The organism is Myceligenerans pegani, assembly GCF_014892515.1.
GTDB classification, from domain to species: Bacteria; Actinomycetota; Actinomycetes; order Actinomycetales; family Cellulomonadaceae; genus Myceligenerans; species Myceligenerans pegani.
In genome coordinates this window covers 1-57,671 of sequence record NZ_JADBGR010000089.1, presented here as the reverse complement: position 1 = coordinate 57,671, position 57,671 = coordinate 1, and the positions used below count along the sequence as shown (strand labels likewise).

At 73.0% G+C, this 57,671-nt stretch carries 40 protein-coding genes and 1 pseudogene (1 of these 41 running past the window's edge); 12 read left to right on the top strand and 29 right to left on the bottom strand.

The features are described from left to right. The 14 genes and pseudogenes from IIE03_RS14440 to IIE03_RS14375 all read right to left on the bottom strand — a co-directional run. Positions 1-59: the start of a hypothetical protein gene (locus IIE03_RS14440; RefSeq protein WP_192863457.1), read on the bottom strand. The gene continues 571 nt to the left of window position 1, outside the view; the window shows 59 of its 630 coding nt (coding positions 1-59); the start codon lies at positions 57-59; its stop codon lies off the left edge, out of view. A 124-nt stretch (positions 60-183) separates the two neighbouring features. After that, the gene (locus tag IIE03_RS14435) at positions 184-2,043 is read right to left on the bottom strand and encodes an ABC transporter ATP-binding protein (protein WP_192863456.1); all 1,860 of its coding nucleotides are present in this window, start codon (positions 2,041-2,043) and stop codon (positions 184-186) included. Beyond that, entirely contained in the window at positions 2,040-3,899 is a 1,860-nt protein-coding gene (locus tag IIE03_RS14430; RefSeq protein ID WP_225997774.1) for an ABC transporter ATP-binding protein, read from the bottom strand. The genes IIE03_RS14435 and IIE03_RS14430 overlap by 4 nt, the downstream gene beginning before the upstream one ends. 227 nt (positions 3,900-4,126) lie before the next feature. Then, positions 4,127-5,341, bottom strand: coding sequence for an MFS transporter (locus IIE03_RS14425; protein WP_192863455.1), 1,215 nt, complete (start codon positions 5,339-5,341; stop codon positions 4,127-4,129). Between the two features lie 91 nt (positions 5,342-5,432). Then, positions 5,433-6,203: an imidazole glycerol phosphate synthase subunit HisF gene (gene hisF, locus IIE03_RS14420; protein WP_192863454.1), complete on the bottom strand. Its 771-nt coding sequence runs from the start codon at positions 6,201-6,203 to the stop codon at positions 5,433-5,435. Between the two features lies 1 nt (position 6,204). Beyond that, the gene (locus IIE03_RS14415; protein ID WP_318842987.1) at positions 6,205-7,143 is read right to left on the bottom strand and encodes an FKBP-type peptidyl-prolyl cis-trans isomerase; all 939 of its coding nucleotides are present in this window, start codon (positions 7,141-7,143) and stop codon (positions 6,205-6,207) included. Positions 7,144-7,367: 224 nt separating this feature from the next. Continuing rightward, positions 7,368-8,729 (bottom strand): Pup--protein ligase, encoded by a 1,362-nt coding sequence (gene pafA / locus IIE03_RS14410; RefSeq protein WP_192863453.1) that lies wholly within the window; start codon positions 8,727-8,729, stop codon positions 7,368-7,370. A gap of 351 nt (positions 8,730-9,080) precedes the next feature. Then, positions 9,081-9,782 (bottom strand): annotated as a pseudogene (prcA, locus tag IIE03_RS14405) (proteasome subunit alpha); the annotation flags it as partial. After that, entirely contained in the window at positions 9,779-10,711 is a 933-nt protein-coding gene (gene prcB / locus IIE03_RS14400) for a proteasome subunit beta (protein WP_192863451.1), read from the bottom strand. The pseudogene prcA and the gene prcB, both read right to left, overlap by 4 nt. Further along, positions 10,712-10,909 (bottom strand): ubiquitin-like protein Pup, encoded by a 198-nt coding sequence (locus IIE03_RS14395; RefSeq protein WP_192863450.1) that lies wholly within the window; start codon positions 10,907-10,909, stop codon positions 10,712-10,714. Between the two features lie 71 nt (positions 10,910-10,980). Next, complete coding sequence (gene dop, locus IIE03_RS14390; RefSeq protein ID WP_192863474.1) at positions 10,981-12,657, bottom strand: depupylase/deamidase Dop; 1,677 nt, start codon at positions 12,655-12,657, stop codon at positions 10,981-10,983. A gap of 201 nt (positions 12,658-12,858) precedes the next feature. After that, a complete protein-coding gene (gene arc / locus IIE03_RS14385) occupies positions 12,859-14,475 on the bottom strand; it encodes a proteasome ATPase (RefSeq protein ID WP_192863473.1) in 1,617 nt (538 codons plus the stop codon). A gap of 319 nt (positions 14,476-14,794) precedes the next feature. Further along, complete coding sequence (locus tag IIE03_RS14380; RefSeq protein ID WP_192863449.1) at positions 14,795-15,841, bottom strand: tRNA (adenine-N1)-methyltransferase; 1,047 nt, start codon at positions 15,839-15,841, stop codon at positions 14,795-14,797. A gap of 70 nt (positions 15,842-15,911) precedes the next feature. Continuing rightward, positions 15,912-17,069 carry a site-2 protease family protein gene (locus IIE03_RS14375; protein WP_192863448.1) on the bottom strand — a complete coding sequence of 386 codons (1,158 nt, stop codon included), beginning with the start codon at positions 17,067-17,069 and terminating at the stop codon, positions 15,912-15,914. A 114-nt stretch (positions 17,070-17,183) separates the two neighbouring features. On the opposite strand from IIE03_RS14375, the gene IIE03_RS14370 reads away from it, so the two are divergent. Further along, positions 17,184-18,038 (top strand): RecB family exonuclease, encoded by an 855-nt coding sequence (locus tag IIE03_RS14370; protein WP_192863447.1) that lies wholly within the window; start codon positions 17,184-17,186, stop codon positions 18,036-18,038. Between the two features lie 12 nt (positions 18,039-18,050). Here IIE03_RS14370 and IIE03_RS14365 read toward each other — a convergent pair whose 3' ends face one another. Further along, on the bottom strand, positions 18,051-18,818 hold the full coding sequence (locus IIE03_RS14365) for an HAD family hydrolase (RefSeq protein ID WP_318842986.1): 768 nt from the start codon (positions 18,816-18,818) through the stop codon (positions 18,051-18,053). 217 nt (positions 18,819-19,035) lie between these two features. Here IIE03_RS14365 and IIE03_RS14360 point away from each other — a divergent pair, with 217 nt between their 5' ends. Next, entirely contained in the window at positions 19,036-21,411 is a 2,376-nt protein-coding gene (locus IIE03_RS14360; RefSeq protein ID WP_192863445.1) for a protein kinase domain-containing protein, read from the top strand. Beyond that, complete coding sequence (locus IIE03_RS14355; protein WP_192863444.1) at positions 21,408-22,064, top strand: metallophosphoesterase; 657 nt, start codon at positions 21,408-21,410, stop codon at positions 22,062-22,064. Before IIE03_RS14360 ends, IIE03_RS14355 begins: the two co-directional genes overlap by 4 nt. 31 nt (positions 22,065-22,095) lie before the next feature. On the opposite strand, the gene IIE03_RS14350 is transcribed toward IIE03_RS14355, so the two are convergent. After that, positions 22,096-23,115, bottom strand: a complete 1,020-nt coding sequence (locus IIE03_RS14350; protein ID WP_192863443.1) for an NAD-dependent epimerase/dehydratase family protein — start codon at positions 23,113-23,115, stop codon at positions 22,096-22,098. Positions 23,116-23,197: 82 nt separating this feature from the next. On the opposite strand from IIE03_RS14350, the gene IIE03_RS14345 reads away from it, so the two are divergent. Continuing rightward, positions 23,198-23,797, top strand: coding sequence for a TetR/AcrR family transcriptional regulator (locus tag IIE03_RS14345; RefSeq protein WP_192863442.1), 600 nt, complete (start codon positions 23,198-23,200; stop codon positions 23,795-23,797). A gap of 9 nt (positions 23,798-23,806) precedes the next feature. Here the strand turns inward: IIE03_RS14345 and IIE03_RS26760 are convergent, their stop codons facing one another. Beyond that, positions 23,807-26,203, bottom strand: a complete 2,397-nt coding sequence (locus IIE03_RS26760; RefSeq protein WP_192863441.1) for a tetratricopeptide repeat protein — start codon at positions 26,201-26,203, stop codon at positions 23,807-23,809. Between the two features lie 100 nt (positions 26,204-26,303). On the opposite strand from IIE03_RS26760, the gene IIE03_RS14335 reads away from it, so the two are divergent. After that, the gene (locus IIE03_RS14335) at positions 26,304-26,576 is read left to right on the top strand and encodes a hypothetical protein (RefSeq protein ID WP_192863440.1); all 273 of its coding nucleotides are present in this window, start codon (positions 26,304-26,306) and stop codon (positions 26,574-26,576) included. A gap of 22 nt (positions 26,577-26,598) precedes the next feature. On the opposite strand, the gene IIE03_RS14330 is transcribed toward IIE03_RS14335, so the two are convergent. Further along, the gene (locus IIE03_RS14330) at positions 26,599-27,102 is read right to left on the bottom strand and encodes a GntR family transcriptional regulator (protein WP_318842985.1); all 504 of its coding nucleotides are present in this window, start codon (positions 27,100-27,102) and stop codon (positions 26,599-26,601) included. Continuing rightward, positions 27,099-28,073, bottom strand: a complete 975-nt coding sequence (locus tag IIE03_RS14325) for a hypothetical protein (RefSeq protein ID WP_192863439.1) — start codon at positions 28,071-28,073, stop codon at positions 27,099-27,101. Before IIE03_RS14325 ends, IIE03_RS14330 begins: the two co-directional genes overlap by 4 nt. A 203-nt stretch (positions 28,074-28,276) precedes the next feature. Between IIE03_RS14325 and IIE03_RS14320 the strand changes: the two genes are divergently transcribed. After that, entirely contained in the window at positions 28,277-28,825 is a 549-nt protein-coding gene (locus IIE03_RS14320) for a GNAT family N-acetyltransferase (protein ID WP_225997773.1), read from the top strand. A 133-nt stretch (positions 28,826-28,958) separates the two neighbouring features. Here IIE03_RS14320 and IIE03_RS14315 read toward each other — a convergent pair whose 3' ends face one another. Next, positions 28,959-29,489, bottom strand: a complete 531-nt coding sequence (locus IIE03_RS14315) for a MarR family winged helix-turn-helix transcriptional regulator (protein ID WP_192863438.1) — start codon at positions 29,487-29,489, stop codon at positions 28,959-28,961. Positions 29,490-29,545: 56 nt separating this feature from the next. Between IIE03_RS14315 and IIE03_RS14310 the strand changes: the two genes are divergently transcribed. Beyond that, a complete protein-coding gene (locus IIE03_RS14310; RefSeq protein ID WP_192863437.1) occupies positions 29,546-30,313 on the top strand; it encodes an SDR family NAD(P)-dependent oxidoreductase in 768 nt (255 codons plus the stop codon). Between the two features lies 1 nt (position 30,314). Here IIE03_RS14310 and IIE03_RS14305 read toward each other — a convergent pair whose 3' ends face one another. Next, positions 30,315-31,352, bottom strand: coding sequence for a helix-turn-helix transcriptional regulator (locus IIE03_RS14305; protein ID WP_318842984.1), 1,038 nt, complete (start codon positions 31,350-31,352; stop codon positions 30,315-30,317). A gap of 61 nt (positions 31,353-31,413) precedes the next feature. Here IIE03_RS14305 and IIE03_RS14300 point away from each other — a divergent pair, with 61 nt between their 5' ends. From IIE03_RS14300 to IIE03_RS14290, 3 genes are all read left to right on the top strand, one after another. Beyond that, the gene (locus IIE03_RS14300) at positions 31,414-32,112 is read left to right on the top strand and encodes a DinB family protein (protein ID WP_192863435.1); all 699 of its coding nucleotides are present in this window, start codon (positions 31,414-31,416) and stop codon (positions 32,110-32,112) included. Beyond that, positions 32,109-32,570: a VOC family protein gene (locus IIE03_RS14295; protein WP_192863434.1), complete on the top strand. Its 462-nt coding sequence runs from the start codon at positions 32,109-32,111 to the stop codon at positions 32,568-32,570. The genes IIE03_RS14300 and IIE03_RS14295 overlap by 4 nt, the downstream gene beginning before the upstream one ends. A gap of 151 nt (positions 32,571-32,721) precedes the next feature. Further along, entirely contained in the window at positions 32,722-34,536 is a 1,815-nt protein-coding gene (locus IIE03_RS14290; RefSeq protein WP_192863433.1) for an AfsR/SARP family transcriptional regulator, read from the top strand. Here the strand turns inward: IIE03_RS14290 and IIE03_RS14285 are convergent. Beyond that, entirely contained in the window at positions 34,497-35,387 is an 891-nt protein-coding gene (locus IIE03_RS14285) for a helix-turn-helix domain-containing protein (protein ID WP_192863432.1), read from the bottom strand. The genes IIE03_RS14290 and IIE03_RS14285 overlap by 40 nt on opposite strands. A gap of 204 nt (positions 35,388-35,591) precedes the next feature. Between IIE03_RS14285 and IIE03_RS14280 the strand changes: the two genes are divergently transcribed. Then, positions 35,592-38,390 (top strand): AfsR/SARP family transcriptional regulator, encoded by a 2,799-nt coding sequence (locus IIE03_RS14280; protein ID WP_192863431.1) that lies wholly within the window; start codon positions 35,592-35,594, stop codon positions 38,388-38,390. Between the two features lie 119 nt (positions 38,391-38,509). Here IIE03_RS14280 and IIE03_RS14275 read toward each other — a convergent pair whose 3' ends face one another. Both IIE03_RS14275 and IIE03_RS14270 read right to left on the bottom strand, forming a co-directional pair. Further along, on the bottom strand, positions 38,510-44,203 hold the full coding sequence (locus IIE03_RS14275) for an RHS repeat domain-containing protein (RefSeq protein ID WP_192863430.1): 5,694 nt from the start codon (positions 44,201-44,203) through the stop codon (positions 38,510-38,512). Next, positions 44,200-50,487: a LamG domain-containing protein gene (locus tag IIE03_RS14270; RefSeq protein WP_192863429.1), complete on the bottom strand. Its 6,288-nt coding sequence runs from the start codon at positions 50,485-50,487 to the stop codon at positions 44,200-44,202. Before IIE03_RS14270 ends, IIE03_RS14275 begins: the two co-directional genes overlap by 4 nt. Positions 50,488-50,685: 198 nt before the next feature. Between IIE03_RS14270 and IIE03_RS14265 the strand changes: the two genes are divergently transcribed. After that, positions 50,686-52,944 carry a proprotein convertase P-domain-containing protein gene (locus tag IIE03_RS14265; protein ID WP_192863428.1) on the top strand — a complete coding sequence of 753 codons (2,259 nt, stop codon included), beginning with the start codon at positions 50,686-50,688 and terminating at the stop codon, positions 52,942-52,944. 188 nt (positions 52,945-53,132) lie between these two features. Here IIE03_RS14265 and IIE03_RS14255 read toward each other — a convergent pair whose 3' ends face one another. From IIE03_RS14255 to IIE03_RS14235, 5 genes are all read right to left on the bottom strand, one after another. Further along, positions 53,133-54,422, bottom strand: a complete 1,290-nt coding sequence (locus IIE03_RS14255; RefSeq protein ID WP_192863427.1) for a hypothetical protein — start codon at positions 54,420-54,422, stop codon at positions 53,133-53,135. A gap of 51 nt (positions 54,423-54,473) precedes the next feature. After that, positions 54,474-55,067, bottom strand: coding sequence for a TetR/AcrR family transcriptional regulator (locus IIE03_RS14250; RefSeq protein ID WP_192863426.1), 594 nt, complete (start codon positions 55,065-55,067; stop codon positions 54,474-54,476). Between the two features lie 236 nt (positions 55,068-55,303). Further along, complete coding sequence (gene trxA / locus IIE03_RS14245) at positions 55,304-55,660, bottom strand: thioredoxin (RefSeq protein WP_192863425.1); 357 nt, start codon at positions 55,658-55,660, stop codon at positions 55,304-55,306. A 64-nt stretch (positions 55,661-55,724) separates the two neighbouring features. Then, positions 55,725-56,681, bottom strand: coding sequence for a thioredoxin-disulfide reductase (gene trxB, locus IIE03_RS14240; RefSeq protein ID WP_192863424.1), 957 nt, complete (start codon positions 56,679-56,681; stop codon positions 55,725-55,727). A 44-nt stretch (positions 56,682-56,725) separates the two neighbouring features. Continuing rightward, on the bottom strand, positions 56,726-57,529 hold the full coding sequence (locus tag IIE03_RS14235) for a DUF1684 domain-containing protein (RefSeq protein ID WP_192863259.1): 804 nt from the start codon (positions 57,527-57,529) through the stop codon (positions 56,726-56,728). Positions 57,530-57,671 lie beyond the last annotated feature (142 nt).

Here is a 57,671-nt window from a genome sequence, read left to right as displayed (position 1 = left end):
TGGGGGCCGGCGGGAGGGACGGGTGGTACAGGGGTACGGGGGAAGTCGATGACGCTCACGCGGAGACGCTAGCTTGGCGTCCACCCGGCTGACCAGTGTGGACACCGAAAATCCGGGTGTCTCCCGGGGATCACCCGGACGCCGGCCGGGCAGCCTCGGGGGGGTGCGGCTCCCCGGGCCCGCCTACCGCGTCTGCGACACCCAGCTCGCGTGCATGCGGGAGTAGATCCCGCCGGCCGCCGCCAGCTCGGCGTGCGGGCCGGTCTCGACGATCTCGCCGGCGTCGACGACCACCACGAGGTCCGCCGCCTCCGCCGTCGAGAGCCGGTGGGCGATCGTGATCGTCGACCGGCCGGCCGTCAGGGAGTCGAGCGCGCGGGCGATCCGCACCTCGGCCGCCGGGTCCACCGCCGACGTCGCCTCGTCCAGGACGAGCAGGTCGGGCGCCGCGAGGTACGCGCGCGCGATCGCGACGAGCTGCCGCTCGCCCGCGCTCAGCGCCTCGCCCCGCTGGCCCACCTGGGTGTCGAGGCCGTCCGGGAGGGTCTCGACCCAGTCGCTCAGGCCCAGCTCCGCGAAGGCGTCCGAGACGGCCGCGCGCACCTCGCCCGCGTCGTCCGGCGTCGTCGGGCGTGTCCCGTTGCGCAGGCCGTAGGCCGCGTTCTCCAGCACGGTGCCGTCGAACAGGAAGCCCTCCTGCGGCACGAGGACGACCCGCTCGCGCAGCGACGCGAACGAGACCTTGCGCAGGTCCGTCCCGTCGAGCTCGACGGTGCCCTCCACCGGGTCCATGAGCCGCGTGACGAGCTTGGCGATCGTCGTCTTGCCGGAGCCGGTCTGCCCGACGACGGCGACCTTGGTGCGCGGCGGCAGGTCGAGCGACACGCCGTGCAGCACGTCGGGGCCGCCGGAGTACGCGAACCGCACGTCGCGCAGCGTCACGCGGGCCGGGCCGCGCGGCAGGTCGACGGCGTCGGGCGCCTCGGTGACCTCCACGGGCGTCTCCACGACCGCGATCACACGGCGCCAGCCCGCGACCGCGTTCTGCATCTCGTTGAGGATCTCCGTACCCATCTGCACCGGGCCGGTGAACAACTGCACGAGGAACAGGAACGCGACGATCTCACCCGCGCTCAGCGCGCCGCCGATGCCGAGCCACGCGCCCAGGACCACCACGACCGCCAGCACGAGGTTGGCGACGAACACACCCGACGAGAACACGATCGCGACGAGCTCCATGGAGCGCCGTTGCGCCCGCCGGGTCGCCTCGACGGCCTGCGAGATGCGCCGGCCGGTCCGCGCGGACACGCCGTAGGCGCGCACCGTCTCGGCCCCGACCACCGACTCGCTGATCGCGCCCAGCATCGCCCCCACCCGCTCACGCACCAGGGTGTAGGCGGCGTTCACCTTGCGCTGCCCCACGCGCATGAACAGGAACATCGGCACGAAGCACACCCACACCACGACCGTCAGCACCGGCGAGTACCAGGCCATCAGCGCCGTCGCGACAAGGATCTGCAGGACGCTGACCAGCAGCATGATCCCGCCCCACTGCACGAACAGCGAGATGGTGTCGACGTCGTTGGTGACCCGGGCCACGAGCGCGCCGCGCCGCTCCGTGTTCTGCGTGAGGGTCGACAGGTCGTGCACGTGCCGGAACGCCCGCGTGCGCAGCGTCGCCAGCCCTGCCTCGGTGGACCGGAAGAGCCGCACGTTGACCAGCGCGGCGCACACGCCGGCCAGCACGAGACCCACCGCGGCGAGCGCGGCGAGGGTCACGACGCGTCCGGCGTCGGGGCCACCCTCGGCGAGGATGCCGTCGTCGATGGTGCGCTGCACGGCCAGCGGCACGACCACCTTGCCGCCCGCCGCGAGCACCGCCAGGGCGAGGGTGATCCAGACGCCGTTCAGCATCTCCGGGGAGAGCTGGACGCCGCGGCGCAACGTGGCGAACACCCCGAGGCTGCTCACCGACTCGATGCGCGCGCCGTTGGCGTCGAGCTCGTCCTCGCTGATCCCCGGCTCGGCCGTCGTGGCACTCATCGGGCAACCTCCTGCAGTTCGTCGTCGCGGTCGGTCTCGTCCCCGGCCCGTTCCCGGCGTTCCGCCTCGGCCTGGTACGCCGTGGCGAGCTCGCGGTAGCCGGGGTCGCGGGCCATGAGCTCCTCGTGGGGACCGACGTCGACCACGCCCCCGTCGTCGAGATGCACCACCGTGTCGGCGAGGGCGACCGAACTCATCCGGTAGGCGACCATGATCACGGTGGTGGCCCCGCTCCCCTGCTCGGCGAGGCCGTGCAGGATCGCCTGCTCGACGCGCGGATCGACGGCGCTCGTGGCGTCGTCGAGCACGAGCAGGCGCGGGCGCCGCACCAGGGCCCGCGCGATGGCGAGGCGCTGCCGCTGGCCTCCTGAGAGGTTGGCGCCCCGCTCGCCGAGCGGCGCGTCGAGGCCGTCGGGGTATGCGCGGATCGTGTCGTCGAGCCGCGCGAGCCGCAGCGCCTCCCAGACCTCGTCGTCGGACGGCGAGCCGTCCTCCCCGCGGTCCGCGAGCGTGACGTTGGCCCGGACGGAGTCCTCGAACACGAACGTGCTCTGCGTGACGAGGGCGACGTGCGCGGGGATCTCGCCCGCGGCGAGCTCGCGGGCGTCGGTGCCGTCGAGCAGCACGCGGCCGCGGGTGGGGTCGGACAGCCGCGCGAGCAACGACACGAGGGTCGTCTTGCCCGCGCCCGTGGGGCCGACGACGGCGACCGTCGCGCCGGCCGGCACCTCCAGGTCCACACCCTCCAGAAGCGTGCGGGTGCCCCGCTCCAGGCCGGTGACCTCGACGTCGACCCCGACGCGCTCGAACCGCACGCCCAGGCCGCCGTCGGACGCGGGGAGCCGGCCCGTGCCGTAGGCCAGCTCGCCGTCCGCGTCCACGACCTCGGAGATGCGGTCGTAGCCCACGAGCGCGCGCGGCAGCTCGCCGAGCACCCAGCCGAACGCCATGAGCGGCACCGTCATCATCGTGAGCAGGTAGGCGGCGCTCACGACGTCGCCCGCCGCGACGTCGCCGGAGCCGGCCCGCCAGGTACCGACCGCGAGCACGACGAGCGTGCCGATCGCGGGCAGGTTCTGGATGACCGGGTCGAAGATCGCCCGCACCACGCCGACGCGCACGTTCGCGGCCCGCAGGTCGCCCGCCGTGGCGGCGAACCGAGCCTCCTCGCGACCCTCGGTGCCGAGGGCCTTGACCAGGAGCGCGGCCTCGAACGACTCGTGCGCCACGTCGGCCACGTCGCCGCGCAGCTGCTGCGCGCGGGTGACGGCCGGGGACATGTACCGCTGGTAGATCGTGTTGGCCACGACCGTGACCGGGAAGATCACGAGGGCCGCCAGGGCCAGCCACGGGTCGATCGAGAAGAGCATCACCACGGCGGTGACGATCATGACGACGACGCCGAGCGCGAACGGGAGCGGGTTGAACACGCCGTTCGCGGCCTCGGCGTCCGACGTCGTGTGGTTGAGGAGCTGCCCGGCCGGGTGCGCGCGGTGCCAGGAGACCGGCAGGCGCAGGTACTGGGTGGTCAGGGCGCTGCGGTGGTCGGCGATGTTGTCCGAGAACCCGTAACCCGCCCACATGCGCCGCCCGGCCACGGACAGCGCCAGGGTCAGGGCGACGGCGCCCAGCACGACACCCGCGAGCCAGATGCGGTCCCGCGCCGCCTCGTCCCCGGCGATCGCCGGGACGACGACGGCGTCGGTGGCCCAGCCCACGGCCCGGCTGACGCCCACGGTCATGGCGCCGAACAGCGCCGACGCGGTCACGGCCAGGACGTAGGTGCCGGGGTGCGCGCGCATCCCGCGCCACATCAGGACGAGCGACCGACGCGTGCGCGAGCCGGTCAGCATCATCGGGCGGGGATGGCGTCCGGGCCGGTGGATGCCGGGGGACGGATCGCTGGCGGCGTCCGAGGATGTGGCTCTGGGCGCGGCTGAGGGCACGGCGAGACCTCGCTTCGGTCGGGGATCTGTCGATCATCTCATGCCCCGGGAAACGATTCGATACCTTTTTCGCGGAGAGCGACATCGACGCGTCGCGGGGGATGTCGCCGACGCTAGGACCTGAACCGCGGTTGAGGTCAAGCCCGGTGCGCCACCCGCTGCCGCCCGAACGCCAGGATCATGCCGAGGCCCAGCACGGTGACCATCGCTCCGGCCCACGCCGGGGCCAGGTAGCCCCAGCCGGCGTCGATGACCAGCCCGCCGAGGAACGCCCCTGCGCCGTTGGCCACGTTGAGCCCTGCGTGGCAGAGCGCCGCGCCCAGCGACGGCGCGCCCGGCGACAGGTCCATGAGCCGGGTCTGGAACGCGATGGCGAGCACCTGGGAGGTGACGCCGAGCAGGAACAACGCGACGAGCGCCGGCACCGGCGCGGCACCGGTCAGCGCGAACAGGACCAGCGACGCCGTCGTCGCCACGAAGCCGGTCAGCACGGCCCGCAGCACGCCACGGTCCGCGAGCCGCCCGCCGATCTGGGTACCCACCGTCATGCCGAGGCCGAACAGGGCGAGCACCCAGGGCACGGCGCCGCCGGGCAGCCCGGTCACCCCGGTCACGGTCGGGGCGACGTACGTGTAGACGGCGAACATCCCGCCGAAGCCCACGGCGCCCGCCACGAACGCGACCCACAGCGGCGCGTTCCGCAGCGTCGCCAGCTCGGTCCGCACCGAGCTGCCCGCTCCGCCGGCACCGGCCGGGACGAGGCGCCAGAGCCCGAGCACCGTCATGAGCCCGAGCGCACCGACCAGCACGTAGGAGGTGCGCCAGCCGAACGCCTGCCCGATCCCGGTGGCCAGCGGGACGCCCACGATGTTCGCGATGGTCAGGCCGGTCATCATGGTCGCCACGGCCCGACCCCGGTGGGCCTGCCCGGCGACCGAGGCGCCCACCGCGGCGCCGACCCCGAAGAACGCGCCGTGCGGCAGTCCGGCCAGGAACCGGCCCAGCACGAGCCAGCCGATGTCGGGTGCCAGCGCGGACAGGACGTTCGCGAGCGTGTAGGCGCCCATCAGCACCAGCAGCAGCCGCTTGCGCGGCATCCGGGCCGCGGCGACGGTCAGCAGGGGCGCCCCGACGACGACGCCGAGGGCGTAGGCCGTGATGGTGTATCCCACCTGCGGGTCGGTCGCGCCGAGATCGGCGCCGATCTCGGGCAGCAGGCCCATCGCGGCGAACTCGGTCGTGCCGATGGTGAAGCCGCCTGCCGCCAGGGCGACGAGCGAGGGCGCCGCGTGCCGCAGCGAGCCGGTGCGCGCCGCCGTGTCGGGGGCGTTCCTGGGGTCGGTGGTCGTCATGGGAGGGCTCCAGACGGTCGAATCGATTCGGGGCGACCGTCGGCGACACCGGCGACGAGCGAGGGGATCGGGAGCAGACTACCCTCCGCGGCTAGCGGACCTCCAGGCCCGCCTCGCGCATCTCCTGCTTGACCTCCGGGATCGTGAGCGTGCCGAAGTGGAAGACGCTGGCCGCCAGCACCGCGTCCGCCCCCGAGTTCGCCGCGGCGACGAAGTCCGACGGCTTCCCGGCCCCGCCCGACGCGATCAGCGGCACGGTGACCCGGGCCCGCACGTCCGCGAGCATCTCCAGGTCGAAGCCTGCCGCCGTCCCGTCGGCGTCCATCGAGTTCAGCAGGATCTCCCCCGCGCCCAGGTCCGCCGCCCGGACGGCCCATTCGACGGCGTCGATCCCGGTGCCCTTCCGGCCGCCGTGGGTCGTGACCTCGTAGCCCGACGGCGTCGTCGTCTCCCCCGACATCCGCCGCGCGTCCACGCTCAGCACGAGCACCTGCGAGCCGAACCGCTCGGCGATCTCCGCGATCAGCTCCGGGCGGGCGATCGCCGCGGTGTTCACCCCGACCTTGTCCGCGCCGGCCCGCAGGAGGCGGTCGACGTCGTCGGCGGACCGGATGCCTCCGCCCACGGTGAGCGGCACGAACACCTGCTCCGCGGTGCGACGCACGACGTCCACGGTGGTGTCGCGGCCCGCCGAGGAGGCCGAGACGTCGAGGAACGTCAGCTCGTCCGCGCCCTCGGCGTCGTACCGGGCGGCGAGTTCCACCGGGTCGCCGGCGTCGCGCAGATTCTGGAAGTTGACCCCCTTGACGACGCGTCCGGCGTCGACGTCGAGGCACGGGATCACGCGGATCGCGACAGACATCTCAGTCCCTCTTCTTCTCGTTCTCGCTCATGGGCTTGTGCGCGTCCAGGATGTCGATCACGTACACCAGCGTCTCGCCGGCGAGCGGGCTCTTCGTGCCCGCGTACGCCATACCGGGCGGCGCCACCAGCATCACCTGGGAACCCACCGGCTGCTGCACCAGGCCGGTGTCCCAGCCCTCGATCAGCGCCCCGATCCCCACCTGCGCCGAACGCGGCGGGGAGTCCTTCGCCCAGGTGGTCTCCACGACCTCGCCGCTCCCCCACGCGACCGCGTGCACCTCGAAGGTGACGACCTGCCCCTGGGCCACCTGCGGTCCCCTGCCACGCACCAGCGGCACCACCTCGAGATCCCGGGGCGGCTCCGCGTCGCGCGGGATCCGCACCGTCGGCGCGCCCAGCTCGTCACGGGTCACCCGGGGCAGCCCTCCGGGCGGGCCGGGCAGCTCGGTACCGGACGCGCGCGTCGGCAGCACGTCGACCACGAGCACCACCGGCACCTCCGCGCCCTCGTCGGAGTCGCTCTCCAGGAGCATCACCCGGGCACCCGCCCGCTTGCCGCGGAGCGCCTCGAACAGGTGGTTGCCGAGCGAGCTCTCGGTCATCGTGTACGACGCGGGCGCGCTGCGGTACGTGTTCTGCAGCTCGCTCCCGTCGCGCCCGTCCTCGGCGTAGAGGTTGAGCAGCACCGAGCCGTCGCGCTCCAGCGGCTCGCCGGTGCCCGGCCACACCGTCCGCGATCCCGGCTCCAGCACGTCGAACGGCTTGGCGTACTTCAGCTCGGGCACCTGGCCCGGGCGGCCGTCGACGTCGATCGGCGCCTGCGACGCCGTCGCGGTCGGCGCCGGGCCGACCTCGATCGGGAGCGAGGCGGGGGCGCACGCACCGGCCGTCACCAGCAGCCCGGCGGAGACCAGGACGACGAGCGGACGGCGGAGCACCCGCAGATCGTACCCGGGCGAGCCCACCCCGGTCGGTCAGGTCCAGGACCGAGCCAACCGGTCCCCGGCCGCCGAAACCGGTGGCGAGCACGCGAGGGCACGAACTGCCGCCGCCGGAAACCGGTGGCGACGGCGGCCGACGCCGAGGAACGAGGCGGCGCGGCGACGGAGCCCGGCGGCGGCAATGCCCGGCGCCCGCAGCGTGCGAGCCCGGCGGCTCGGGATCACATGGACTCGATGAGGCGCTCCACCCGCTCGTCGACGTTCCGGAACGGGTCCTTGCACAGCACGGTGCGCTGCGCCTGGTCGTTGAGCTTCAGGTGCACCCAGTCGACGGTGTAGTCGCGCCGCGCGTCCTGCGCCGCCCGCACGAAGTCCCCGCGCAGCTTGGCGCGCGTGGTCTGCGGCGGGACCGCCGTCGACTCGAAGATCTCCAGGTCCGTCGCCACCCGCTCGACCATCCCGCGCGCGGCGAGCAGGTTGTACAGGCCCTCGGTCCGGGAGATGTCGTGGTAGGCCAGGTCGAGCCGCGCGATCCGCGGGTCGTCCAGCGCGAGCTGGTGCTTGGCCTGGTAGCGCTGGATGAGGCGGAGCTTGATCACCCAGTCCAGCTCGCGGTCCACCAGCGACAGGTCGCCGGTCTCCAGCGCCCGAAGGCCGCGTTCCCACAGGTCGAGCACCTGCTTCACCACCGGCGTCGGGTCCGCGTGACCTTCCACGAAGTCCCGCACCCGCTCGTAGTACTCGGTCTGGATCTCCACGGCGGTCATGGACCGGCCGTTGGCGAGCGTCACGGCGTGCTTGCCCGAACGGTCGTGGCTGATCTCCCGGATCGCGCGGATCGGGTTCTCCAGGCTGAGGTCGCGCATCGGCAGGCCCGCCTCGACGAGCCGCAGCACCAGGTCCGTGGCGCCGACCTTGAGCATCGTGGTGGGCTCGGCCATCGACGAGTCCCCGACGATGACGTGCAGGCGACGGTAGTGCTCCGCGTCGGCGTGCGGCTCGTCCCGGGTGTTGATGATGGGCCGCGACCGCGTGGTCGCGGACGAGACCGCCTCCCAGATGTGGTCCGCGCGCTGCGACAGGCAGTACACGGCACCGCGGGGCGTGGCGAGGACCTTCCCGGCGCCGACCAGAACCTGCCGGGTGATGAGGAAGGGCACCAGCACGTCGCTCAGCCGCGCGAAGTCCCCGCCGCGGCGCACCAGGTAGTTCTCGTGACAGCCGTAGGAGTTGCCCGCCGAGTCCGTGTTGTTCTTGAACAGGTGGATCCGGCCGGGCAGGTCCTCGTGCTCGAGCCGCTGCTGCGCATCCTCGACCAGGCCCTCCAGGATGCGCTCGCCGCCACGGTCGTAGGCCACCAGCTGCCGCACGTCGTCGCACTCGGCGGTCGCGTACTCGGGATGCGACCCCACGTCGAGGTACAGCCGTGAGCCGTTGCGCAGGAACACGTTGGAGCTGCGCCCCCACGCCACGACCTTGCGGAACAGATAACGGGCGACCTCGTCGGCCGAGAGCCCGCGCCCGTCCTCGGCGGCGCAGGTGACGCCGTACTCGGTCTCCAGTCCGAAGATCCTGCGATCCATGGCGGTCCCTCCCTCATCTGTGCGTACGGTGCGGTGCGTGCGACGGTCCGTGGTGACGTCCGACGCCGATCGGTCCTGTGGCGGTGGCGATCAGTCCTGTGGCGGCCCCTCCCGCGGTGCGGCGGGCGGCTCCGGGGTGGAGTCGTCGCCGTCCGACGACTCCGACGGTTCGGCGGCCCCGGACGACTCGTCGGACCCGGTGGATTCGCCCGACCCGGTGGACTCCGTGGTCCCGGTGGGCTCGGTCGACTCGGGCTCGGTCGACTCGGCCGACTCGGTCGGCTCCGCGGACTCCGACGACGCGGGCGCCGCCTGCGGTGTCGCGGTCCCGCCCTCGCCGCCGCTCTCCGTCTCGCCGGGCGCCTCGGCCAGGAGCTCGGCCAGCGCCTGTCTGGTCAGGCGGCGGAACGCGCGGCGGGGCCGCGCCCGTTCCAGCACCGCGACCTCGAGCTGTCCCGGCTCGATCGTGCGCGGCGTGCCGCCGTCGGACGACCCGAGCACGGTCACCGCGAGCCGCAGCGCCTCGCCGAGGGTCATGTCCGCGCGCCAGCCCTCGCCGACCTTGCGGCCGAGCTGCTCGGCCTGGCCGCCCATGACGACATGGCCGTGCTCGTCCGCGACCGTGCCGTCGTACGTGAGCCGGTAGATCTGGTCGTCCTCGGCCGTGGCACCGACCTCCGCGACGACGAGCTCCACCTCCAGCGGCTTGGACTCGGTGATGAACACGGTCCCCAGGATCTGCGCGTACGCGTTGGCCAGGCCCCGGGCGGTGACGTCGGAGCGGTCGTACGTGTAGCCGCGCAGGTCGGCGTACCGCACGCCGGCGACGCGCAGGTTCTCGAACTCGTTGTACTTGCCGACCGCCGCGAAGCCGATCCGGTCGTAGATCTCGGAGATCTTGTGCAGCGCGCGGGACGGGTTCTCCGTGGCGAACGCGATGCCGCCGTCGTAGGCGAGGACGACGACGGACCGCCCGCGGGCGATGCCCTTGCGGGCGAAGTCCGCCCGGTCCTTCATCAGCTGCTCGGGCGAGACGTAGAAGGGCATGTTCATGCGAGCGACCCCCGTTCCCGCCGCTCGTCGGCGATGCGTTCGGCGACGGCGGCGACGTCGTCGTCGGGCAGGCGTGAGTAGCCGGCGGCGGTGACCGAGGCGACGACGGGGAAGATCCGCCGCACCGTGTCGGGTCCGCCGGTGGCGGAGTCGTCGTCGGCGGCGTCGTACAGCGCCTCGACGGCGACGCCGACCGCGCCGGCCGCGTCCAGGTCCCGGCGCCACAGCTTCTTCATGGCACCCCGGGCGAAGAGCGAGCCGGAGCCCACGCCGTGGTGCTCGCGCTCCTCGTAGCATCCGCCGGTCGGGTCGTAGGAGAAGATCCGTCCCTGGTTCCGCTCCAGGTCGTAGCCCGCGAACAGCGGCACCACGGTCAGGCCCTGCATCGCCATCGGCAGGTTGCCCCGCAGCATGGTGGCCAGGCGGTTCGCCTTGCCCTCCAGCGACAGGAGCGAGCCCTCGATCTTCTCGTAGTGCTCGAGCTCGAGCTGGTAGAGCTTGACCAGCTCGATGCCGATGCCGGCCGCCCCGGCGATCCCCACCGCGGAGTACTCGTCGGCGGGGAACACCTTCTCGATGGACCGGCTGGCGATCATCGGGCCGGCGGTCGCACGCCGGTCACCCGCCATGACGACGCCGCCCGAGCTGCCCGTGGCGGCCGACCCGCCGTCGGCGCCCGCGGCTCCCCCGCCGTCGAACGTCACCGCGACGATCGTCGTGGCGTGCGGCGCCAGGTCGCGGGGGTACCCGCCCTGCCCGGCGACCGCACCGGCCGCGCCGATCGACCCGCCCGCGCCGATCGCGCCCGGCAGGCGGTCGGGTGCGTGCTCCGCGAGGAACTCGACGAACGACGACGATCCCGGGCGCAGGAACGCGTCCGGGAGTCGTCCTTGACCGCGGCCGCCGGGGCCGCCTCCGAAGCCGTCCAACTACTGGCCACCCTTCTGCACGAAGCCACGCACGAACGACTCGGCGTTCGACTCGAGCACGTCGTCGATCTCGTCCAGCAGCTCGTCGACCTCGTCATCGCGCTGCTGCGCCTGCCCTGCCGGGGCCGGGGTGTCCGCGGCGTCGTCGTCGGGTGTGCGGTCCTCGTGTGACGGGTTGATACGTTCCTGACCGGCCATGATCGCCTCCTGGTATTGCTCACGGCTGCCGCTGGTCTCGCCAGCCTAGGACCTGAACTGCACTTTGCGAATCATCCCTCGCCGGAAAGTCTCCGCAAAAGAGTCACGGCGTCGGGACTTGCATCCAGCAACGGCCCGACGATCGCCTCTGTTCCCCGCGCCGGGTCGAGCATCGGGACGCGCTGCAGCGTCTGCCGCCCGCCGACGTCGAAGATCACCGAGTCCCAGCTCGCCGCCGAGACCTGGTCGCCGTACCGCGCCATCACCTCGCCACGGAACCACGCCCGCGTGTCGGTGGGCGGATGGTCGACGGCGCGCGCCACCGAGGCCTCGTCGACGATCCGCTCGACGGCGCCCTTGGCGAGCAGCCGGTGATAGATCCCGCGCTCCGGCCGCACGTCGGACCACTGCAGGTCCATGGCGTGCAGGCGCGGGTGCTCCCAGCCCAGCCCGTCGCGCCGGCGCAGCCCCTCGAGCAGGCGCAGCTTCGCGATCCACTCCACCTCGCGCGCGCAGGACGCCCGGTCCACCGCCAGCCGCTCGAGCAGGGACGTCCAGCGTTCCAGCACCGCGTCCGAGTCCGGGTCGCTGCCCAGGGCTTTGAGCGAGCGGGTGACCACATCGGCGCAGGCGCCCTGGATCTCCAGCGCCGTCATGGTCCGCCCGTCCGCGAGGTCCAGCGGCACGGACAGGTCCAGGTCCCGGGAGACGCGCTGGACCGCGGCCACCGGGTCGGCGAGCTTCAGGGCGCCGAGCTGCTTGCGGGCGTCCACGCCGGCGTCGGCGAGCTCGCCCAGGTGCTCCAGCACCCACAGGAACAGCGACGTCGTCCCCGTCTTGAGATAGGTGGGCACCTCCATGCAGTTCGCGTCGCCGAGGATGAGGTGCAGCCGGCGCCAGCGCTGCCGGTCCGCGTGCGGTTCGTCACGCGTGTTCACGATCGGCCGGCGCAGCGTGGTCTCCAGGCCGATCTCCGCCTCGATGTAGTCGGCGCGCTGCGAGAGCTGGTACCCGGGCTGCCCGCCGGCCGCGCCGAGGCCGACGCGGCCCGAGCCCGTGTACACCTGCCGCGTCACGAGGAACGGGGTGATGAGCTCGGCGAGCGTGGCGAACGAGAGGGATCGGTCCACCAGGTAGTTCTCGTGGGTGCCGTAGCTGGCGCCCTTGCCGTCCACGTTGTTCTTGTACAGGACGGTCTCGCTGCCGGGCACGGCCGCGAGGGCGCGGACGGCCGCGAGCATGACCCGCTCCCCCGCCACGTCCCAGCGCACCAGGTCGACCGGGTTCGTGACCTCGGGCGACGAGTACTCCGGGTGCGCGTGGTCCACGTACAGCCGTGCGCCGTTGGTGAGGATGACGTTCGCGGCGCTCGGATCGTCGTACTCCTCGGTGGCCGGGCGCTCCACGTCCTGGGGCGGGGAACCCTGCCCGCCGCGCACCACGGGGATCTGCCCGGTCCCGGGGCGGGCGCCGACCATGGGGACCTGGCCGGTGGCCGGGCCCGACGGCGCCGGGCGCGCCGGGTCGTTCGTGATCATCGACGGGTGGGCCGACGCCTGCTCGAGGCGGAAGCCGCGGGCGTCCTGCAGCGGGTCCTCGTCGTCGTAGTCCCACCGCGCCCTGCTGCGGGCGGAGGCGTCGCGGTCCGCGATGGCGCGGTACGTCGTCACCACCTGGCTCGAGAGCAGCATCGGGTTGGCCAGCGGGCGCCCCGGTTGCAGCACTCCGTACTCGGTCTCGATTCCCATCACGCGACGCACGCTCACACCACCACCCTATGCAGTCTTGCCGGGAGTCGCCGCGCCCGGTCCGGGTGGGCACTCGCATCTCGCGCCCTCGGGCCTTCACGGCGGCTCCGGCGGCCCGGGACCGGTCGGGTCGGTCTGCCGACCCTCCCGGCCCCGGACACCGTGAAATTGACGCCTGGAGCCTAGTACCCGCTGGTCAGGTCACAGGTACTGCCCCGTGTTCTGGACGGTGTCGATGGTTCGTGGCGCCGCACCCTCGCCCTTCTTCTGGACGATGGTCCGGATGAAGACGATGCGCTCGCCCTTCTTCCCGCTGATCCGCGCCCAGTCGTCGGGGTTGGTGGTGTTGGGCAGGTCCTCGTTCTCCTGGAACTCGTCGACGCACGCCGAGAGCAGGTGGTCGACGCGGATGCCCTTCTGACCGGTGGACAGGAAGTCCTTGATCGCGTTCTTCTTCGCCCGGTCCACGACGTTCTCGATCATGGCACCGGAGTTGAAGTCCTTGAAGAACAGGGTCTCCTTGTCCCCGGACGCGTACGTGACCTCCAGGAACTGGTTCTCCTCGTCCTCGGCGTACATGCGCTCCACGACCGAGGTGATCATCCCGTCGAGCGCCGCGGCGGTGTTGCCGCCGTACTCCGCGACGTCCTCGGGGTGGATGGGCAGGTCCTCGGTGAGGTACTTGGCGAAGATCTCCTTGGCGCCCTCGGCGTCCGGGCGCTCGATCTTGATCTTCACGTCGAGCCGGCCCGGGCGCAGGATGGCCGGGTCGATCATGTCCTCACGGTTGGACGCACCGATGACGATGACGTTGTCGAGCCGCTCCACGCCGTCGATCTCCGCCAGGAGCTGCGGCACGATGGTGGTCTCGACGTCGGACGACAGCCCCGTGCCGCGGGTGCGGAACAGCGACTCCATCTCGTCGAAGAACACGACGACGGGCATGCCCTGGGAGGCCTTCTCCCGGGCGCGGGCGAAGATCAGGCGGATGTGCCGCTCGGTCTCGCCCACGTACTTGTTGAGCAGTTCCGGGCCCTTGACGTTGAGGAAGTAGCTCTTCGCCGTCGGGTCGCCGCCGCTCGCCTTCGCGACCATGCCGGCCAGGGAGTGCGCCACCGCCTTGGCGATGAGCGTCTTGCCGCACCCGGGCGGGCCGTACAGCAGGACGCCCTTGGGCGGACGCAGGCCGTGCTCCCGGAACAGGTCCGGGTGCGCGAACGGCAGCTCCACGGCGTCGCGGATCGCCTCGATCTGCGGGCCGAGGCCACCGATGTCGCCGTAGTCGATCTCGGGGACCTCCTCGAGGACGAGCTCCTCGACCTCGGACTTGGGCACCACCTCGAAGACGAAGCCGCTGCGCGTGTCCACGGTGAGGGAGTCACCGACCCGCAGGGCCTCCTCGGCGATCGAGCCGGCCAGGCGCACGACGCGTTCCTCGTCCGCGCGGCCGACGACGAGCACCCGGCCCCCGCCGAGCAGCTCCTTGATGGTGACCAGCTCGCCGGTGCGCTCGTACTCCCCGGCGGCCACCACCGTCATCGCTTCGTTGAGCTTGACCTCCTGGCCCGGGCTCAGCCGGGAGACGTCAAGGTTCGGGCTGGCCGCCACGTGCATCTTGCGGCCCGAGGAGGAGATGTCGACGGAACCGTCGGCGTGCGCCCCCAGGAAGGTGGCGTAGGTGCCCGGCGGCTTGGCGAGATCGTCCAGCTGCTTCTTCAGCTCGACGATCTGGTCACGTGCGGCGCGGAGCGCCTCGGCGAGACGCTCGTTCTTTGCTGAGAGGAGGGCAATCTGACGCTCGTAGTCGCGATTGGGCATCGATCCGTTATCGGGAAGGTTGTATCCACCTGTGTTGTCGGTCATGGCTTCCCCTCTCGTAGGGCCCGGAAGGCGACCCTACGACGCGGACCGCCTCCGAGAACAGCACTGTAGGCGCAGTGTCTGACACTCCGGGAGGTAGAACGCCCGTCCGAGACAGCGCGGGTACCCGATCGTTACGCGCCGTTCACGTACGACGTGCGCGCACGCGCTTGTTCGCTCTTGGCGGATCCCGCGCCGTCTCAGCACGTGGGAATCGCCGCCACTCGCGACCGCTCTCGCCGTCTACGTGTCCGGTTACCAGGAGCGATGGCCGAAGTCACTCCTCGGGCGGCCTGCCGACCTCACGGCGCACCCGGCGGATCTTCTTGGGGGAGACCTCCCGCTCCCCCAGCGCCTCCTCGGTCCACCCCTCTGCCCACCCGGCGTCGACCGCCTGATCCGCGGCCGCGCCGTTCGCCGTGGCGCGCTCCGTCTTGGCGCCCTTGGCCGGGCGGCGCTTGCGCTCCGGCGGGGCGACGCCGTCGGCGAGGCGCCGGGCGGTGATGAGGAAGCCGGTGTGCCCGACCATCCGGTGCTGCGGGCGCACCGCGAGGCCCTCCAGGTGCCAGCCGCGCACCATCGTCTCGAACGCGGACGGCTCGGCGAACCGGCCGCTGGACCGCAGGTCCTCGGCCGTGCGGGACAACTGCGTGGCGGTGGCGACGTAGCAGATCAGCACGCCGCCGGGGACGAGCGCGTCGGCGACGACGCCGATGTTCTCCCAGGGCGCGAGCATGTCGAGCACGACGCGGTCCACGGTGCCGGGCTCGACGACGCCGGGGAGCCGCTCGGCGAGGTCGCCCGTGTGGAGGTGCCACGCCGGGTGCGGGCCGCCGAAGAACGTCTCGACGTTGCCGCTCGCAATGGCCGCGAAGTCCGCACGCCGCTCGATCGAGTGCAGTTCGCCCGCGTCCCCGACGGCGCGCAGCAGCGACAGGGTCAGGCCGCCCGAGCCGACGCCGGCCTCGACCACGCGCGCGCCGGGGAAGATGTCCGCCATCGTGATGATCTGGCCGGCATCCTTCGGGTAGACGACGGCCGCGCCGCGCGGCATCGACAGCACGTAGTCGTTCAGCAGCGGGCGCAGGGCGAGGTACTCGACGTCCTCGGTGTTCGTGACGACCCAGCCCTCGGGCCTGCCGATGAGTTCCTCGTGCTTGAAGTAGCCCTTGTGGGTGTGGAACGTCGCGCCGGGCTTGAGCGTGATGGTGTGCATCCGGCCCTTGGGGTCGGTCAGTTGCACCTTGTCGCCCGCGCGGAACGGTCCACGGCGCACGTCGGCGCCGGTGGCCGTGGGGCCGTGCGCATCGGTCGGAGAAGTCACGACGGACCATCCTACGTGCGACGGGCCGAGCCCGTGCCGTGGGGCTGCTCGGCACCCGCGGTCCGGCGGCCTAGGACCGGCGGACCGCCATGGCGACCCGGGCCAGGTCGAGGACCCCGGTCACCCGGCCTGCCTCGACCACCGGGACCAGGCGTGCGCCGCCCGACGACGTCGCCAGGTGACGCAGCAGGTCCTGACCGCTCACGTCCGGGCCGACGGCGGACTTCGGCACGAGCGGCACCGACACGGCGTCGACGCCCGTGTGCTCGCGGGCCTCGGGCGGGACCGAGGAGGCCGCGTCGTCGTCGAGGACGGCCAGCGGGACGTCGTCGTACCCGACCACGACGATGCGCCGCGACACCTCTCCCGGACGGGCGGCGGGGCGGGCCGCGAGCGCCGCGGCCACGGTGGAGCCGAGCGGGACGGTCACGACGGGGTCGGCGAGGCTCCCGGCGCGGAGGGAGGAGATGGCCTCGCGGCGGCGGCCGCCGGCGATGGCGCTGGTCGCGCCGAACCAGAGGAAGCCGGCGACGAGCAGGTAGAAGATGAGCTCGGTCTGCGGGAACGTCCCGCGCAGCAGGGGCAGCAGCCCCCAGAGGAGGACGCCGACCGCGATGACCCGGCCCACCCAGCCCGCCGCGATGGTCCCGGTGGCGCGTGAGCCCGAGACGGCCCAGACGACCGCCTCCAGGATCTGGCCGCCGTCCAGCGGCAGGCCGGGCAGCAGGTTGAACACGCCGACGAATGCGTTGGAGAGGGCGCCGCCGATCAGGAGCACGTCAGGAACGTCGAGGCCGTTGTCGGCCCGGGCAAGGAACGCCAACCAGAAGACGGTGGCGAGCGCGATGTTCGTCAAGGGGCCGACGACGGCGACCAGGAAGCCGTCGACGGGCCGGCTCATGCCGCCGGAGTAGGCGGTGTGGCCTCCCCACAGCGTGATCGCCAGTTCGTGGACCTCCTGCCCGCGGGCGCGGGCCACGAGCGCGTGGGCGACCTCGTGCAGGAACACGGAGGCGAAGAGCATGATCACGAAGCTCGCGGCCACGAGGTATGCGCTGGTCCCGAGGTCGGGCATCAGGCCCTGGACCCACGGGGTGAAGACGACGGTCAGCACCGCCGCAGCAAGGAACCAGGAGGGGGTCACGATGACCGGCGCGCCGGCGACGCGCCCGATCTTCCAGCCGCGAGAACGCGGGGGTGTCGGACGTGCCGAGGGCGTGCTGTTCACCGGCAAAGCGTATCCGTCGGGTGCCATGCCCTCACGCCGGCGGCGCCGCGATATCGCGGCGCGCCTGTGGATGACGCGGGGGTGGTGTCGGTGTCTCGCCCTAGGGTGGTCGCCATGACCGTGATCGCGCCGCCGTCCCGTCCACCAGCCCTGTCACCGTCGCGCGCGAGCGACTTCCTGCAGTGCCCGCTGTTGTTCCGGCTGCGGACGGTGGACCGGGTGCCGGAGCCGGCGTCGTCGGCGGCGACGCGCGGGACGCTCGTGCACTCGGTGCTGGAGCGCCTGTACGACGCGCCGGCGGGCGAGCGCACGCCCGCGGCCGCGCAGGAACTGCTGCCCGTCGAGTGGGAGAAGCTGCAGGAGGCCGATCCGCGGGTGCGGGAGCTGTTCGCGCCGGGCGGGGAGGCGGAGTCCGAGGGTGTCGCGAACTGGCTCGACGGCGCGGGGCGCCTGGTGAACACCTACTTCACGCTGGAGGACCCGAACCGCCTGGAGCCGGCCGAGCGGGAGCTGAAGGTCGAGACCCAGCTGGAGGACGGTCCGCTGCTGCGCGGCATCGTGGACCGGCTCGACGTGAAGCCGGACGACGGCGCGCTGCGGGTGGTGGACTACAAGACGGGCCGCTCGCCCAGTCCGCGATTCGAGGGAAAGGTGTTGTTCCAGCTGCGGTTCTACGGGCTGGTGCTGTGGCGGGAGCGGGGCGTGGTGCCAAGGATGCTGCAGCTCGTCTACCTCGGGGACGGGCAGATCCTGCGCGCGGAGCCGACGCCGGAGCACCTGGAGGGGGCCGAGCGGAAGGTGCGGTGGGTGTGGTCCGAGATCGAGCGGGCGGCGCGCGGCGGGACCTGGGAGCCGCGGCCCAGCAAACTGTGCGACTGGTGCGCCCATCAGAAGCTGTGCCCCGCGTTCGGCGGGACGCCGCCGCAGATCCCGGAGGGCGCGGTGGAGCTGCGGCTCGGGATCGTCTAGTGCCTCCGGCGGTCAGTACTCGTCGACGATCTCGCCCGCGGCCAGCCGTGCCAGGAGGTCGAGGCCCGCGCCGTCGAGCGAGCGGAGGCGGCTCAGGCCCGGGCGTTCCTCGACCGGCAGGACGGCCTCGACGCCGAGCGTGCGGGCGCCGCTGGCGAGCGCGGACGTGATGCCGACGGGCGAGTCCTCGACGGCCACGCAGTCGGCCGCGGTCACGCCGAGCCGCTCCGCCGCGGTGAGGTAGGGCTCGGGATCCGGCTTGCCGCGGGTGACCTCGTCGCCGGCGACGATCGTGGCGAACGTGTCCTCGGGGGCGCCCGCGGCGACGGCCTCGGCCAGGTTGCGGTAGGACATCGTGACGATCGCGCAGGGCACCCCCGCGGCGTTCAGGTCGGCCAGCAGCGGCAGCACGCCGGGGCGCCACGGCACCTCGGCGGCCAGCCGGTCCCGCACGCGGGCGATGAGCCAGTCCACGATGTCCGCGGGCGCCATGGGCACGCCGGCGTCCCGCAGGACCCCGGCGCTGACGATCAGCTGCTGCCCCACGAGCTTCAGGGCGTCCTCGTGCGTCCAGGTGACGCCGTGGGCCTCGGTGAGCTCCTGCTCCGCGGCGATCCAGTACGGCTCGGTGTCCACCAGGGTGCCGTCCATGTCGAAGAGAACGGCCTTCGGGAGCGCCCGGGAGGGGGTGACCTCGTGAGGCTCCGGGTCGCGGCGCAGGGCGGTGTTCACGTGTGCCTCCGGGGTGACGTGGGCGACGAGGTCGCGGTACGACCCCACCCCATCACATGCGCGAAGCGCCACGTGACGTGGGGACGACGAGAAGGTGACGAAACCGTGTGGGAGCCCCCCGGCTGCGATGAACGTCACACCCGGCGGCCGATTCGGTACCCTCGTCATCGAGTCGGCCACGTCACCGCATATGGGGATTTGCGCACATTCAGCCCAGGGGGACGCAGGCGCCGTGCACCCGATCGCGAACCCTGAAGGAGGTCCTGTGCACGACGGCGAGCCCGAGTCGTCCGCCCCCGAGCGCACGGAGGTCCCCGCCCTCGACCGGCTCGCCGCGGCGGTGTCGGCCCTGACCGGGGACGGCCCCGAGGCGGACGACACGACCGTCACGACGTCCCTGCACGCCTGGGACCGGCGCGAGTGGCACGCCGCGCTGCTGTCCCTCCCCCTGGACGAGCGGACGTTCAGCGATCGCTTCCAGGTCTCGCGGCTCCAGGAGATCGAGCGGCTCTGGCGCTGGTGGAGCACCGTGCGGCACGAGACCGCGCCGGAGCTCGGCGGCTACCTCGGCTTCTACCTGCTGACCCTGATCGCGATGCACTGCTCGGACCGCATGCGCTTCGCCGGCCGGCAGGCGGCCGACGTCGTGCTGTCCGGGCTGCCTGCCACCGAACTGAGCGGCCTCCTCGTCGCGGACCCGGAGGTGCGACGCGCGGTGCGCACCCTGCACGACCCGCGGCTCCCCGGGGGCACGCACGCCGTCCCCCAGGCCGCCGGCGCGCCGGAGCGGCAGGCCGAGTCGGACGAATGGGACGCGATCGACTGGTCCCGCCTCGAGTTCCACCGGCACGGCACCACCTCGATGATCCTCACCGGGAGGGTCGCCGCGCGCGCCCGCGGCCGCACGGACCGCTTCGCGCTCAAGCTCATCATCCATCCGTTCCTGACGATCCGGCCGATCGTCGCCGCGACCCGGAACTACCTCACCGAGTACGGCCGGCCGGAGTCGGACACCTCGCCCGTCGTGCGCGTGTGGGCCAGCCACGACAGCTGGATCCTGATGGACTTCCTCCCCGGCCGGACCCTCGCGGAGTCCCTCGCCGAGCGTGCCGCCGTCGCCCCCAGGCCGCGACGCGAGATCGACCGGCGGGTCGACACCGAGGCGCTCCACCTGTACGGCACCCCCGTGCTCCGTGCACTGGCCGACCTGGAGCGGGACGGGCTGCACCACGACGATCTCACCCCGTCCAACATCATCGTCCAGGAGGACGACGACGGCCATGTCCGGGCCCGGTTCGTGGACCTCGGCGTGAACTACCTGCACACCGGGACGATCACCGGAACGCAGGCCGGCGACTCCGTGTACGTCGCGCCCGAGGTGAAACGGGACGGCGCCGGCCACGACCGCGCCGACGTCTACTCGCTGGGGATGCTCCTGATCGCCGTCGCCGGCATCCCGCACACGGCGGACGGCACCGTGCCCGACCCGTTCTACGCGACGTCCGTGGGAGCCGCCCGCCTGCTGGAGGATCTGGTCGACTCCGATCCCGCCCGGCGCCTGCTCGTGCTGGAGGTGCGGGCCGGGCACGACCGGTTCGAGGAGATCGCGCGGCACTTCCGCGTCGAGGTGGAGGTGCTCCGGGCGCGCGACGCCGGCCGGCCCGGCGGATGGTTCGGGCGGCTGCTCGAGCTCTCTCCCGGAGCGGGCACCGTGGCGCGGCAGCGGCGGCTCCTGGAGGTACGCGCCGCACAGGCGCGGGGCAACGGCGGCTCGACGTACCTGCGCCAGGCGCGGCGCCTCCAGCGCTGGGCGTGGATCTGCGCGGTCAGCCTGGCCTTCGCCAGCGCCTTCATCATCACCTGGTGGTCCCGCGATCTCGGCCTCGAGTGGCAGGCCAGGTGGTTCGAGTGGCTCGACCAGGCGTTCGGCAGGACCGGCGACGGCCTCGTCTTCTTCGACGACGTCCGCGCCGCCGACTCCCCCGTCCCCGACTTCTGGGGCAACCTGCCGGCGCGGCTGACGACCTTCACCTACGCCCTCGTCAGCGCGCGGCTCTACCTCAACGTGTTCGCCGAGGTCACCGCGTCGTCCACGCTGCCCCGGACGGGCATGACCCGCCTGCGCACGGTCGCGGCCGAGGCGATGATCCGGTCGATCGCGATCGGCCCGGCCCTCCTCATCGTGCTGCCGAACCTGGTGCAGCGGGACTGGTGGCCCTTGTTCGTCCAGGTCATCTGCGTCTACACGTTCGTCGGCACGCAGACGTGTCTCTGGTTCGCCGACGACGCCGTCCGCCGCGCCCGTCGCGCCGGGCTGGCCAGCGTCCCGGCCACCGAGATCCTCACCCTCGGGCGGCTCGCGACCTGGCAGCAGAGCATGGCGATCTACCTGGTGCCCGTCCTGGGCATCGGCACCCTGATCCAGCTGGACCTGGTCCAGGACGAGCTCGTGTACGCCGGATTCGTCAGCCTGATCAACGTCGGCATCTTCTACTTCAAGAGCGCCGGCACCGACGCGCCGCTCGTCCGCGCGGGTCTCATCCGCGCCAGCCTCGCGGCCGAACGGCTCGATCACCTGGCGGCCCGGCGTCCGGTCCCGCGTGCGGCCGGAGGGCGTCCGGTTGAATGGGCCGCATCATGACCACGTACTTCACGTCCGACATGCATTTCGGGCATGCCAACATCATCCGGTTCTGCGACCGCCCGTTCGGCGGGGTCGGGCACATGAACGCCCGGCTCGCGGAGCTCTGGAACGACACCGTGTCCGACGACGACACGGTCTGGGTGCTCGGCGACGTCGCCCTCGGCGCCCTGGACGACTCGCTGTCCTGGATCGCCCGGCTCTCCGGGCACAAGATCCTCGTCCCCGGCAACCACGACCGCTGCTGGGCCGGCGACCGCGGCCTCCGCAAGGGCTCGCCCGAGGCACGTGCCGAGCGCCGGGAGAAGGCGCGAGCCCGCTACCTCGCCGCCGGGTTCGCCGAGATCCACGACGACCCGGGACGGTTCCGGATCGCGGGGATCGACGCCGCCGTCTCGCACTTCCCGTTCACCGGCGACTCCCACGGCGAGGACCGGTACGTCGACTACCGCCCCGCCGACGACGGCGGCTGGGTGCTGCACGGGCACGTGCACGACACGTGGCGGCAGCGGGACCGCCAGCTCAACGTCGGCGTCGACGCGTGGGGCGGCCGTCCGGTCGCGGTCGATCGCCTCGCTGCCCTGGTCGATGCCGGCCGGCGGGACCTGGAGCCGCTCCCCTGGGACGAGCCGGAGACGCCCGGACCCTCGTGAGCCGGCATCGCCCCGATCGGCATCGCCCCGATCAGCGCGGCGTGACCAGGCCGTGGTCGATCAGGCTGCGCCCGGTGTCGACGAGCGTCTCGCGCACGGGCCGCAGGGTGAGGCCGAGCTCCGCCGCCGCCTTCGCCGAGTTGACCAGTTCGGGACTGCCCACGAAATCGAGGCCCAGCCGCACCTCCCGGTCGAACCGCGCGAGGACCCACAGCAGCCAGTACGGCATGTGCGCCGTGGGTACCCGGTAGCCGAGCGGCCCGAACTCCTCGCGCAGGATCTCCGCCATCTCGCCGAACCACACGTTCGGCCCGGCGCAGACGTACCGGTTGCCGGCCGCGCGCGGCACCTCCAGCGCCCGCCGGTGCGCCGTGGCGATGTCGCGCACGTCCACCGGGGCGAAGCCGATCGCCGGAACGGCCGGGATCTCGTGCCCGAGGAGCCTGCGCACGGTGGTCATCGAGGTGCCCGCGGCGGCGTGCTGGATCGGCCCGAGGACGAGGCCCGGGTTGATCGCCACGACGTCGACGCCCGGATGCTCCTCGGCGAACCGCCAGACGGCGCGCTCGGCGAGCGTCTTGCTCCGCGCGTACGGCGCGGCCCGGTCCGGATCGGTCCAGTCCGCCTCGTCGCGGACCCGCCCGTCACCCCGCGCCCGGCCCGTCGACACCGCCGCGACCGAGGAGGTCACGACGACGCGCCGCGCCCCGGCCGCCTCGCTCGCCCGGAGCACCCGCATCGTGCCGTCGACGGCCGGTTTCACCAGGGCCTCCGCGTCGCGCGGCGGAGTAGGCGGGAACGGGGAGGCGACGTGCAGGACGTTCTCGCAGCCGTCGACCGCCGCGGCCCAGCCGGCGTCGTCGAGCAGGTCGGCCTCGACGAATTCGAGGTCGCCGCCCATCCCGTCGGCGAGAGCCCGCAGGTGGGCCGTGCGCGCCGGGTCGCGCAGCGACCGCACGGTGGCGCGGACGCGGTGGCCGTGGGCCAGCAGGTCGTCGATCACGTGTCCGGCGATGAAGCCCGTGGCTCCGGTGACGAGCGTCGTGGACATGAGCACCCAATCTAAGCAGTGATTAGAATGTGATCACTGTACAGTTCGACGCCGTCCCCGCGTCAACTCCTACGATCGACTCGTGCCCGCACCCGAGAAGAACCGCACCACCTACCACCACGGCGCCCTGCGCGCCGAACTCCTGGACGCCTCCGTGCGGCTGGTGGAGAACGAGGGCGTCGGAGCGGTCAGCCTCCGCCGGGTCGCCCGGGAGGCGGGGGTCAGCCCCGGCGCGCCGTACCACCACTTCGTCAACCGCGCGGCGCTGCTGTCCGCCATCTCGGCGCAGGGCTTCCGGGAACTTTCCGACGACCTGGCCGCCGTCGCCCGGGACACCGACGGCCCCGATCAGGTGGTCGCGCTCGTGCGGTGCTACCTCGACTTCGCCCGGCGGCGCCCGGGGCACTTCCAGGTCATGTGGCGTCCTGAGCTGTCGGAGCCCGACAAGCATCCGGACGTGCGCGAGAGCGGGGACGCCGCTCTCGCGCGGCTCACCGACCTGGTCGACGACCTCGCCGTCCCCGAACCGCGGGGCCTCGCCCTCGCGCTCTGGGCCGTCGGGCACGGCCTCGCCTCGCTGCGGCTGGACGGGCAGCTCGACCACACCGCGCGGAAGTGGGGCACGACGGAGCGCGACCTGGTCGAGCGATGCCTGCGCGTGGTCTCCCGGCTGGCGGGGTGACTCCGTCGGTCAGGAGGCCACCTGGCCGTCGGGCCGGCCCCCACGCGCCGCCTCGAGCGTCCGGACGAGGTCGTCGGAGCGCTCGGCGAGCTCCCGGAACCGGGACGGGTTCTCGTCGGCGAGCCGGGCGCGAAGGCCGGCCGCACGCCGCGCTCCCGTCAGGGCCGCCTCGACGTCGCCCGCGCCGGCCTGTGCGACGGCGAGGTTCGTCAGGGCGAGCGCGAGCTCCGGTTCGTACTTCTCCGGCTGGACCCGCGCGAGGTCGTCGAGGACGTCCGCGGCCTCCTGCGCGGTGGTGACGGCGTCGTCGTACCGGTCGACGTCCGCGTAGGTGCCCGCGAGGTTCGTCAGCGACGTGCCCAGGACCGGCAGGTGCTGGCGGCCGCTGTGCTCGGTCAGGCGCCGGCTGGCGGCGACGGCCTCCTCCGCCGGGTCGACGGCGTCCGGGGTGCGACCGTTCTCCGCCAGCCGCGAGGCGAGGTTCGACAGCGATTTCACGAGGCCGGGCAGGTGCCGCTCGGGATGCTCGGTCGCGAGCTCCCGCAGGATCCCGGTGGCCTCGTCCTCCGCCGCGAGCGCGTCGGTCGCGTTCCCGAGGACCGAGTGGGTCACGCCGAGGTTGGACAGGGACGCGGCGAGCTCGGGCAGGTACCGGTCCGGGTTGGACGCCGCGAGCCGTCGCCGGATCGTGACGGCCTCCCGTTCCCGCTCCAGTCCCAGCCGGCGCCGGCCGAGCTGCGCGTTCAGGATGCCGAGGTTGGACAGCGTCTGCGCGACGAACGGAAGGTATCCCTCGTGCTGCTCGGCGAGGCGGCGGCGCAGCTCGAGCGCCTCGGCCGTCGCGCGGGCGGCCTCCGCGGGGCGTCCGAGCTCGCTCAGCCGCGCCCCGAGGTAGGACAGGGCGCTGGCCAGGTCCGGGTTGTAGCGGTACGGATCGTCCCGCACCAGTTCCCGGCACGTCTCGACGGCCTCGAGCGTGCACCGGTAGGCGTCGTCGGCGGCGCCGAGCTCGGCGTGGCGCTTCCCGAGGTTCCACAAGCCCTTGGCGAGCATCGGGCGGATCTGCGCGGGCTCGTCGTCGGCCACGATCCGAGCCAGCGCGACGCCCTCGGCCGACGCGGCCAGCGCCTCCCGCGCCCGTCCGAGCTCGGCGAGGGCGCTGCCGGCGTTCATCATCGCGCTCGCGAGCGCCGGCCGGTACCGGGCGGGGTGGGCGCCGGCGAGCTCGCGGTAGGCGGCGACGGCGGCCTCCCCGTCGTCGAGCGCCTCGTCGACCCGCCCACGGAACCACAGGAGCATCCCGCGCAGCGCGCGGGCGCCGGCGACGGCGGGCTCGAGCCCGACGCGGGACGTGCCGGCCGGCATGCCGGCGAGCAGGCGCAGCGCCTTGTCGGCCGCCTCGAGCGCCCGGGCGTACCGGCCGTCGTGCTTGAGGGCGTCCGCCATCGCGACGTAGGCGGCGGCCTGGCGTCCGCGGTCGCCGTCGAGCAGCACGACGGCGCGCCCCGCCAGCGACACCCGTGCGCGCATGAACGCGCCGGTCAGGTACTGCGGGTGGCAGGCGAAGGTCTCGAGCACGTCGGCGTCGTCGGGCAGCTGCGCGGTCACGCGGGCGTAGGCACCGGCCACCGCGTCGGCCGACGCGTGCCGCGGGCCCGCCGACATGATCCGCGCCAGGAGCCGGGCGGCGTGGACCGCCTGTCGCGCCGACAGGCCCGTGGTGACGCGCTCGGCGAACCGCGGGTCGTCGGCGAGCGCGCGGGCGACCACGCTCTCGTCCCGCGGCGACGCCGAGCCGCTCGTGCCGCCCTTCTCAGCGCCCAGCAGCATCGCGGTGGCGAGGACCGCGCCGCGGCCCGGCGCGAGCGGGGCGGCAGGCTGCCGGGACGGCACGGGGGGATCCGGCTCGCGCGCGGGGAGCTCCAGGACCGGCGACGCGCGGATCAGGGCGCACACGGCGGGCGTGCCATGCTCGAGGCGATCGCGCCAGACGGTCGTGCGGCGGGCGAGCAGGAGGACGCGCGTGCGGCCGCGGTCCTGCCGGGCCGCGGCCAGGAGGAGCGAGCGGAGCCCGGGGAGCGTGTCGGCGTCGTCGACCACGAGCAGGCGCCGGCGCGCGGGTCGTTCGGTGGCCGCGCGGACGTCGTCGTCGTTCCGGATCTGTTGCACCGTCCAGCCGCGCCGGCCGAGCCGGGCGCCCAGGTCCTGGGCGAGGCACGTCTTGCCCGCCTCCGGCGGGCCGGTCACGAGGCACACCGCGACGGCTTCCCGGGACCGGGCCCAGTGCAGCAGCGCCCTGATCTCCGCGCGCTGGGCGGCCGGATGGCCGGGCTCGCCGAGCGGGACCGGTCGCACCGCCGAGGCACGCGGCGTGCGTGCCCGATGCGGCGGGAGGCGAAGGTCCACGACGTCAGTGAACCGGACAATCGCGATCCCTGCCAGAAATGGGGCGGGTAGGCGAACCCGGCGGGTAGCGTTCGGGTAACTGCGAGACGAGGAGTGACCCGTGTCCGAGTTCTTTTCCGACCGGCCTGGCGTGTTCGATCTCGACGGCGACGGCATACCCGACGTCGAGACCGCCGACACCACCGGCGACGGCGCGGTCGACGCCCAGTTCGAGGACTACGACGGCGACGGCGTACCTGACCTCGAGATGTACGACACCAGCGGCGACGGGCGGCCCGACCTCGTGCGCGACGTGGCGGGCGGCGTCGAGTCGATCACGGTCGACGCGGACGGCGACGGCGAGGACGAGGTGCGGGACTCGTTCCCGGCGTGACCTCGGCCGGCGTCGCGTCCGCTCAGGTGCGCTCCGTGCGGAGCGCACCCCGCACCATGTCGAGGACGGCCTCGTCCCCCAGCCCTTCCGCGCGGGCCCGGCGGACCAGGTCGCGGGTGCGGGCGAGAAGGTCCTCGCCGCCCGACGACGCGGTGCCGGCCTCGGGCGCCGCACCGCGGAGCCCCGCGGGAGCGATCACGGTTCCGACCCGGCGCCGGCTCACGACGGTTCCCCCCGCCTCCAGCTCGCGGTAGGCGCGCTGCACCGTACCGACCGCGATCCCGAGGTCGCGCGCGAGGTCCCGGGAGGCCGGCAGCCGGTCCCCCGCGCCGAGCGCCCCGACCGCGACCAGTCCCACGACCTGGGAGCGGATCTGCTCGTAGACCGGGACCGGGGAGGACAGGTCGACGCGGAGCTCGGTCGGTCCCGGCGCCGCGGCTCGCGGTCCGGGGTGTGCGGGTCCGGCCGGCTGCGGGCCGGTCGTGTCCGGCGCCGCCTCCAGCCCCTGCCTGTCGGTCTCCGTCACGCCCGGACGCCCCCTGTCAGGCGGGCGGCCGGAGCCTGCGCGCCGGCCGGGCGTCGCGGCATCGCGGTGAGGAGCCCGGAGATCCCGGACGCGACGCCGATCGCGACGCCGGCGACCATCAGGACGACGCCGACGCCCGACAGCCACGCCCCCGGCGCCCCGGCAGGGAGCTCGCCGCCGGGGCGGAGCGCGTGACCCGCGATCCACAGCGTGATGCCCAGCGTCCCGCCGGTGAGGAGTTGCACGCCGCCCAGCAGGCGTGCCGCGCTGGTGGCGCGGACCGCCGCGTCGTGCTCGCCGGGGACGCCCGCCAGCGGCGACCGGCGGGCGATGAGCCGGAGGGTGCCGATCGTGGCGAGCAGGGCGACGACGAGCCCGGCGAGCAGCGGCCCGCCGTAGGGCCAGCCGGGGAACGGCCCCCGGGACGACTCCGACACCCAGCCGTCCGGCGAGGTGACCGGCGGGTGGTCGAACTGGCGGCCGCCCTCGCCGGCGACGAGCCCGAACACGACGAGGGCGATGACCAGGACCAGCGCGGTCGCGAGGAGCCGGCCCAGGCGGGCCCCGCCCAGGGACCGGACGGTGCGCCGCACGAGCGGTGCGGTGCGCACGGTTCCGGTCGGGCGCGGCCACGTCAGCTCGCCGACCGCGCGCACGGCGCAGAACACGACGACGGCGGCGAACGGCCCCACCGCCTGGGCGAACCCGGGAACGCCCGGCGCCAGGGCGCCCCGGCCCGTTCCGGTCACCGGAAGGCTCAGCACGACCCCGGCGCAGACCACCGCCCCCAGCGCCGACGCCGACGCGATGAGCAGTTCGTGCCGGCGCGCACGGACGGCGGACTCCGGTGGGTCCCATCCCGCCCCGTTGTCACCTCCGAGGCGGCGCACGAGCACGACGGCCAGCATCGTGACGAGCACGGGCAGCACGACGAGCCCGAGAACGACGAACAGTCCGAGACCAACAGCCACGAGAACCCTCCAATGAATCAATGACTTGACTCATTGAATCAGAAGCCAGCGCCGTCGCGCAACGAGGCGGCCGGCGCCCACGCCGACCGGTGGCCACGCGGCCCCGGCGCGCCCGCCGTCGGATGGTCGATACCCTGCGAAGACCGATTCGTGCGATGATGTCGTCAGCCTCGTGCGCCGGCCGGCGCTCGAGGCTCTTGTGTATGACCACAGATCTGACCGGCTCCCTCACGACGCGACCGGCGACGCCGGAGGACGCCGTCCTCCTCGAACGCCTCTGGCTCCTGTTCCGGCACGAGATGTCCGGGCTCACGGGGACCTTGCCGAATCCCGACGGAACCTTCCGCCGCGAGCGCCTCGACGCCGCCCTCACCGATCCCGGCCGGCTCGCCGTCCTGGCTCGCGCGACACCACGGGCCGACGGTCCCGGGGGTCACGCAGGCGGACCCCGGCCCGTCGGATTCGCGCTGGTCCGCGACACCACGGCGCCGACCCGCGTACTGAACTCGTTCTTCGTCGTCCGCGGCGCCCGCCGGTCCGGCGTCGGACGACGGTTCGCCGCCGAGGTCCTCGCGCTCTTCCCAGGACCCTGGGAGATCGCCTTCCAGGACACCAACACGCCGGCCGTCCACTTCTGGCGCGCGGTCGCCACGGACGCCGCGGGAGACGCGTGGACCGAGGAGCGCCGCTCGGTCCCGGGCAGGCCGGACCTGTCACCCGACACATGGATCTCTTTCACCACGTCGCGGTGAGGCCGCACCCTCGGCCGGTCAGGACCGGCCCGCCGTCTGATGATCTGCACGCCGCTGCAAGGTCGGCACGCCGCCTGACGGTCGGCTCGCAGTCGGAGGGGCGACCCGCCGTCGGATGGCCGGCCCGAGGCAGTCAGCCCGGCTCTCCCGCGTTCCGGACGCTCCCGGCCAGTCGCTCCAGCAGGTCGCCCAGCGCCCGCCGCTCCCCCGCCGTCAGGTCCGCCACGAGCGCCTCCTCATGAGCGAGCAGACCCCGCACCGTCCGCTCGACGACCTCGTGCCCCCGGTCCGTCGGCGTCACCGCGACCGCTCGCCGTGAGACCGGCGACGGCGTCCGCGTCACCAGCCCGTCCCGCTCGGCCCGCGCCACGCGCTGCGAGATCGCGCCCGCCGTCACGAGGCAACGCTCCGCCAGCTCGCGGGTGGTGAGCGTCCACGGCTCGCCGGCGCGGCGCAGGGTGCTGAGCAGGTCGAGCGTCGCGGGGTCGACCCCGAGGCGGTGGAGGGTGCGGCGGCGCTCGTCGGCGAGGGCCTTCGCCACCCGCCACAGCGGCGTGATCACGCCGATCGACGAGGTCGCCACGCCCGGCAGCTCGCGGTCCCACGCCGTGGCGATGTCGGCGGCGGGGACGGATCCCGTGCCGTCCAGCGGGTACTCCGTCATGCGCGGCCTCCTGTAGGGTCTACGTTTAGATCTAAACATACAGGAGGGATCGCCCCATGCCCCGTCTCGTCCTCGTCACCGGCGGCTCCGGTGGCCTCGGCAGCGCCGTCGCCGCCAGGTTCGTCGCAGCAGGAGACGACGTCCTCATCACCGGCCGCGACGCCGGCCGGCTCGCACGCGCCGCCGAGGCCACCGGAGCCCGGCAGGTACGGTGCGACATCGCCCGGCCCGACGACGTCGCCGACCTCGTCGCGGGCCTCGGCCGCCCCGTCGACGTCGTCGTCGGGATGGCGGGCGGCAACACCGACTTCGACCGCGCCGCCGCCGACCCTGCCGCCACAACCGCCGACGACGCGGCCCCAGCACCCCTCGCGCGACGCCTCGCCGACACCGCCGACGCCTGGCGCGCCAATCTCGACGCCAACCTGATCGGCACGATGCTCACCGTGGAGGCCACGCTCCCGGAGATGCCCGAGGGCGGCTCGATCATCACCGTCGGCTCGATCGGCGCGGAGTACGCCGGCTCCTCGTACGGCGTCGCGAAGGCCGCCGTCCAGGCATGGACGGCCGGGCTGTCCGCACGCGTCGGGCCGCGCGGGATCACCGCCAACTGCATCGCGCCGGGCTTCGTCGACGGGACCGACTACTTCCGCGGCCGGCTCTCCGACGAGCGCCGCGAGCGCCTGGTCGCCGCCACCCACGACAAGCGCGCCGGTGCGCCCGCCGACGTCGCGGGCCTGGCCTGGTTCCTCGCCTCGCCGGGCGCCCGCCACGTCACGGGCCAGACCCTGCACGTCAACGGCGGCGCCCACACGACGCGCTGACTCAGCTGTCGTCGCCGGCAGCGCGGCCGGCCGCCGAACGGAGGCGGGCCGCCATGACCTCGCAGCGTTCCGCGAGTTCCGCGGGCTCCAGCACCTCGAACTCGTGCCCCAGCAGGGTGACGTGCAGGAGCAGCAGGTCCAGGTCGTGCCCGCCCGCGCGGATCTCGCAGGTCGCCTCGTCCCGGGGGACGACGACGGCGGCCGAGGGCGGCACCTGCGCCCCGACCACGTCCGCCGTCGCGCGCACGAGGAATCGCGCGTGGCGCGGATACACGCGATCGGCGACCGACTCCTGGACGTAGGCGGCCGCCCGCGTGGGCACGGGCCGGGGCGTGAACCGCCAGGTGCGGGCGCGGACATCGGACATCCGGTCCAGCCGGAAGGTGCGCCAGTCGTCCCGGTCACGGTCGAAGGCGAGCAGGTACCAGCGCCGCTCGGAGGCGACGAGGCGATAGGGCTCGACCCGGCGTCGCCCCGCGGCGCCGGCCCGGGTGCGGTAGTCGAAGCCGAGCTCGACGCCGTCGCGGCAGGCCTGGGCGACCTCCATCAGCACGTCCGGGTCCGCCGGGAGCCGCTCCCGTCCGAACGACTCGACCGACGCCGCCAGCGCGCGTACGTCGCCGCGCAGCCGTGCCGGCAGCACCTGGTCGAGCTTGGTCAGGGTCCGCAGCGCCGCCTCTCCCCCGGTGCCCGCGTCGCCGGCGCCGGCCAGCAGCGCCGCGGCGACCGCGATCACCTCCTCGTCGTCGAGCAGCAGCGGCGGGAGCGTCTGCCCGGCGCCGAGCTGGTACCCGCCACCGGCGCCGTGGTTCGAGTGCACGGGATATCCGAGGGCGCGCAGCCGGTCGACGTCGCGCCGGACCGTCCTGGTCGTCACCCGCATCCGTGCCGCGAGCTCCGGGCCGGTCCAGACACGCCGCCGCTGGAGCAGCCCGAGCAGGGTCAGGACGCGCTCGGTCGTGCCCCGGCCGTCGTCGGGTACGGCCTCGCGCCCGGCGTCGTCCGCGATCGGGCCGGGCTCCTCGAGTGCGTCGTCCACGTCGGCAGTCTGGCAGACACTGCGGACAGATCCTGTCCGCACGGGCTGCCAGCCTGGATCCATGAACGACGACGACGCCACCGCTCCCGGAGCGGATCGCACCCTGTCACGGATGCTGTCCGACCAGCTCGACTGGCACTGGCAGCACCACCTGCGCCCCCGGCTCCGGGGACTGCCCGGCCGCCACGAGCCGCTCACCGACGACGAGTACCTCTGGGAGCCGGTCCCCGACACCTGGAGCGTCCGTCCGCGCGGCACGTCCACCGCGCCGGTCCAGGCCGGATCCGGGGACTTCACCATCGACTTCGCGTTCCCCGAGCCCACGCCGGCGCCGCTGACGACGATCGCGTGGCGGCTCGGTCACGTGATCGTCGGCTGCCTCGCGGTCCGGAACGCCGCGCACTTCGGCGCGCCCGCGGCGTCGTACGAGTCCTGGGAGTACGCCGGGGACGCCGCCGGCGCGCTCGACCAGCTCGACGAGCAGATCGCCGTCTGGCTCGCCGGGGTCCGCGGGCTCGACGACGATGGGCTGGCACGCCCCGTCGGGCCCGCCGAGCCCTATCCGGACGCGCCGATGACCGAGCTCGTCCTGCACATCAACCGCGAACTGATCCACCACCTGTCTGAGGTGTGCCTGCTGCGCGACCTCTACCTGCACAGTCACTCGCCGTCGCAGCCGAGCCCGGTCCTGGGCTCGGACGCCGGCACCGCCGTTCCCGCCCCGAGCGCCACCACGACCACGGAAGGAGTGCAGCGATGAGCCGCACCGTCCAGATCACCTTCGACGCCCACGACCCGAGAGCCCTGTCGACGTTCTGGCGGGAGCTGCTCGGCTACGTCCACCCGTTCCCGCCCGGCGTCGAGCCGGAGCCCGGGGCCGACCCCCTCGCCGCGTGGGACGAGTTCCTCGAACGCAGCGGAGTCCCCGTGGAACAGCGCAACAGCTCCAACGCCCTCGAGGACCCGGACGGGAACGGCCCGCGCCTGTTCTTCCAGCAGGTCCCCGAGGACAAGGTCGCGAAGAACCGCGTCCACCTCGACGTGCGCACGGCGTCGGACCTCAGCGGCGACGAGCGCATGGCCGCGCTGGAGAAGGAGTGCGACCGCCTGATCGCCCTGGGCGCGACCCGCCTGAAGCGCTTCGAGCCGGACCCGCCCCTGAGCATCGGGTTCATCGTCATGCAGGATCCCGAGGGCAACGAGTTCTGCCTGGACTGAAATCCTGCGGAACGGCGGGCCCGCTGGATGTCCCTCGGACTTGTCGTGCGGTGACGGCCCCGATCGCCATGCTCACCTCCATCGCGGTCATGATGGCCCCAGGCCCACGACCTTCGAGGCTCGCGCGAGCCCGGCGCCCCATACTGGGCGGGTGGACAGGTCAGGCGCGAGCAACACGGGAACCGTGTCGGTACACCTGCTCGGACCGTTCGCGGTGACGGTCGGCGGCTCGCCGGTGGCACTGAGCTCCCGGCTGCGCACGCTGCTCGCCGTGCTCGCCCTGGACGTCGGTCGCCCCGTGCCGGCCGGGCGCATCGCAGCCGCGGTGTGGGGCGGCGGGCGCCCGGCGGACACCCGCAAGGCGGTCCAGGTCCTGGTGGCCCGGCTGCGGGCGGTGCTGGGCGCCGGCGCCATCCGCACGACCGCCCACGGCTACCAGCTCGACGTCCCGCCCGAAGCCGTCGATCTCCACCGGTTCGAGTCGACCCTGGCACGTAGCCGCGCCGCACCGGACTCGACCGAGGAGTACCGGCTCCTCCGGGTGGCGCTCAGGCACTGGGGTGGCTCGCCCTTCGAGGCGGTCGACTCCGACCTGCTGCTCGCGGTGGACCGCCCACGGTTGCTGGAGCTCGTGCTCCACGCCGTCGAACGGTGCGCGGACATCGCGCTCGCGGGGCATGTCCCTGAGCCCGGCGGCCTGGCCGCCGACCTGCGCGACCTCGTGGGCGCCCACCCTCTGCGCGAGAGCCTGTGGGTGCGCCTCATGGCAGTGCTCGACCGCACCGGCCGACGTGCCGACGCGCTCGCCGCCTACCGGGACCTGTACCGCGTGCTGCGCGAGGAACTCGGCGCCCGGCCGGGCGAGGAGGCGCAGGCGGTGCACCGGCGGCTCCTCGCGGACGACGCGGACGAGGCGGACGGCGCGAACGAGCCCCGTCTCGCGACGACCGGTCCGCCCAGCACGCTCCCGCCGGCGGACAGCCCGTTCGGTGGCCGCGCCGATGTCCTGGCCGCGCTGGATGCCCTGCTGGACCCGCGCACCGCCCCCCGCGCTGCCCGGATCGCGGTCGTCGACGGCCCCGCAGGAATCGGCAAGACGACGACGGTGCTGCACTGGGCGCACCGCGTGACCAGCCGCTTTCCCGACGGCAGCCTGTACGTGGACCTACGTGGGTTCTCCCCCGCGAACACGCCGCTGGCCCCGGAGGCCGCGGTCCGCCGGTTCCTCGACGCCTTCCGGGTCCCGCCCGGCCGGATTCCCGCCGATGCCGAGGCGCAGACCGCGCTGTACCGCTCCGTGCTCGCGGATCGCCGGGTCCTGGTCGTCCTGGACAACGCGCGGTCCGTCGAGCAGGTGCGGCCACTGCTGCCGGGCGGGCGGCACTGCGTCGTGGTCGTCACGAGCCGGAACCGGCTCGGCGGTCTGGTCGCGATGGAGGGCGCGACACGCGCCACCCTGCGTACCCTCACGTCGCCCGAGGCCCGGGAGATCCTCGTGGCCCGGCTCGGCACGGCTCGCCTGACGGCGGAGCCGGCGGCCGTGGACGAGCTGCTGGCGCTGTGCGGTGGCCTCCCCCTGGCCCACGCGATCGTTGCGGAGCGCGCGGCCGCGCGGCCCGGCGCTCGGCTCGCGGACCTGGTCGGTGAGCTGCGGCACGGTTCGCGCATCGACGCCCTGTCCGCCGACGGCGACCGGGCCGCCCGCTCCGTCTTCTCGTGGTCGTACCGGGCGCTGGGCGCGGACGCCGCCCGGGTGTTCCGGCTGCTTGCCCTGCACCCGGGACCGCACGTCACCGTCCCGAGCGTGGCCGGCCTGGCCGCGCTCCCCGAGCGCCGTGCCCGCGCCGCCGTCGCCGAGCTCGAACGAGCGAGCCTGCTGACCGAACCGGCCCCGGGCCGGTTCGCCGTGCACGAGCTGCTGCTGGACTACGCGATCGAGTTGGCCGGCGACGACGCGACACGCTGACCAGCCGGATCGGCGACCGGCAGCACGACCCTGCCTCCGTCGAGCACGGCCCGGCCGAGCGGCGTCAGGATGTGCCACATGCTGTTCCGTTCACGCCGCGACACGACCAGACCGGCGGCGCGCAGCACCGACACGTGCTCGGAGGCCGAGGGCGAGGAGACGCCGATGTGCCGGGCCAGCTCGATCGTGCTCGCGCCGCCGTGGGTCAGGGCGGCCAACGCGGCCGCGCGCGTCCTGCCGAGCAGCGCGGCAAGCACGCGCTCGTGCTTGCCCACCCCGGGCGGCCGCAGCCAGGATGCCCGGTGCGGGACGGGGTACACGAGCACGGGTGCGGGATCCGGGTCGGCCGGCCAGACGGGCGCACGCCAGCAGAAGAAGGCCGGCTGGAAGGTCAGCCCGCGGCCGTCCAGACGCACGTCACGGTCCACTCCGGTCGCGACGCTCAGCACCGGCTCCCGCCAGGTGACGGACGGGTGCACCGACGCCAGGAGCGCCGCCGTGCCCCCGCTGGTCAGCGTCCGCACCCGGGCCGCGATCTCGATGTCGACGTCGCGGCGCAGCGCCGTCCAGTACGGCGCTATCGCCTGGTCGTGGTAAGCCTGGAAGGCCTGCCGCCCCCGGGCCGCGGGCGGCAGGCCGCGCGTCCGGCCCCGCGGCGGCGTGAGCCGCAGGTAGGCGCGGGCCTCCGCGGACAGCGCGAGCAACACCCGCGAGCGCCACTCCCGGAAGACCGGCGGACCGCCCGCCAGGTTGAGCTGCTGCGCGCTGAGCCTCGTCTCCCACAGGGGATCCGGCTCGTGAGCGATCCGGACGCGCACCAGGTCGTCCGAGGTGAAGTGGATTCGCAGCATCGCAACCTCCCGCGCACGCGCACTTGTCGGACGCCGGATCTCGGCGTTGCCGCACATTCCAGGACGCACCGGTTTCAAAGCGCTTTCAGCCGTGGCGCCGACCCGGCAGGATGGCCTCCCGTGGGCACGACACGGCGAGACGGCGCCGTGAGACGACACAGGTGAGACAACACAGGTGAGACAACAGGGCGAGACGAGGTGCGGATGGACGGACCCGTGGTGACGGTCGCCGTGCTGGGGCCGTTCACCGTCACGGTGGACGGCACGGCGGTGCTCCTGCCCGGCCGCCTCCGGTCCCTGCTGGCGGCGCTCGCCGTCGGTGCGGGCCGCCCGGTGACCACCGGACGCCTGGTCGACGTCGTGTGGGGCGAAGGGCTGCCCGCGTCCCCGCAGCGATCGCTCCAGGTCCTGGTGCGCAGGCTCCGGGTCGCCCTGGGCGACGGAACCGTCGAGACGGCCCCGGGCGGTTACCGGCTCGCCCTGGCGACCGAGCGTGTCGACGTCGCCCGGTTCGGCGCGCTCCTCGACGTCCGGACCGGGGACGGCCCGGACGCCGAGCGGCGGCGGCTCGTCGACGCCCTGGCCCTGTGGCGCGGTGCCCCGTTCGACGGCGTCGACTCCGCGGTGCTGCGCACGGTCGACGGACCACGGCTGGGCGAGCAGCATCTGGCGGCGCTCGCCCGCAGGATCGAGATCGACCTGGCCCGGCCGGGCGCCGACGGCAGGCCCGGCGCCGACCTGGTCGCGGAGCTTCGGGAGCTGACGGCGGAGCACCCGCTGCAGGAGCGCTTCTGGGGCCAGCTCATGACCGCGCTGGTCCGGGCCGGACGGCGCGACGAGGCGCTCGACGCGTACCTGCGGCTCGACCAGACGCTCTCGGACGAGCTGGGCATCGGCCCCGGCGAAGCGATCCGCCGCCTGCACCGGGAGATCTCTCCCGCGGCCGAGCCCGCGAGCTGGATCCCGCGCCAGCTACCGCTGGGCACCATGGCGTTCAGCGGGCGCGAGGAGGCCTTGGCGACGCTCGACGCCATGCTGGGCGGCCGTGGGCCCGCGCCGCGGGTCGCGGTGCTGGACGGCCCCGGCGGCGTCGGCAAGACGACGACGGCGCTGCACTGGGCCCACCGGGTGGCCGGCCAGTTCCCCGACGGCCAGCTCTACGCGAACCTGCGGGGTTTCGACGCGGCGTCGGCCCCGGTGCCGGCCGGTACGGTGGCGCGGGTGTTCCTGGAAGCGCTGGGCGTCGCCAAGGGGCGCATCCCGGCATCCGAGGACGCCCAGCTCGCGCGGTACCGCGGCATCGTCGCCGGGCGACGGATGCTCGTCGTCCTGGACAACGCGCGCGACGCGAACCAGGTGCGGCCGCTGCTGCCCGGATCGGGCTCGACCGTCTGCGTGGTCACCAGCCGCACGTCCCTGACCGGCCTCGCCGACGCGGAAGGAACGCGGCGGATCTCCCTGGGTGCCCTGACGGCGTCCGAGGGCCTCGACCTGCTCGCCGCGCGCGTCGGCGGCGAGCGGAGCGCGGCCGAGCGGGACGCGGCGCTCCGGATCGTGGAGCGGTGCGCGGGCCTGCCGCTGGCGATCGTCATCGCCGCGGCCCGGGTGCTGGCCCGGCCGACGTTCCCGATGTCCGCGGTCGCCGCCGAGCTGGGCGACGGCGGAGCGAGGCTGGACACGCTGGGCGAGGACGATGCGGCGGCCGACGTCCGCAGCGTGTTCGCGACGTCGTACCGGGCGTTGTCGCCGCGGGCCGCACGCATGTTCCGGCTCCTCGGGATCCACCCGGGACCGGACATCTCGGCGGAGGCCACGGTGCCGCTCCTCGGGGACTCCGAGGACGCGGCGCGGCGGGCGATGGCCGAGCTGGTGCGGGTGAACCTGGTGGCCGAGCACGTGCCCGGGCGGTACGCGATGCACGACCTCGTGGCGGAGTACGCGCGGGAGCGGGCACAGGAGGACGAGCCGGAGCCGGGGCGGGGCACGGCGATCCGGCGGACCGTGGAGTGGCACATCGGCGTGGCACTGGCCCTGTACGGGAAGGCGTGGCCGGAGAGGCAGGTCCCGGACTTCGTCGCCGTACCGGGTGACGTCGAGGCCCCCGGTGTCGAGCCGCCCGCATGGTTCCACCACGAGTGGCATGTCCTGATCCCCATGATCGAGACGGCGCGTGCACACGGTCTGTATTCCGAGAGCCTGTCCCTGATCTTCGTCGCGGACGCGCACTTCCGTAACTTCGGTGAGCCGTCGCGTGACTGGCGTCGCGTCCTGGCAGCGGTCCGTGACTCTGCGGTCCGCGCGGGCGATCGGCGGGCGGAGGCGTGGATCACCGACAAGCTCGCGTCCCTCTCGGTCACCGAACGGGGTGAGGACCCCGAGACCGAGGCGCTGCTCCGGCGGACGGCGGAGCTGTACTCCGGGCTGGACGACCCGCTCGGCCTCGCGTTCGTGCACAACGAGTACGCGATCGCGCTGGTGGACTGGGGACGCGCCGACGAGGCCGTGGGCCACGCCGAGCTGTCCCTCCTCAACCGGCGGCGGACGGGCCGGTCGGCGCTGATCGCCAACGGCCTGAACATCCTCGCGTGGTCGCTGGCGAACAGCGGGGACTTCGAGGCGGCTCGTTCCCACGGTGAGCAGGCCCTGGACGTCGCGCGTGGCACCGCCGACCCCGCGATGGAGCCCGCCCCGGCGGTCGAACCGTCCATCTGGGACACGCTCGGCTTCGTCCACGCCGGCCTCGGCGACATGAACCGGGCGATCGAGTGCTATCACGAAGCGATCGACCGGAAACGAGCGGACAGCAGTCGCCTGACGCTCGCCGGGTCGCTGCGTCGGCTGGCGCAGGCCCTCGCGCGCGTCGGCCGATGGGTCGACGCCCGCGAGGCCCTCGACGAAAGCCTGCGCCTCCACGTGGAGCTGGGGCTGGCGGACGCGGGCGAGATCCGCGAGGAGCTCGCCCACGCCGCCAAGATGGCCGACGGCGGCGCACCCGTTCTCTAAAAGCCCCGCGGACCCGGACATCGTTCACGACGCGTCATGGCACGTCCCGATACTCGATGGAGGTGCCAAAGACGAGCCGACGCATTCGGACAAACAGTCCACGTACCTTGGGTCCGGCCTCAATTCAACCTTGGTGCCCCGGGTTCACCCTGGGAGGGCGCAGCCTGATACGCCATCCTTCCGGTGGGCACCCACTTGTACACGGAGCTGACGACCCGACCATCCCCATCGAAGTACACGTATTCCACGTACTTCATCTCACGAACAAGGTATACCTCCGCCCAGACGTCCCTGGTTCCAGGATTCTTGTAGCTCGTGTTCGAGCTTGACTCTCCGCCGAGCGGAATATCGATGATGACATCGGCCACCGGACCAGTTTCCCAACTACATTCCTCACCAGCGCGAGCGAGGCACGGCTTGAAGTCTGGCTGGAAAAGGCGGTCCCAGTCCCAGTTCCAGAAATCCTCCTCGGACGTCTCCCACTTATTACGTCGATCACCCGTGTCGATCTCCCTGAGAAAACACAGTCGGTCACCGTCGTGGGGGCAGATTCGAGTTTGGTCGCTATCCCTGTGACTGAGTGTCCGAGGCGGCAGCGGGCGGTCGCCGCTACCGAACCCCGGCCCCCCTCGCGGCGCCGTCCACTTCTTCGGCTTGAGGGCGGCCTTGACAGCCTTCACGAGATTCTGGATCGCCTTGAAGAGCCAGCCGAAGAACATCCCATCAGGATCAGACGCAGACGTCGGGTTGTTGTTCGAGTACGCATACCCGTTCATCTGCTGAGCATCTTGGCTATCCATGAGCGGATCCACCGAGATAAACCGCCCCAGCCCCGGGTCGTACTCCCTGGCCCCGAGATGCGTCAGCCCGGTGGAGGCATCGATCGTCCCGCCCACGAACCCCTTCTCGCTCGGCCACCCCGCCGGCTGCTCGCCCCGCGCCACCCCGAACGGGTCCATCCGCCGCACCGACGTCTGCATGCTCACCGCGTTGATCGCCACCTGTGCCGTCCCGTGATGGTCGCTCGCGGTCCACGTGAGCGCACCATCGCTGCGCACGGCGACCTGCCGGCCCGCATGGGAGTAGTACCGCGTCGCCGTGAGCTCGCCCGTCGCCTTGTCCGCCCGTAGCTCCTGACCCGGCAGGTACAGCGTCGAGGCGTCGGAAGCGTGCCGGATCAGGCGATCGCCGTCGGCGCCGTAGACGAACGAGGTGACCTCGCCGCCCTCGGTGACCGACTTGACCCGGCCGAGCTGGTCCCACGCGAGCCGCTGGCCACCACGCTGGATGGTGTTCCCGGCTTCGTCGTAGTCGTACGCCTCCGCCGCGATCTGCGTTCCGTCCGCCGAGACGGTCTCGGCCGACTCGACCACGTTGGCCTGCTGGGCCCCCGCGTCCGGGTACTCGTACCGCTCGGTGACGTCGCCCTTCAGGCCGTGGTCCACCTTGGTCAGGCGGTTGCCGGACTTGTCGTAGGTGAACGACTGCCAGTACGACGCCGGGCCGGAGAGAGCCCCCACGGAGCGCTCGTCCGCGCACGAACCGCCGGGAGTCCACGCCTCCGTGAGCCGGCGCAGATGGTCGTACTCGAAGCACTGCCGGTCGGTCGCCTGCTCACCCGGGGTGTCGGTGATCGAGAGCACGTTGCCCGCGTCGTCGTACTCGTAGGCCAGGTCCGCCTGCTCGGGGCGAGGCACCTCGCCGTCCACCACCGTGCGGTCCACGCGGCGCGTGTACTGGTCGTAGTAGGTGGTGATCCAGGCGCGGTGCCTGGTCTCGTCGTACTCGGTGGCGCAGTCGTTCTCCTGGTCGTACAGGTCCGGCACGCCGCCGAGCTGAACGCGCTGCATCTCGCCCAGCCGCGTGTACGTGGAGCAGGAGGCGTAGTAGGTGGTCTCCCCGTCGCCGTCGGCGCCGCCGTAGGTCAGCGCGGGGCGGCCGGCGTCGTCGTAGGTGTGGAAGATCTGCTCCTGCTGCAGGTCCCCGATGGCGGGCAGGATCTCGCTCTCGAGGCTGCCGTCCGGGTTGTAGGTGTACTCCGTGGCGTACGTGCGCGGGCCGCCGTTGCCGCTGCCGAGGATGCCCTCCGACCGCGGGATGGTCAGCAGGGTCTGCTTGGTCTGGTAGGTCGTGGTGTAGGAGTTGACCCTCGAGGTGATCGTGTTGCCGGCGGCGTCGAGCCGGAGCGCCGACGTCGGCTTGCCCTTGGCGACCGTCACCGTGCCGTCCGGCCGCACGATGCGCGAGGCGTCGTAGGTCCACCGGGCCAGCACCGCGTCGGCGTTGCTGCCGTCGCGCACATGGGTCTTGCGGCCCAGCGCGTCGTAGTCGTACGTGAGCACCTGGCCGCGGGAGTCCGTAGTCCGCACGAGCTGGCCGGCCGCGTCGAACACCGACTCGGTGACGCCCGCGGACGGGTCGTCGCTGCGCACCTTCTGCCCGCTCAGGTCGTAGTCGTAGTCCCACTCGTTCCCGGCCGGGTCGGTCACCGTCTTCAGCTTCCCCACCGGCGTGTACTCGTACCGGGTGATGTCGGCGTCACCGGCGGGGGTGCTGCCCTCGAACTGGTACAGCTCCGTGACCCGGCCACGTGCGTCCGTGACCGTCATGGTGGGCGTACCGCCCTCGGGCGGCGTCACGTAGGTGCGGTCGCCGCCGTACCGGGTCAGGGTCTCCCACTCGGTCTCGGTGTTGGCCTGGAACTCCGCCTCGACCGGCCGGCCGGCCGCGTCGTACTTGGTGACGTTCTGCCCCAGCGACTCCGAGTCCGCCGCGCGCCACAGGCGCGAGTCCACCGGGTCCTCGTTGAAGAACGGGTTGGTCACGATGTACTCGCGGCCCTGGCTGTCGTACCGGTGGTCGGTCAGCAGCCGCCCGCCGCCCGCCGCGGCGGCCTGCTCCTGCCGCACCCGGTAGTTGCCGTCGTAGATGGTGCGCGCCTCGATGTACTTGGGCCGCGCGTCGCTGGCGTTGGGCCCGAGGCGGCGCGCGGTCACCACGCTCGGCGCGTCCCGGCTGATCGCGTAGTCGAAGGTGGCCGACGGCGCGTCCGGGTACCTGCTCCGCGGGCGGTCGGTGCCCCACACCTTGACCAGGCGCCCGAGCGGGTCGTACACGTTCTCGGTGACCAGGCCGTTCGGGTCGGTCACCTTGACCGGCTGCCCGTCGCTGACCTCCAGGTCGGTCGTGGTGGCGAACCCCTTCGGGTCGGTCACCACCGTCGCCGTCGTCGGCCCGCCGGTCGCGGGCGTGTAGGCGGTGGTGGTGGCCCGGTCCAGGGCGTCCGCCGTCCGGGTCACCCGCCCGTGCACGTCGTAGACGGACGTCGACCGGGCCTCGTAGACCGGGGTGCCGCCCTGGTACCGGACCGCCATCTCGACCAGAGTGGGATTCCCCTTCGACGGTGCGACACCATCGCCCTGCCCGTCGTACCGGGTCTTCAGGTCCGAGACGGCGTGCTCGGGGTACGACGGCGTCGTGCCGCAGGCCACCGCCACCGTCTGGACGCGGACGGGGAACGACACGAGCCAGGCGCTCTCGTTGGCGCCGTACGTCGTGGTGGTGCACAGGTCGTCGCTCGGGGTGGACACGTCTCCCCGGTCGTCGACCGTGGCGGGCTGCCCGTACGCGTCGTACGTCGTGACCTTGCGGGTCTCGACCCGCCCGCCGGAGTCCGTCGGGGTGAACGTGCGCTCCGTGCCCGTGCCGACGAAGTAGGCCTTGAGGTCGCCGCGCGCCGCGGTGGGCCCGCGCCAGACCGGGTCGGTGAGCGTCTTGGTGACGATCGGCGAGGTGTCCGCGATCCCGTTGCGGGTGACCGACTCGCGCTCGAACCCCTGCAGCCAGTCGTGGTCGGTGTGAAGGTCGCCCTCGGAGTCGTCGAACACGACCGAGCGCTTGCCGCCCTGCGGGTTCAGCCGGTCCTGGTCCATGCCCCGGTAGTACCGCGTGTCGGTGCGGGTCTGCGGCCCCGCCTCGTCCTCCGGGTCGCCCAAGATCGTGGTGACGTGGGAGAAGCCGCGGAACTCGTTCCAGTTCTTCTTGTCCGGCGGCGTGAACTCGCTGGTGTCGTAGTGCCACGCCGCGCCGTCGTACCGGTACTGGACCTGCTGCTCGATGCTCGAGCTGATCAGGTCGCTGATCACCAGTCCGGAGACCACGTACTTGTTGAACCAGGCGGTCTGCTCCGCGTGCGTCTCGTCGGCCCAGGTCGCGGGGTAGCACCGGCGGTCGTTGGTGTGCGGGGTGGGCAGGCGGCCGGCATCATCGAGGCAGTTCGCCGGGGCGTAGCTCACGCTGATCACCCCGCCGGCCTCGGACACGATGCTCGTGATGCGGTACCGGTTGAGCGGCGTCTGGTTGTCGGTCACGACCCGGTTGGCCATCTGGGCGCCCTCGAACGTGACCTTCGGCAGCGTGGTACCGGAGCCGCCGCCGATCAGGCCCGTGTGCTCGATCGACTTGAGCCAGAGCGCGGCGCCCGACGTCCCGTCGCCAGGGCTCGGATAGGACTGCTCGAGCTGCCACCGGTCGACCGGGACCAACTCGCCACCCTTGCGGACCTTGGTGGTCACGGTGTCCAGGCGCTGCCCGGTCCAGAACGTCGGCGACCACTTCTCCGCGCAGGTCGCGGCCTCGCAGAGCTGGTCGAGCGGCGTGTCCGGCCAGTTCTGGTGCTTGCCCGGGCTCGTGACGCAGTCCGTCGCCGGAATCCCCGGGACACACCGGTTGGCCGTGCCGAACTCCACGGTCGCGGCCGGCGTGCTCGACGCCGTCTCGTGCAGCCCGTACCGGATCCGGTTCAGCCACCCGCCGCGGTCGTAGGCGATCGCCTTGTCGCCGTCGTTGAAATCGCCGTACCGGTTGGTCTCCTTGGTGTAGTCGTACAGCATCGTGTTGCCGTTGCGGTCCACCACCTTGTCCAGGTTCCAGCGCCAGGCCTGCTCGCAGTGGGACGCCTTGAACGACGCCGCGCTGTAGCAGGGCTCACCGCTGTCGTCGCCGTACACCCGCACCTTCCACACGGAGTTCGACGCCGGCCGCGACCCGAAGAAGTACTGGGTGCCATCGGTGGTGGTGATCTTCCACCCCTCGCCGTCCTGCTGGCCGCCGTCCGCGGAGCCGAGCTGCTGCACGCGGGTGTAGTCGTCGTTCTTGAGCGTCCACCGGTCACCGCCGGCCCGGATCATCAGGCCGCCACCGCCGTCGAACACGGACGTCGCGTTGTCGCTGCGCCAGCAGAGGTCGCCCACGTTGTCGAACCCGTTCTCGGGCCCGCGGCTGCCCTCCTTGTCCTGCATGCACGCGCCGTACGTGCGCTCCACGAAGCTCTCCCCGAGGCCCCAGCCGTCGCCCACCCAGGACGGCTGGTTGTTGGTCGCGCTCGTGCGGCCGTCCACGGCCGACGACGCGTAGCTCAGCGCCAGGTTCGGGCCGAGGCCGCCGGGGACCGGCGGCACCCGCAGCGGGTAGGACCACGTGAAGTCACCCGTCTGCTCGGACACGTCCCAGGTGGCCGACGGCGACAGGGGCGTCGCCGTCGGCCTCCCGCCGCCGTCGGACACCTCACTGCCCGGGTTCTGCGGCCCGCTGAGCGCGTCGCTCGTCGTGTCGTCGGTCGCCGGGGCGTCCATCGCACCGTCCGGCACGACCGGCACCGACGGCATGCCGGCGATGCCGCCGGGGGTGTCGGCCGCCGCCTCCTGCGGCGCCTGTGCCACCACCAGGAGGGAGGCGACCAGTGCGGTCACCGGGATCGTCGCCGTCCACCGGCGGCGTACGGTCCGCCGGTCAGAGCTCGTGCGCCAGGTCATGACTCGTCTCCTTCGGTCTGTGCAGCGGCCCCGGTCTGTGCAGCGGGCCCGGCCTGTGCCGCCAGGTCCGCGATCTCCTGCGCCGACAGGGCGCCCATCCAGGTGTCGACCTGGTCGATGTCTCCGCTGAAGTACTCGGCGTTCGCCGCGCGGACCTGCCCGCGGCCGATCGCCATGCGCCTCTGCGCCGCGGACAGGGTCACGCCGTCCTGCACGCCCACGAGCGCGCCGTCCTGGTACAGCCGGAGCTGCTTGGCCGGGTGGTCGTAGACCCCCACCAGATGCGTCCACTTGCCGACGGCGGCCGGCGGCCCCGAGTAGGCGCGGGCGAACGTCGCGTTGTCGGCGTCCGTGGTCCAGCCGCCGAAGGACCAGCGCCCGATGTTGCCGTCGTACTGCAGCGAGAAGTCGCTCATCCTGGTCCCGTCCTGCGAGACGACCGTCTGCACGCCCTCGTTGTCGGCCACCCGCACCCGCGCGGCGACCGTGATGCTGCCGTGCGTCGGGGCGCCGGCGTAGGTGGTCTGCGCGTAGCCGGGGGTCGCGCGGTTCATGGAGAGCGCCCGGCCGAACCGGCCGTCCACGAACCCGACGGCACCGTGGGCGGTGGTCGGGTTGTTGCGCCAGGACGTGTCGGCGACCGTGTCGGCGTCGAACGTCCAGATCCCGTGCGAGGGATCCCAGACGTCGTTGTAGACGGCGGCCACCTCGCCGTCGGACAGGCTCGTGTCGAAGGTGCGCACGTCGTCGATGTGGCCGTTGAAGGGCAGGCTCAGGTCGTGGTGCGCGCCGATCCGCAGCACATCGGGGGCCGCGACCGCGTCGATCCCGGGCACGAGTGCGGACATGCGCCCGTTCACGTACAGCCGCATCTGTTCGAGGTTCGGCACGTACACGAGCGCGAGATGCGTCCAGTGGCCGACCCGCACGGTCTCGTCGGAGTAGACGCCCTGCGTGACCGTCTGGCCGGACCCGTCCACCCACGCGGCGACGCCGCCCCACCGGTTGCCCGTCCTCGTGATCACGAAGCTGCCCCCGTTGCCCACGACGACCTCCCAGTCGGTGCTGGTACTCGCCGTCCGTGGGTAGACCCAGGCCGATACCGCGAACGCGCCGTCGGTGTCGATGGCCGGCCCGTCCGTGACCGCGTAGTTGTCCACCCCGTCGAAGGTCCGCGACCGGCCCTGCCTGCCGCCGACGACGTCCGTGGCGGCCCCGTTGTGCATGGTCGCGTCCAGCCCTCCGACGGCGTCCACCGCCACGGCGGTGCCGTCTGCCTCGTCGAGCTTCCACTGGTGGATGGGCTCAGGGGGTGCCGGGGGAATCGGGTCCAGCAACCCGCCCGAGGCGTAGTACCCGTACAGCTCCTTGACGCGGGCGTCGTTGAGCGCTCCGGTGTAGGCCCGCACGTCGTCGATCACGCCGGGGAAGTACTCCGCCGGGGCGCCCGAGTCGTCGCGGCCGCGGCCGATCTGGAGGTCCCCCGTCGTGTGCCAGGCCTCGATGCCCTCGCCGTCGCCGATCCGCACCGCGTCGACGAAGAGCCAGATCCGGCCCGTCGGGGCGTGGAAGACCCCCGTCAGGTGCACCGGCCGGTCGAAGTCGCACGGCGCGTCGGGGTCGGGGTTGTACGGGTCGCACCGGAACAGCGCGACCGAGGCCGCCGTGCGCCCGTCCTGGTTGGACATCTCGAACACCCAGTCGCCTGTCTCGTTCACGGAGTCCACGCCGCCCTGGTAGCCCAGCCGGAACCGGCTGTCGGCGCCCGGCCCGCCGTCCAGGCTCAGCGCGGTGTGAACGCAGTCGCCCGGATCGGGCAGGGGGTCGTCGTCCTGCCAGTCGGCTCGGACACAGCCCTCGGTGCGGTCGATCTGCACGACGGCGGAGACCGTGAACGACCCGTCCGTCCGCACGTCGAGGTCCTGGGCCGTGAGGTAGTCGTCCGTGCCGTCCAGCTGCAGCGCGTTCCCGACCACGCCGTCCGTCCAGCCGACCTGCGCCGCCGCGGGCGCCGCCGCCGCGCTGCCGCCGACGGCGTCGGCCGCGCTGGCGCCCTGACCCTCGTCGAGGCGCCAGTTGTGCCGCAGGGTCAGGTCCCGGCCGGCCAGGTCGCGCACCTCGTCCGGGAAGAGCACCCTGCCGTACGCGGTGACGTCGTCGATGGAGCCGAGCACGCGGTTCTGCCGGTTGCCGGCGTTCAGGGACGCGCCGATCTGCAGCCCGCCCGTCGGGTGGTCCCACACGGTCGGGGCGGCGGCGGTGCCCGCCGCCTCGCCGTTGACGTAGAGCGTGATGGTCTTGGCGGCGGCGTCGTAGACGCCGGCCAGGTGCGTCCACACGTCGTCCTGCGCGAGCGGCCCTTCCACCAGGTAAGGCGTGCCGGCGCCGTCGGTGGGCGGCCGCTGGAAGCCCCACCGCCCGTTCGACAGCTTGACGAGCTGGAACGCGCTCATGTTCCGCCCGTCCTGGGACACGATCGTCGACGTGCCGTTCAGGTCGCTGATGCGGGCCCAGGCCGTCACGGCGAAGCTCTTGGTCGTGTCGACGGCGTGCGGCGCCGAGATCCAGTCGTTCCCGTTCCCCGTCAGCGCCCGGTCGTTCTCCTCGGACGGCAGGTCGGTCTGCCCGGGCTCCCACCGGCACTCGGCCTCGGACGTCGTGCCGTCGCAGTGCACGGTCCCGTCCAGCGCGGGGCCGGTCGCGCTGGTCGCGTCCCCGTCCAGCGGCCAGCGCCCGACGGCGACGTCGTCGCGCACCACTATCGCCTGGACCTCGTCGGCGCTCAGGGCCCTGGTGTACGCCCGGACCTCGTCCACTGCCCCGTTCCAGCGCCCCGCCGGCGTGCCGTTCAGCCCGCGGCCGATCACGAACGAGCGGCTCGCCGCGAACTGAGTGGGCGCCCGGTCGTCCGGGGTGCCCGCCGGGAGCCCGTTCACGTACAGCCGGACCACCCGGTTCGCGCCGTCGTGGACGGCGAACAGGTGTGTCCACGCGGTGGGGTCCGCGGCATCGGCGCGGACCACGGCGTCGGCCGCCGCGTCCTGCGTGTCCTGGCCGTACGTGGCGTACTCCCACTGCCCCGCGGCCGCGCCGGTCTTCATGTACGACACGGTGAACCCGCTGTGGTTCGTGCCGTCCTGCGACAGCGCGACCACCCGGTCGCCGACCGCCAGGTCCGCGACCGCCGCCGGGTCCAGCCGGACGTGGCCGCCCACCGAGTAGCTGCGGTTGGTGGTGACGACCGGCCCGTCGGACGAGACCATCTCGCCGTCGGCCCCGCCCACGTGCACCGCCTGGCCGACGGCGCCCTCCGCGACGCTCGGGTCCTGCTCGCCGTCCGCGTCGCAGTCGCCGCAGAGGTACGCGTCGGGGTGCAGCACGCCCGCCTGGCCGCCGGGCACGCTGTTCAGCGCCGTGCTGCTCCCGGGCTTGTCCTCGAACTTCCACTGCGCCACCTGCACGTTCGAGCCGGCCACCGCCGCCTTGACCTCGGCGGCGGTCAGCGTGCGCTCGTACAGCTTGACCTCGTCGACCATGCCTTCCCAGTGGTCCACGGCCGCGGCGCCGTTCCACATCGTCCGGCCGACCTGGACGTCCCCGCGCGCGTTCCAGTCCGGGCACGCCGCGCCGCGGGTCACCTCGCCGGCCTTCTCGCCGTCGACGTAGAGCGTCAGCTTCCGCGTCAGCGCGTCGTACGTGCCGGCGAGGTGGGTCGGCGCGCCGGTCTCGGACGGCTCGCCCGAGGCCGCGATGGACGTGCCCTTGTACTCCACGTCCGAGCACGCCATGCCGAACGCCCAGCGGCCGGGCTCCTGCTCCCCGTCACCGTCCTCGTCGGGCCGCTGCCACAGCACGAATCCGGGGAAGTTGGTGCCGTCCTGGCTCACCGCCGCGCGTGCGCCGGTCGCGTCGTCCAGCCGCACCCAGGCGGAGACCGAGAAGCTCGCGTCCGTCCGGACGGCGTTCGGCGCGCTGGCGTGCCCCGTGCTCCCGTCCAGCAGCAGGCCCTGGTTGATCGCACCGTCCTCGTACGACGCGCCGTCGTGCACCACTATGTCGCGGTCGCCCAGGTAGGCGCGGTCCTTGCCCGTCCCGTCCAGCGACCAGTCGGCGTACGCACCGTTGCCCGGGCGCACGCGTAGATGCCGGCTCACCACCGGGCTCTTGTTCCCCGCTCGGTCGACCGCCTGCACGAAGAAGGACCGCGGGCCGTCGCCGGGCGGTGTCGTCCAGACGGTGGCGTTGCCGCCGAGCGCGCCGGCGTTGATCTTGTTCGCGGGCTGGTCGGTCCAGCCCCACAGGTAGTGGTCGACGTCGTCGTCGCCGGTGATGTCGGTGCACCGTCCCGCCATCTGGAGCGCCGGGGTGCACGCCTTGAAGTCGAACCGGCCCGCGACGCCCTCCCCGCCGTGCCACCGGTTGTCCTCGGCGTACAGGTAGGTGTCCACCACGGGTGCGGTCGGCGCCTTGCGGTCGATCACGAACCTCGACCCCGCCACGACCGGGCCGTTGTTGTTCCAGTCGCGTGCGCCCACCTGCCACGTCACGGTGTTGACGGCGTTCTCCGCGGTCGTGATGGGCCGCGAGTGCACGGTCCCTGACGCGGAGAAGTTCGGGCTGACGTAGTCGGTGGTCTGCCCGTTGCTGGTGTACCGCCAGACGCCCTTGAGCCCGTCACCGTCCGGATCGGTCAGCGTCGCCTTGATGCTCACGCTGGAGTCGCTGATGTACGGCACGCCGGCGCACCACGTGCAGGGCGTCTTCAGCGGCGGGTCGGTCACGAGCGCCGTCGGCGCGTTCGGCACCGTGTTGTACCGGGTGATCAGCTTGGCGTTGTTGTTGTACTTGCGCCACCACGGCGAGTGCTCGACGTCGGCGTCGTTCGCCGGCGAGACCAGGAACGACGTGTGCCCGCCGCGGTTCACGCGCGACGTGACGTCGGCCGCCGCCGTCTTGGCCCCGCCGCACCCGTAGTTGGCGTTGACCTTGGGCACCAGCATGTTGACGTACGAGGGCTCCCAGCCGGGCTTGGTGTTCCACGTCGTACCCGGCCCCGGGTGCGACGTCGCCTTGTGCACGTGGTGGTACCGGGCGGTCGCGTTGCAGTCGGGGCTGTGCTCGACGACGGCGTTGAGGTCCGCGTTGACGACCACCTTGCCCGCGAGGAAGCTCGTGTCGAACCGCCAGTAGGTCCACGCGACGCCGATGTTGCGGAGGCCGCAGGCGCCCCAGCCGGACCAGCACCGGCCGACCTGCGCGAGCGGCGGCTCGCCGCTCGTGTTCCACCCATCGAAGGTGGGGAGACCAGACAGCACCGTCGCCCAGCCGTACTTGTCCGCGGTGTGATCGCTCAGGATCGTGATCGGGAACTCGGTGCCGCCGTCGACGGCGTCGTCCGCGAGCGCCAGGTCCGTCGAGTCCGCCTCCGTGCCGGCCTCCACCGCGACGGGCCGCCCGTCGGCGTCGACTCCGGCCGGAGGCAGGACGGAGATCCCTCCGCCCCCCTTGGCGGCCTGGATCATGAACCCGCCGTCGCGCCGCTCGACGTCGTCACCGTCGCCCCCGGAGACGCCGAGGCGGAACGGGTCGGCGGCCAGGCCCTCGGCGGCGGCGCGGTCGCGCACCACGAGCTTCGTCGAGAAGCCGGAGGAGCGGGCGACCACCTGCAGGTCCACGCCGGGCCGGACGTCCTTGTAGGTGGCCGTGGCGCCGTCGAGCGACGGGGCCGGCAGGCTCTCCGGCGGCTCGAGGCTCAGCGCCGCTCCGCCCTGCTCCATCCGCGCGAGCTCGGCGTCCGCGCCGCCCGCCGAGAAGGCGAGGTCGACCGGTGTCGCGGCGGGGCGCAGCAGGCCGTCCTCCCCGGCGCTCAGGTCGGTGTCGATCTTCCGCCAGGTGCCGTCCTCGTCCCGGGCGCGGACAGGGGACGAGTTGAACTCCGCGACCATCTGCCCGTCGGGCTCCGCGTAGACCGTCCGCGTCTCGGTCCGCAGCTCGGGGGCCTCGACCCGGCGCCCCGCGGCCCGCGCGGCGGCCACCGCCTCCTCCTGGGCGCGCTCCTCCCGGGTCGGCTTCGTCAGGTCCGGCGTCGCCTGCGCGGCGGACGTCGTCTCGGCAGGCTTCGCGTCCGGGGCGGCGACGAAGCCCTCCGCCCGGGCCGGGGCGGTGAGCGCGCCGACGCCCAGCGGCACCACGACCGCCATCGAGACCACAGCTGCGACCGCACGGCGCAACGTCGACCGCCCGGCAGCCCGCGTGCCCGGCCCGGAGCCCGTACCTGGATGCATCGCCTCACCCTTCGTCGTCGCCGGGCGCCTCAGCCAGACGTCACGAGAGCGAGTATCCGCGGCCTGGCGAGCCGATCGCACCTAGATTCGACGAGGGCCGAATCATCCGCCCACGTGCGGCAACACCCGTCCTGAACCGAGGTCCGGCGGTATACGGTGATCGGCGGTCAACGCTCGACCAGGTCTCGGGAGGCGGTCATGAGTCAGTCGGTCGAACAGCACGTGAGTCCCTGGCGTCGCGCGGCGCGGCTCGTCGCCGTCGTCGCCGGCCTGGCTGCCGTTGCGCTGCCGGCGCCGGCAGGCCCGCACACCGTGCCCGCCCAGGCGGCACCGGCCGGCGCGCTCCTCGGCGTGCGGAGCCCGGGTGCGATCCCCGGCGAGTTCGTCGTGGTGCTCGACGACGCCGCTCCGTCCCGCCTCGACGCCCGGGCCGGCGGGCTCGCCCGGGAATTCTCCGGCACCGTGCTCAGGACGTTCGAGCACGCCGTCCCGGGTTTCAGCGTCGCCATGTCCACGGCCGACGCCCGTCGGCTCAGCCGGGACCCCTCGGTCGCCTACGTCGAGGCCAACCAGCGGGTGAGCGTCCAGGACGTCCAGTCACCGACGCCGAGCTGGGGCCTGGACCGCGCCGACCAGCGCGCCCTGCCCCTGGACACCTCCTTCACCTATCCGAACACCGGCGCCGGGGTGACCGCGTACGTCATCGACACCGGGATCCGGGTCAGCCACCAGGACTTCGAGGACCGCGCCGTCTCAGGGACCGACGTCGTGGACGGCGACGCGGACGCCGCCGACTGCAACGGCCACGGCACCCACGTGGCCGGCACCCTCGGCGGGGAGGACCACGGCGTCGCCAAGGACGTCTCCCTGGTCGGGGTCCGGGTGCTGGACTGCGCGGGCGACGGCACCACCGAGGACGTGATCGCCGGCATCGACTGGGTCACGGCCCACCACCGGCCCGGTGAGCCCGCGGTGGCCAACGTGTCGCTGGGCGGCGGCTTCTCCCAGGCCGTGAACGACGCCGTGTCGGCCTCGATCGCCGACGGGATCACGTACGCGGTGGCGGCCGGCAACGACACGGGGGTCGACGCCTGTACGCGCTCGCCCGCGTCCGCCCCCGCCGCGCTCACCGTGGGAGCGACGACCAGCACCGACGCCAGGGCTCCGTACTCGAACATCGGTGCGTGCCTCGACCTGTTCGCGCCCGGCACGTCCATCACCTCGGCCTGGCACGACGCCGACACCGCGACCGGCACCATCAACGGCACGTCCATGGCCACACCCCACGTCACCGGTGCGGCCGCCCTCTACCTCGCCGCGAACCCCTCCCTCACCCCGGCCGAGGTATCGAGCGCCCTGCTCGACGCGGCGACCCCCGGCGTCGTCACCCAGGCCGGCGCGGGCTCCCCGAACCGGCTGCTGTTCACGGGAGACGTGCCGCCGCCCACCCAGGACTTCGCCGTCTCGGTGGAGAACCCTGAGGGGATCGTCCAGGCGGGGTCGTCGGTCGCGGTCGCCGTCTCGACCCGCACCACCCTCGGCGACCCGCAGCAGGTCACCCTCTCCGCGCACGGGCTCCCGGGCGGCGTGACGGCGTCGTTCGACCCGGCCACCATCACCTCGGGCCAGGCGTCCACCCTGACCCTGACCACCACGGCGTCCGCACCACCGGGGACCTACGCCCTCCAGGTCCGCGCGCGGGGGGCGACCTGGCACACCACGACGTACCGGCTGACCGTGGCGGGCCCTCCGGGCTGCAGCCAGACCAACGGCAGCGACGTGCCGATCAGGGACAACGCGACCGTCACGTCCGTCGTCTCCGTCACCGGCTGCGACGCCACCCCCAGCGCGACCGCCCGGGTCGCCGTCGCGATCCGCCACACGTACGTCGGCGATCTCTACGTCGACCTGATCGCCCCGAGCGGCACGACCTACCGGCTCCACAGCGGGACCGGCGGCGGCGCCGACAACATCGACACCACCTACACGGTCGACCTCTCGCGTGAGACCGCGAGCGGTCCGTGGCGGCTGCGTGTCCGCGACACCCAGACCGGGGACAGCGGGCACATCGACTCCTGGACCCTCGACCTCGACCCGCCGAACGGTCCGCCGGCGATCTGCGACGGCGAGAACACGACCGACGTCCCGATCCCCGACAACGCCACGGTCAACAGCCCGATCACCCTGTCGAACTGCCCCCGCGGCGCCTCGGCGTCATCGCAGGTCCACGTCGACATCACGCACCCCTACCGCGGCGACCTCGTCGTCCGCCTGATCGCCCCCGACGGCACCGTGTACCCGCTGCTCGACAAGACCGGCGGCGGCGCCGACGACGTCCACCAGACGTTCACCGTGAACCTGGCCGCGGAGCCCGTGGACGGCACCTGGAACCTCCGCGTCCAGGACACGGCCGCGGGCGACACGGGCACCCTCACGGGATGGTCCCTGGCACCCTGAGCTCACGCCCGGGGAAACACTCGCGCCGCTCAACCGCGGCGGCGCGAGATCGTCCGGCCCCGCCAGACGAGCGGGTCGTAGCGGTCCTCCGCGACGCGCTCCTTCATCGGGATGAGCGCGTTGCCGGTGATGTGGATGCCCTCGGGGCGGGTACGGCCCGCGGGTCACGACTCCGGCGAAGGCTTTGTTCAGCGTGATCCCGGCAGGGTGATCACGAACCGCGCCCGCCGGCCCGGCTGCACCCCGAGTACGCCCGCGCCGGGCTCGCGGCGTACAGCGACGTCCTCCGGGTACACCTGCCCCAGGAGAGCCAGCGCCATGAGACCGTCGCTGCCGGCCGGCACCACGTAGCCGCCCTCATCGGCCCAGACGAGACCGGGGGCCAGGAGAACGGCGAGCGGATCCAGAACCGTTGCGGACGCCTCCGGCGCGGCCTCGGAGCCGATGTCGCCGGCCTCCACGGAGGTGACCGGATCGGCGTAGCGGTGGCCGCGCAGCGCCTGCCCGAGATCGACCTCCGCCACCACGTCACCCGCTCTGACGGCGATCACGGCCTCCAGAGTGTCGTCTGCGCCGGGCACGGTCCGGATCGTCGCGGTCGTATCGCCGAGGGCTGTTGCGCCCGTAGCCGCACGAATCGTCCGAGCGTCCGTGCGAGGCGCGCCGAAGTAGTCCGCTCGAGCCGTGACGTACGTCGACACGTCCTCCGTGGCGCCGTCGTCCGCCCACCTCAGCAGGTTCGTGGGGGTGAGCACGGTCCCGGCGCGGACCACGGCGGGAAGTACGCTGCCGCCGGCGTAGCTGAACCCGTAGCCCTCGGTCTCCGGGACGTCGCCCGGCACGAGGACGTGGCGGGCGTAGTCGACGATCGCGGTGTGCCGGATCTGGCGCACGAGCAGTTCGGACAGGAACTTCTCCCGAGCACCCTCGATCCGGCGCAGGCCCCGCCCGTCCACGGGCAGGGGGACCTCGCGCCAGTTCGCGAACGGCAGGAGGGCGTCCCGCAGGAGCACCATCTGGTGGATCCACTCGTTGTACATCATCATCGGGAACGGGCTGCGCACCTCGGGACCGCGCAGGTCCCGCGCCGCCTGCGGGATCAGGTTGTGGCCGTAGCAGTGGCTACGCACCGCGAGGGGCTCGAACAGCGGCTCGGGCCGGTCGATCGACCGGCGCAGCGCTTCGTCGGCCCAGGTGATCAGCTGGTCGTTGATCGCGGCAATCTGCCCCACGAGTTCCCTGACCTGGCGGGTCGAGGCGGTCGGCAGCGGCAGTGAGCTGTACAGCGTCCCCAGGCTGAGTGTGGCACGCAACTGGTCGATCAGGACTCCGGGCTCGTCGCCGGCGTAGGAGGCGAGAACCCCCTGGTTGAGCACGCCGATGGCGTCGACGTACTCCTTGACGGTCAGCCTCGTTCCCGGGGCGAAGTCGTTCCAGACCTGGCCGCCCAGGACGGGCTCGGGGATCGTTGCGGTCATGACGGACCTCTCTCTCGCTAGATGGGTGTGTTCGCGCGCCGATTGCGGCGGTCACGCGCGATGGGCGTCGACCACGCCGAGCGCGAGGTCGACCGTCCGGATCAGGTCGTCACGGTCGGGCGCCACCTTGACGGTGACCATCAGTCCGTTCATCACCGTGACGAGATAGCCGGCGAGCGCGTCAGCATCGGTGTCCCCGCGCAGCTCACCGCGCTCGACGGCGGCCACGAGCGCCCCGGCGATCGCCTCGCGGTTGGCCCGCTGCATCCCCCGCGCGAAGTCGGCGGCAGCGGAGTCACGTGGCAGGCGTTCGCCGATGGTGTTGACCAGCAGGCAGCCGCGCTGCCGCGGATCGTCCAGCGCCTCGGTGACGCGTCCGATCATGTAGGCCCGCAACGAGTCCCGGACGGTGCCGCCCGAGGCAAGGGCCTCGGCGAGGAACCCCAGGCCGCGCTCCTGGTACTGCTCGAGCGCGGCCCGGTAGAGCCCCTCCTTGCTGCCGTAGGCCTGGTAGATCGACCCCATCCCCAGGCCGAGGTGATCGCTGATCGTCGCGGCAGGCGTGTCGCCGAAGCCCTGCTGCCAGAACAGGTCCATCGCCCGCCTGGCGGTCTCGGCCTCGTCGAAGGTGCGCGGTCGGCTCATGAGATCGACCGTACCAGTTATGGAATGATCATTCCACCATTGCCTCGGCCGCGGCCGATCGGGCCCTCGGACTGCGGATCAGCGGACCTGTGCCGAAGAGGGTGCGGAGGAATGAGCCCGACGAAGCGCTCGGTCCCTCCGTGCTCGGCGCCGCGTGTCATGGGTTGGGGTGCATGTGCCAGGTCGACGGGTGTGGCCGGCGCGTCGGCTCTGCGACACGCCGGCCCCGGCTCGGGTCAGGCCGTGCCGCCCTGCCCGTGGTCCGCGCCGGCGGCGAGGATCGTCTCGATCTCCTCGGTCAGTGCTCGCTTGGGGCGTGCGCCGACCAGGGACTTCACGGGCTCGCCGTGCTGGAAGACGACGAGTGTGGGGATCGACACGATGTCGTACCGCGTGGTCGTTGCCGGGTTCGCGTCGGAGTCGAGCTTGGCGATCGTGATACGGCCGGCGTACTCCTCGGAAAGTTCTTCGAGAATCGGCGCGACCATGCGGCACGGTCCGCACCAGGTGGCCCAGAAGTCGACGAGGACGGGGACCTCGGACTGCAGAACCTCGGTGGTGAAGGTGTCGTCGGTGACCTGGATGGTGCTCATGGGATTCTCCTTCTCCGTGTTCCAGGTGTTCTACGTATCGGTGTGTCGGTGTGTCGGTGGTGGTTCAGGCGGCGGGAGTGCCTGCCGTCGTCAGGTATCGCTCGGCGTCGAGGGCGGCCGCCGCGCCCGTGCCGGCCGCGGTGATCGCCTGCCGGTAGCGGTGGTCGACGAGGTCGCCGGCGGCGAACACGCCGGGTACGACGGTCGCGGTCGTGGGGTGGTCGACCCGGACGTAACCGTTCTCGTCGATGTCGACCTGTCCCGAGACGAGATCGGAGCGGGGCTGGTGACCGATGGCGACGAACAGGCCGCTCACGTCGAGCCGCCGGGTGGTGCCGGTCCGTGTGTCGCGGACGGTCAGTCCGCCGACGGTGTTCTCACCGTGGATCTCGGCGACCTCGGTGTTCCACAGGATCTCCAGCTTCGGGTCCGCGAACGCTCGCTCCTGCATGATCTTCGAGGCCCGCAGTTCGCCCCGGCGGTGCAGGAGGTGGACGCGGCTGGCGAACCGGGTCAGGAACGTCGCCTCCTCGACCGCCGAGTCCCCGCCGCCGACGACGGCGATCGCCTTGTCCCGGAAGAAGAACCCGTCGCAGGTGGCGCACCAGGAGACGCCGCGTCCGGAGAACTCTTCCTCCCGGGTCAGGCCGAGCTTCTTGTAGCTGGAGCCGGTGGCGAGCACGACGGCGCGCGCGGCGTGCGTCTCGGTGTCCGTTCGCACCGTCTTCACGGGTCCGCGCAGATCGACCTCCACGGCGTCGTCGGGCACGAGCTCGGCGCCGAACCTGGCGGCCTGGGCGCGCATCTCCTCCATGAGCGCCGGTCCCATGATCCCGTTGCGGAATCCCGGGTAGTTCTCGACCTCGGTGGTGTTGACGAGCGATCCGCCGGCAGTCACGGAGCCCTCCAGGACGAGCGGCCGCAGGCCGGCCCGGGCTGCGTAGACGGCGGCCGTGTAACCGGCGGGGCCGGAGCCGATGACGATCAGGTCGCGAACGGTTCGCGAGGGGGTGTCTGACATGTCGTTCTCCTCGGGTACTGGGAGGCGGGTGCTGGGAGGCGGGTTCACTTGCGCGGGGTCTTTTCGCCGGCTTCGATGCGGAAGGGGTAGCGGTTGCCGGCCGGTGGCGTGGGGCAGATCGGGAAGTAGTCTGCGAACGCGCAGGGCAGGTTCAGCGCCCGGTTGAAGTCGAGCGTGACGGTGCCGTCCGCGGCGGGCGCGGGGACGTCGAGGGACCGGCCGGCCGGGTAGGTGGTGTCGCCGCTGGTACCGTCGGTGAAGACGGTGGTGTACCGGCCGGCGGCGACGATGACCTGCATCCGGTAGGCGGCGCCGTCGTGCTCGAAGTGCACGACGCCGGGCGAGAGGTACTCGTGCTCGCGCCAGCCCACCGTGTCCAGCGCGAGGGACCGCTCACCGTCGTGCGCCTCGAACCTTCCCGTGACGATCCAGGCGGGATCCGGATCGTGGACCGGCACGCCGTCGAACACCGCCCGGGCGGGTGCCGCCGGGTCGTAGACGTTGATGTGGTAGCCGTCGCGGTAGGTGATCCCGATCTCCAGGTCGCCGACGGCGATCCGGCGGTCATCGGGGCCCTCGGCCAGGTCCAGGGCGGCCACCTGGGCGAGCTCGGCGCCCTCGAAGGTCATGGTGGCGCCGTCGAGATCGATCATCAGGGTCTCGCCGCTCTGCCACCAGCGGCCGGGCACGCCGTCGTAGCTGCGGGGCGTGTCGTCGAGCCAGTGCACGGCCACGGCGGCCAGCCAGCCGTGGGGCTGGGCGAGCCACTGCTGCCAGCCCGCTCGCCAGGCCCTCCACTCGGCCTCGTAGACGTTCCGGCCGGTAGCGTCGGTCACGGGGTGTGTCATGGCGTACTCCTCGGGGTATCGGGCGTCCGGAACGGACGCATGTCAGGTCGCGCGGGACGCAGGGCCGCCCAGCATGCGGAACCGTGCCCGGCGGGACGGCACGGGACGGCCGTCCCGCCGGGTGTGGCAGCTCAGTCCGGGG

Excerpts from the sequence above, each read along its gene's own strand:
- IIE03_RS14435 (WP_192863456.1), bottom strand. The coding sequence starts at position 2,043 with ATGAGTGCCACGACGGCCGAGCCGGGGATCAGCGAGGACGAGCTCGAC.
- IIE03_RS14430 (WP_225997774.1), bottom strand. The coding sequence starts at position 3,899 with ATGATGCTGACCGGCTCGCGCACGCGTCGGTCGCTCGTCCTGATGTGG.
- IIE03_RS14425 (WP_192863455.1), bottom strand. The coding sequence starts at position 5,341 with ATGACGACCACCGACCCCAGGAACGCCCCCGACACGGCGGCGCGCACC.
- hisF (WP_192863454.1), bottom strand. The coding sequence starts at position 6,203 with ATGTCTGTCGCGATCCGCGTGATCCCGTGCCTCGACGTCGACGCCGGA.
- pafA (WP_192863453.1), bottom strand. The coding sequence starts at position 8,729 with ATGGATCGCAGGATCTTCGGACTGGAGACCGAGTACGGCGTCACCTGC.
- IIE03_RS14395 (WP_192863450.1), bottom strand. The coding sequence starts at position 10,909 with ATGGCCGGTCAGGAACGTATCAACCCGTCACACGAGGACCGCACACCC.
- dop (WP_192863474.1), bottom strand. The coding sequence starts at position 12,657 with ATGGGAATCGAGACCGAGTACGGAGTGCTGCAACCGGGGCGCCCGCTG.
- arc (WP_192863473.1), bottom strand. The coding sequence starts at position 14,475 with ATGCCCAATCGCGACTACGAGCGTCAGATTGCCCTCCTCTCAGCAAAG.
- IIE03_RS14370 (WP_192863447.1), top strand. The coding sequence starts at position 17,184 with ATGACCGTGATCGCGCCGCCGTCCCGTCCACCAGCCCTGTCACCGTCG.
- IIE03_RS14355 (WP_192863444.1), top strand. The coding sequence starts at position 21,408 with ATGACCACGTACTTCACGTCCGACATGCATTTCGGGCATGCCAACATC.
- IIE03_RS14350 (WP_192863443.1), bottom strand. The coding sequence starts at position 23,115 with ATGTCCACGACGCTCGTCACCGGAGCCACGGGCTTCATCGCCGGACAC.
- IIE03_RS14320 (WP_225997773.1), top strand. The coding sequence starts at position 28,277 with ATGACCACAGATCTGACCGGCTCCCTCACGACGCGACCGGCGACGCCG.
- IIE03_RS14315 (WP_192863438.1), bottom strand. The coding sequence starts at position 29,489 with ATGACGGAGTACCCGCTGGACGGCACGGGATCCGTCCCCGCCGCCGAC.
- IIE03_RS14310 (WP_192863437.1), top strand. The coding sequence starts at position 29,546 with ATGCCCCGTCTCGTCCTCGTCACCGGCGGCTCCGGTGGCCTCGGCAGC.
- IIE03_RS14300 (WP_192863435.1), top strand. The coding sequence starts at position 31,414 with ATGAACGACGACGACGCCACCGCTCCCGGAGCGGATCGCACCCTGTCA.
- IIE03_RS14295 (WP_192863434.1), top strand. The coding sequence starts at position 32,109 with ATGAGCCGCACCGTCCAGATCACCTTCGACGCCCACGACCCGAGAGCC.
- IIE03_RS14285 (WP_192863432.1), bottom strand. The coding sequence starts at position 35,387 with ATGCTGCGAATCCACTTCACCTCGGACGACCTGGTGCGCGTCCGGATC.
- IIE03_RS14280 (WP_192863431.1), top strand. The coding sequence starts at position 35,592 with ATGGACGGACCCGTGGTGACGGTCGCCGTGCTGGGGCCGTTCACCGTC.
- IIE03_RS14275 (WP_192863430.1), bottom strand. The coding sequence starts at position 44,203 with ATGACCTGGCGCACGAGCTCTGACCGGCGGACCGTACGCCGCCGGTGG.
- IIE03_RS14270 (WP_192863429.1), bottom strand. The coding sequence starts at position 50,487 with ATGCATCCAGGTACGGGCTCCGGGCCGGGCACGCGGGCTGCCGGGCGG.
- IIE03_RS14265 (WP_192863428.1), top strand. The coding sequence starts at position 50,686 with ATGAGTCAGTCGGTCGAACAGCACGTGAGTCCCTGGCGTCGCGCGGCG.
- IIE03_RS14255 (WP_192863427.1), bottom strand. The coding sequence starts at position 54,422 with ATGACCGCAACGATCCCCGAGCCCGTCCTGGGCGGCCAGGTCTGGAAC.
- IIE03_RS14250 (WP_192863426.1), bottom strand. The coding sequence starts at position 55,067 with ATGAGCCGACCGCGCACCTTCGACGAGGCCGAGACCGCCAGGCGGGCG.
- trxA (WP_192863425.1), bottom strand. The coding sequence starts at position 55,660 with ATGAGCACCATCCAGGTCACCGACGACACCTTCACCACCGAGGTTCTG.
- trxB (WP_192863424.1), bottom strand. The coding sequence starts at position 56,681 with ATGTCAGACACCCCCTCGCGAACCGTTCGCGACCTGATCGTCATCGGC.
- IIE03_RS14235 (WP_192863259.1), bottom strand. The coding sequence starts at position 57,529 with ATGACACACCCCGTGACCGACGCTACCGGCCGGAACGTCTACGAGGCC.